Below are 56818 nucleotides of genomic sequence, written 5' to 3'. Positions count from 1 at the left end.
CGCCTGCAGCGGCTGCAGGTGCCCGGCGAAGCCAAGTCGGAAGAACTCGACAGCATCGAGGTCGGCGCGCGGGGCGACTGGATGGGCGTGCGCTACGAAACCAACATCTTCTACATGGAGAAACGGAACTATTATTTCCGCGACGCCGCCGGCTTCAACGTCTCGGACGGCAAGACCAACCATGCCGGCATCGAAGTCGAGCTTGCAGCACCGCTCGGCGCCGGCTTCGACATTGCCGCGGCCGGCACCTGGGCTCGCCACACCTACGCTTTCGACCGCATCACCCCCAGCGAGACCATCCGGGACGGCGATGATGTGGACACCGCGCCGCGCACCATCGGCAATGTCCGCCTCGGCTACAATTTCCTCGATGGCGCGGCCCGTGCCGAGCTCGAATGGGTCCATATGGGCGCCTACTGGATGGATGCCGGCAACACCGTGGCGTATGACGGTCACGATCTCTTCAACCTGCGTCTCGACTATGCCGTGAGCGAGAATGTCGGCTTGTTCGGCAAGCTGACCAATATCCTCGATCGCCGCTATGCGGACCGGGGCGATGTCGGCTTCACGGGTCCGCGCTACTTTCCCGGCGAGGATCGCGGATTGATCCTTGGCGCGAGTTTGCGATTCTGATCCGGCCGGAACCGATATGAGGCGCGACCGCGCCCGCGTCATGCTCTAGTCTGAACGTCCATGCAGACCGGATTCTCAGATCTCTGGCCGATCCTCCTGGCCATCATCCAGTTCGGCGGCGCGATCGGCGCCGCGATCCATGTGATGCTCAACAAGAGCGACGAGCGCGCGGCGGCGGGCTGGGTTGGCTTCATCGTCCTGGTGCCCTTCATCGGCTGGGTCGTCTACCTGCTGTTCGGCATCAACCGTATCCAGCGCCGCGCCCGCGAATTGCGCGGGACGAAAAACGAGAGGCTGCTGCTGGCACCGCTGCCGCCGCGCCATGGCGGAACGGCCCTGATCGAAAAGGAGAGCGACGACCCGAAACTGAAGGCATTGGAAAGTCTCGCGCGCTTCGGCCAGAAGGTGCTGCCGGAAAGTTTCGAACATGGCAACACGATCGGCGTGCTGCAGAACGGCGACGAAGCCTATCCGGCAATGATCGCCGCCATCGACGGTGCCGAGCGTTCGATCGCGATTTCGACCTACATCTTCAACAACGATCCGGCCGGCCGGCGCTTCGTCGATGCGCTGACCGCCGCACTCAATCGCGGCGTCCGCGTCCGCCTGTTGATCGACGGTGTCGGCTCCTGGTATTCGCGCCCGTCGCTCATTCCGCTCCTGCAGGAACGCGGCATCGACTATGCGCGCTTCCTGCATTCGTTCATGCCCTGGCAGATGCCCTATCTCAACATGCGGAACCATCAGAAGATCATGGTGGTGGACGGCCGCCACGGCTTTACCGGCGGCATGAACATCGCCGCCGGCAACATTGCCGCCACCCAACCGGCCAAACCGATCCTCGATTATCATTTTCGTATCGAAGGCCCGGTTGTGGCCCATCTGATGCACACCTTCGCCTATGAGTGGAATTTTACCACCGGCGAGCTTCTCGACGGACCGGACTGGTTTCCGGACGTTGTCGAAGCAGGCGACCTGGTGGCGCGCGGCCTGCCGGCGGGCCCCGATATGGGGCTCAACCCGATCCGCTGGACGCTGCTCGGCGCATTGGCCGAAGCGCGTCGTAACATCCGCATCGTGACGCCGTATTTCCTGCCCGACGCAACGCTCCGTACCGCCATCTCGGTCGCCGCCATGCGCGGCGTCGTCGTCGACATCGTCCTGCCGCAAGCGAGCAACCTGCCTTTCATCGATTGGGCGGCGACACCGCAACTCGAATGGCTGGCCCGCGCCGGTTGCCGTATCTGGAAGTCGACCGGCCCCTTCGACCACACCAAGATCATGACGGTGGACGGCATGTGGTCGATGGTCGGTTCGGCCAACTGGGACGACCGCAGTCTTCGTCTCAATTTTGAGTTCAACCTCGAATGTTACGGCGCGAGCTTTGCCCGGACACTCGACACGATCGTCGAAGCAAAGATCGCCACCGCCCGCCCTGTGTCGCTGGCCGACCTGACCGGCCGCTCGCTGCCGGTCCGCATCCGCGATGCCTTCTTCCGCCTCGCCTCGCCCTATCTCTGAACGCGACCGCACAAACACCGGCCGGCCGCCCTGCCCGCCTTGTAACTGCCGGCAAGGGGGCTATGCTGAAAGGCCAGGCGGGGGTGCTGGCCCGAAGTGGAAGGTGCAGCCGATGAGCGACAAGAAGCCGGACGAGAAAGCATCAATCGAAGCCTTGCAGGCCGAGATCGAAGCGCTGAAAAAAGCGCTTGAGGAGGCCCGCGGCGAAGTCGCGTTCGGCATCGAGGATGCAGAAGCGATCGGAGAAAGATTGCAGGAAGGCCTCGGCGACATTCACAAACAGATCGACGCGCATCCGATACCGAGCGCGCTGCTCGCTTTTGGCCTCGGATTTCTCATCGGCCGACTGCTGGCGCGATAGGAGGCCGCGATGATCGATCCGACACCCCAAATCCGCAAACTCGCCGAGGCCGAGCTTTTTCGTGCCGAACTCGAAGCGCGCCGCCTCGCGCGCAAACTCTCGCTGATCGGTATGGCGGCCTTCATTGCGCTTTTCGCGCTGACGATGTTGGTGATCGCCGGCTTTCTGGCGCTGTCCGAAATCTACGGTTATCCGCTGGGCGCATTGATCACCGGCGGCGCGCTGGCGGCGCTGGCCTTCATCGCGCTGCTCCTCGCCGCCAAGGCCCCCGGCCGCGCCGACCGGCTGGAGATGGAACTGGCCAACAGTGCCATTCTTCAGGCCCGCAGCAATGTGAAGCGCGACTTCGACACCATCGAACGGACGCTCAACGAGTTGAGCCTCGGCCTGCTCGGCATCGTCAAGGGCTCGACCGGCAGCCTGCCGCTGATCACCATCATCATCGGCGCACTCGCCGCGATGAGCCCTGTGCTGCGACGTTTCCTGATGCCTTATCTGCGCAAGGAATGAAAATGCTGCGTATTGGTGCAAAGCGACTTGCCGCCGCATCGGCGTTTGCGGTTCTGATGCTTTCGGCCTGCGCGCAGGCGGTTCTGCCCCAGCCGGAAGTCACGATGAGAAAGGCTGAGCCGCTGATCGGCGGCGTCCCGGTCGACGATCGCGGCACAGGTCTGGTCGGACCGGCCGGCGGCGCGCTGCTCGGCATGGCGATCGGCGCCGGAAGCGGGACCGAGATTGCGGTCGCCGCCGGCGTTGCGATCGGCTATGCGGTCGGCGGCTCGGAGGGCCCGTCGCTGACCGGCCTTGCGGCACAGGCGCGTCGCGAGGCGCTGGCCAAAATGATGACGGTGCCGCTGCGCCAGCACGTGACCTGGTTCACCGCTTCCGAACGCGCCAGCGGCAAGATCACGCCCATCCGCGACTTCACCGATGAACGTGGACGCATCTGCCGCGATTTCGTCGAATGGCGCACGGTCCGCGCCATGAACGGCCACACCAGCGGCACCGCCTGCCTCTGACGGTCAGTCCGCCGGCTCCACGATCAGCGTCGAGCCGTCTGCACCGACGACCTTCACCCGGGCGCCGGCAGGCGCGTCAGCCCCTTGCGCCAGCCACAATCCGTCGCCAACGCGCAACTTGCCGCGCCCGTTGCGTATCTCCTGCTCAACGGTAAATATCTGACCGATATAGCCGGCGCCGCGCTGGTTGAGGGTCGGGTGATCGCTTTCCGCCAAATTCCGCGTCAGATAGCGCCGCGACGCCCAGACGAAAGCGACGGACAGCACGGCAAATATTGCGAGCTGCACCAGCAGCGGCGGATCCAGCAGAAGTGTCAGCACACCCACCGCGGCGGCCGCCGCCGCGATCCAGATGAAGAGCACACCAGGCGCGACCAGCTCGACGATCGCGAACACCGCGGCGGCAATGAACCACGCCCAATCGTCCACAAGGGTAAGGAAAAAATTGTCTGCATCCATCGCCTAGGCCCCACCCGTCCGCGGCACCGAACCCGCAGAACCCGGACGGCGCGGCGTCCCGCCGCCGTCACCCGCACCGAAAGCCTCGCGTGCGATTTCACTGATTCCGCCGATAGCACCGATCACGCTCGCCGCTTCAAGCGGCATCAGCACAAGCTTCTGATTTGGCGAGGTGGCGATCAACCTCAGCGCCTCGATATACTTTCCCGCGACGAAATAGTTGATTGCCTGCACATCGCCTTCCGCAATGGCCCGGCTCACCACCTGCGTTGCCTTCGCTTCGGCTTCCGCCTCGCGCTCGCGCGCTTCGGCATCGCGGAATGCCGCTTCGCGTCGCCCTTCGGCTTCGAGGATCGCCGCCTGCTTCTCGCCCTCGGCGGCAAGGATCGATGCCTGCCGCTTGCCTTCCGCTTCAAGGATCGACGCGCGCTTGTCGCGTTCCGCCTTCATCTGCCGCGCCATGCTGTCCACGATGTCACGCGGAGGCGCTATGTCCTTGATCTCGATGCGCGTCACCTTGACGCCCCAGGGATGCGTCGCCTCGTCGACGACACTGAGCAGCCGCGCATTGATCGCATCGCGCTGCGACAGCAATTCGTCGAGATCCATGCCGCCCATCACCGTCCTTATATTCGTCATGGTGAGATTGAGGATCGCATTTTCGAGAAAATTGACCTCATAGGAGGCCTTGGCCGCGTCGAGCACCTGGAAGAAGACAACGCCGTCCACGGTGACCATCGCATTGTCGCGCGTGATGATCTCCTGGCTCTGCACGTCGAGCACGGTCTCCATCACATTGACCTTGTTGCCGATCGAATCGACAAACGGAATGATGAGGCCGAGGCCCGGCGTCAGGCTGTGCGTGTAGCGCCCGAAACGCTCCACCGTGTAGATGTAGCCCTGCGGAACGATTTTCACCGCGCGCAGCAGGAAAATGAACGCAAGCAGAAGAATGACAAGAACGAAAATTGTGCCGCCGCCCATCTTCACGTCTCCTCCATGTTTGATCTTGCCACCCAGTCTAGACGAAATCGGAGCATCGCCAGTTTAAATATGGAAGATCAAGAACCGCGCAGGGGGCATACGGACTGTTCCGGCGGTCCGCGATCCGGCTTAGGATGCGCCGCATCGCAACAGGAGATACCGCCGATGAAGCTCTACCACTCGCCCACGTCGCCTTTCGCCCGCAAGGTCCGCGTCCTGATCCGTGAGAAAGGCGCATTGGCGCAGGTCACGGAGGAACTGGCCGCGGCGATGAGCGATCCGCAATCGCTCATTGAAGCCAATCCGCTCGGCAAGGTGCCGGCACTGATCCTGAAGGATGGCACCTCCTTTTTCGACAGTCCGCTGATCTGCGAATATCTGGACGCCGTGCTCGCCGGCCCGCCGCTCTTTCCGGCCGCGGGCCCGGAGCGCTGGCGGGCACTGCGCTTCCAGGCGCTGGCCGACGGCATCATGGACGCAGCCGTGTCGCTGGTCTTCGAGATGAACCGGCCAGAAACGGAGCGTTCGGAAATGTGGATGGGCCGCTGGCGCCGCGCCGTCACGCGCGGCATCGGCGTGCTCGAGCACGAGGTCAGCCTTCTCGACGGCCCGCTCGACATTGGCGGCATCGCAACGGGCGCGGCGCTCGGCTATCTCGACTTCCGCCACGCGGCGATGAACTGGCAGGCCGGCGCGCCGGAACTCGCCGGCTGGTGGCGCGACCTCGCGAAACGTCAATCCTTCGCCGAAACCGCCCCGCCGGTGTGAAGCCTAGCGCCAGGGTTCGACCAGAATCTTGGCGTGCTTTTCGGGATTACCGAGTTCGCTGAATGCTTCTTTCACGCCCTCGACGCCGACTTTGGCGGTGACGAGCGGCGCACCATCGATCTGGCCTTCGGCGAGATGATGCAGCGTCAAGGCAAATTCTTCCGGCGTGTAGCCGAGCACGAATTGGACGTTCAGTTCCTTGTTGATGCCGAAGAACGGCTCGAACCGGTCCTGCTCCATGCAGACGCCGACCACGACCACGCGGGCATGCCGCGTCGCGCCTTCGAAAATCTGCTGGATGATGCCGGGCACACCGACGCATTCGAAAATGACGCCGGGCCGGAGCTGCGGCCCCATGCCCAGCAGGGTCATCAGGTTCTTCGGATCGTAGCCCTCCGGCGTCGCTTCGTCGCTCCAGCGCTTGTAGGGCGAATGCGCGGCCGGATCGATGACGATGTCGGCGCCCATTTTCTCGGCCAGCTTGCGCCGCGCCGGGCTGAAATCGGCGGCGATGATCGGATGGATATTCTTGATCTTGAGGCCGGCAATGACGGCAAGCCCGACAGGCCCGCAGCCGACAACGAGCGGGATGTCATTGTCAGTGAGCCGCGCCTTCTCGACCGCATGCCAGCCCACCGCCATCGGTTCGGTCAGCGCCGCCTGCTCGGTCGGCAGCCCGTTCGGCACCTCCAGCAGCAACATCTCGTTCAGCACCATCTGCTCGGCAAAGCCGCCCGGCATTTCGTTGGAGTAGCCGACCGGCTGCATATCGGCCTTCTCGCCATTGAGCGTGACGGCGATCGGCATCGAGCAAACACGCGTACCGGGCTTGTGCTTCTTTTCCGTGCCCGGCCCATGGTCCAGAACCTCGGCACAGAACTCGTGCCCGAACACGATGTCGCGCTTGAGGTCCATGGTGAAGCTCGACCCCGAACGCTGTGCCGCTTCGACCATCTTGTCGGCATGGTGGAACGCATGCAGGTCCGACCCGCAAATGCCGCAGGCCAGTGTCTTGACCAGCACCTGGCCGGCTTGCGGGACGGGATCTGGAATGGTGTCGGCGACGAGATCGCCTTTGCGGAAAATGGCCGCGCGCATGGATTGAGCCTCCCGGTAGGATTTCTTGTTGGCGATATGCAAGCAGGCGGGAACGGCCGAGGCAAGCGATAAAATAGACTGGAGTCTATTTCTTTGCGCCGGAACGCCGCGCCGCCCGCTCATTGCCGAGAATGATCAGAAAAATCGGCAGCGCCAGCAGCAGCGTCACCGCATTGGCCCCGATCAGCGCATAGTCCTGCCGGTTGATGCCATGCAGCAGCCACAGAAAGATGCCGACCGTCAGCAGCCCGTACATGCCGAGCGACAGCCCTGCGGTGTCGCGGCTGCGGATCGTCTTCACCGCCTGCGGCACGAAGGCGAGCGTGGTCAGAAAGGCCGCGATATAGCCGAGTTCGCTCATGGGGCACCGGACAGGCGGGGTTGCGCGGAACGCGCGCATATGACGCCTGCTCCGATATTTTGGCAAGGGGACCCTTCGGCCGGACCGGTCCCGCCGCCACGCCGCCTTCAGACGCCGGCCGCCTGACGCGCCGCATGATAGGCATAGGCGATGCCGCCCGTGCAGAGCGTCAGCGCCGCCGGAACCAGGATGATCTGGATCAGGGCCTCGCGGCCGCCGATCGACCCGGTATGGGTGCCAACCTCGCCCGCCAGAAAGGCATCGAAATGCCCGTCGGCCTGCCGATGCGCCGTGAACCGTCCCGCCATGCGGATCATCAGGCCAGGCGTCACGAAATACATCAGCATGTAGACGGTGCTGATGGCGATCATGAAGGCGCTGTGGAGATCGGTCGCGAATCCGACCCAGAAGACCGCGATAAAGGCCAGCCAGGCAAGGCCGCCGGCGATATAGGTGCCTTTGTGCAGATCGGCGAAGGGCAAACTCGGAATATTTGCTGTCGAATTGTGATGAAAAAAACACTCGGCATTCATCGCTGCATTTCTCCCTCGTGGCGCGCGCGCCGGCATCTCTTCGGTCCGGCTGGATTAAAAGAAGTATTTAATATACCTCATATGATTCCCCCGTAAGCCCTCGCGCAATCGCGAATGCGGCCGGAGTGCTGCGACAAATTGTTTCGCCGGAAGGATCGCACGCGGAAATGCGGCGCGGCGCCGGATCGGTAGTTTGACCGGACGCATGTGCTATTCTGTACAGATCGACCTTGGGGAGTTGGACGGAATGCGCGTCACGCTACATACGGACTATGCCCTCCGGATGCTGATGCTGCTGGCCATGGAGCCAGACGAGCTCCACACCATCGAGGAGATCGCGGCGCGTTACGGTATTTCCAGAAACCACCTGATGAAGGTCGCGCAGACGCTGGCGCAGGGCGGTTTCATCGAGACCGTTCGCGGTCGCAGCGGCGGATTGCGCCTCGGCGGGAAGCCCGAGGACATCAATCTCGGCGCCGTACTGCGGACGACGGAGGACAGCTTCGCTCTGGTCGAATGTTTCGATCGGGAGGCGAACAGCTGCGTGATCAGTTCGGTCTGCGGCCTCCGCGGCCCGCTGGAAGAGGCGCTGGCCGCCTTTCTCGCAGTTCTCGACCGCTACAGCCTCGCCGATCTGGTCCGCAATCCCGGCAAACTCCGCCGCATGCGCAAGCTGCTGGAACCGGAGGCCCATGCCTGATGACGGAAGTACTGCTGGAAGGGCTGACCGCCTACAAACGCACGCCGGTCTTCGACCAGGACAGCATTCCCGCAGGCCTTCGCCGCGAACATCGCACCAGACCGGGCGTCTGGGCGCTGATCCATGTGCTGAAGGGAAAACTGCTCTATCGGCGCGACGGACCGTCCGGCACGCAGGTACTGATGTCGGCACAACCGGGCGTTGTCCATCCCGAAGAGCCGCATGACGTGCAGCCCATGGGACCAGTCAGCTTTTTCGTCGAGTTCCATGCGGCCAATCCGCCCGCCGGCTCGCCGCATGCCGGCCAGATAGTGCGCGGAAAATAAGGGCGCCGGCTCTCAATCCGCCGCCCAGCCCTGCAACACCGCCGCTTCGTGGCGCACCCGTTCCGGCCCGCCGAGCAATTGCCGATTGAGGCCGATCCGCTTGAACCAGTAATGCAACCCGACAAGATCGGTGAAACCCATGCCGCCATGAACCTCCGTCGCGGTGCGCGCGACAAAGCGTCCGGTTTCCGACGTCAGCGACTTTGCATGCGCCGCCATCAGGCTGGCCTCGTCCGGCATCGTGTCGAAGGCATGCGCCGCATACCAGACCAGCGACCGGCAGGGCTCGAGTTCGGCCGCCATCTCGGCACACATATGCTTGACCGCCTGGAACGAACCGATGACGCGGCCGAACTGCTTGCGCTCACCGGCATAGGCGACCGCCTTCTCGATCATCATACCGCCGGCGCCGAGCGTGTCGGCGGCCAGCATCACGCGGCCGGCATCGATCATGCGCCGAAGGGTCGCGCCGGCATCGCCGGCCGAAAGCGGTTCGGCTTCAACCTTGTTGAAGCGCAACTCGCCGAGCGGCCGCGTCAGGTCGATGCTGGTAAGCGCAATCCGCGTCAGCCCCTTTGCATCGCCCTTCACAAGATGAAGCCCGCCGATCTTGTCCGCGACGATAAAAACATCGGCGCCCGCCGCATCGAGGACGAACAGCGCCGTGCCGTCGAGCTTGGCCCCCGACGCGATGACGCCCGCACCCTCGCGCGCACCCGCCGCCCGCTCCGAAACGGCAACGCCGGCCACTGCTTCGCCGGATGCGAGCTTCGGCAGCCACGCCGCCTGCTGCGCCTTCGAGCCCGCGCCGGCAAGTGCGATCGGCGCCATCACGGCCGTGGCGACGAACGGCACCGGCGCGACATGGCGGCCAAGCATTTCGGATGCAAGCGCCGCATCGAGCAGCGTCATGCCCATGCCGCCATGTTCCTCGGCGACGAGCATGCCCGCAACACCGAGTTCGGTCAGCGCCGCACGGACATCCCCGGCGCAGGCCTCATGCGCTTCGGCCGCCTTGCGCACGCGCTCCAGCGGTGAAACCTTTTCGAGCGTCCGGCCGATGCTTTCCTGAAGCAGCTTCTGGTCTTCCGACAATCCGAATTCCATGGATCCGCTCCTTATGCTTTGGCCGGCTTCGGTTCGCGCGGCATACCGAGCCCGCGCTCCGAAATGATGTTCTTCTGGATTTGCGCCGTACCGCCGCCGATGATCAGGCCGAGGTCGAACATGTAGCGATGCTGCCACGCGCCTTGCGCCTTCAGGTGCGGACTGTCCTCGTAAAGAACGCCGATCTCGCCCAGCACGTCGATGGCGAGTGCCGCCAGTTGGTGATTGATCTCGCAGCCCTGCAGCTTGACGATCAGGCGCGCGATGCCGGCGTCTTCACCCTTGGCTGCAGAGGTGAGCAACCGGAGCCCGTGAAACTGCATCGCAAACACGCGGCCCTGCAGCGCGACAAGACGGTCGCGATAGAGCGGATGGTCGATCAGCCGCGTTCCGTCCACCGTCTCCTTGTGCATCAGGTCGGTGATTTCCTTCAGCCGCGTTCCGGCCTGGTTCGGATCGCCCAGCATGCCGCGCTCGTGCTTCAGCGTGGCATTGGCAACGAACCAGCCCTGCCCCCGCCCGGCCACAATGTCCTTCTGTGGCACCCGCACGTCGGTGAAGAAGACCTCGTTGAACTCGGCATGCCCCGTCATCGTCTTCAGCGGGCGCACCTCGATGCCCGGTGTTTGCATCGAGAAGATCAGGTAGGAAATGCCTTCATGCTTCTTCGCATCGGGCTCCGTCCGCACGAGGCAGAAGATCATGTCGGCCGCATGCGCCGTCGAGGTCCATATTTTCTGCCCGTTGATAACAAAGTCGTCGCCGTCTTCCACCGCCCTGGTCTGCAACGAGGCGAGATCGGAACCCGAGCCCGGCTCCGAATAGCCCTGGCACCAGACGACCTCGCCTCTGAGTGTCGGTGCAATCCACTTTTTCTTCTGCTCTTCGGTGCCGAGTTCGAGCAGCGTCGGCACCAGCATCGAAATACCCTGATTGGCAATGCCCATCGGCAGACCGGCCGCCGTGAACTCTTCCGCAATGATGCGCGACTGCAAAATGTCGGGCGCAGCGCCGTAGCCGCCATACTCTTTCGGAATGGTGCGCGCCGCATAGCCATACTCGATCAGCAGGCGCTGCCAGGCTTGCGTCTCCTCCGACGGACGTGAGACGCCAAAGCGGCGTGGCGCCTTGGCGCCATGTGCAGCGATAAAGGCGCGAACCTCGGCACGAAAAGCTTCGTATTGGGGCCCGTAAGCGAGATCCATGAAGGGCGTCTCCCGGCGCGGCGCGGGCGGCCCGTCAGGCGCCGGCGCTCATTGTTGCTATTGCGGAAGTCGGAGTGTAGCGCCCGCCGCGCGCGCGTAAAGCGCCGCGAACATGTGCAAGGCGCACGCTGCGTCAAGGATACCGACGACGGGAAGTTTCAGGCGGCCGAGCCCGCAACCGCGGGGGGACACAAGCCCCCGGCCGGCGAGTTGCGCAGGAAGATCTCGAATTCGGCGGCCGGCATCGGACGGCCGAGGAAATAGCCCTGCACCTCGTCGCAGCCAAGCTCACGCAACATGTCGAATTGATCGGCACTTTCGACACCTTCGGCGACCACCGACACGCCCAGCGCATGCGCAAGGTCGATAATGACCTTCGGAATCACATGCCCGTCGCGTCGGTCTGCAATGTCGTTGATGAAGCTGCGGTCGATCTTCAGCCGCTTGACCGGGAACCGCTTGAGATAGGCAAGCGACGAATAGCCGGTGCCGAAATCGTCGATGCCGATGCCGATACCAAGGCTCCGGAGGCGGCGCAGCGTGCCGATGACCGTGTCGACGTCCTGCATCACCATGCTTTCGGTGACTTCGAGTTCAAGATATTGCGGCGAAAGCCCGTGCGCAATCAGCGTATTGGCGATCGTATCGGTAAGGTCGGCACGCCGGAGATCGATCGCCGACACGTTGACCGCAACGGCGATCCGCAGCAAGCCGGCATCCTGCCATGCCCGATTCTGGCGACAGGCCTCGGCAAGAACCCATTTGGTGAGTTCGACGATGATCCCGCACCGCTCGGCCACCGGAATGAAAACCGAGGGTGGAATGAAACCGCGCTCTTCATGATGCCAGCGGATCAATGCTTCCGCGCCGGTCACTTGCCCGGTCGCGACATCGACTTTCGGCTGGTAATAGAGTTTGAGTTCCTGCCGCGCCACGACACTGCGCAGGTCGCGCTCGATCTGGTTGCGCTCGATGGCACGCAGATGCAGTTCATGGCGGTAGAGCACGCAAGCCCCCGCGCCCTCCTGCTGGGCCCGAGACAACGCCAGGTCGGCGTTCTTTATGAGCACGTCGGCGTCGCGGCCATCCTGCGGAAACAATGTCATACCGACGCAGGAAGCCTGTTGCAGCTCCTGCACGCCGAGACGGAACGGTGTTCCCACGGCCCGCACAAAACGGCTTGCCAGTTCGAGCGCTTCGTCGGCGCCGCGGACGTTGCGAAGCACGATCCCGAATTCGTCGCCGCCAATGCGCGCCACCACATCGCCTTCGCGCCGGCAACCCTTCAGAATATCGGCTGTCCGTTGCAACACGAGATCGCCTGAATCGTGACCCAGCGTATCGTTGATGCTCTTGAAGCCGCCGAGATTGAGGATCATCACGCCGACATAGCCGCCATGCCGTTCGGCGCCGGAAATCGCTTCGGCCAGCGCCGCCTTGAAGAAACCACGATTGCCGAGCCCGGTCAGTCCGTCGGTCGAGGCGAGGAGGGCCAACTGCGTTTCGCCATCCCGCCGCGCCTGAATGGAGGCCGTGAGCGCCCGCGACACCACACCGATCTCGTCGCCTTGTTCCGGCTTCGCCGCTTCGTCCTGCTGTTGGTCCTGCGCATAGTCGCGCAAGGCCTCGATCGGCGCCACGAGAATGCGGTGGATCAGCATCGAAACGGTGAGAATGGCGAGGATCGCCGTCATGGCAAGCCAGGTCATGGTGTTCCATGCCTGGCCCATCAGCCGTGCGGCCACCCGATCTGTGTCGATGCGTATAATGGCCACGGCACGCGCGCCGTCATCGACCAGGTCGAGCCACACGGCGTAGTCGCCGCCGCGGACATTTCCACCCGCCAGTTGCGTCTGTTGTTCAATCGAGATCGGACGTGGCGCTATGGTCCGCATGTCCGGATAGGCCGCCGCAATGGCGGCAATGCTCTTGCCGCGCCACGACGGATGGGACGACGCGACGATCCGCCCGTCGCTGCCGGCAATTGCCGCCTCCGCGATATAGGGCGCGTTGCCGATCGCCGAAAGGATCGGTTCCATTTCGTTCAGCGAGTCGGCGCGCCGTACCGCATAGGCCAGCACTTCGCCGGCCGCACCCGCGCGCAGTTCGGCCTCACGCGCAAGGTTCTGGTTGAACATGATGAAGACATAGATGCCGCTCATCGCCACCAGTACCGCGCCGATCAGCGTCAGAAGACCGACCACCCTGGCGCGCAGCGACAGGAATTGCACCGCAATGCTGCCGCGCAGCTCCGACACGAAGGAGCGGGCATGCGCCGGCCTGCCCTCCTGGCCGGACGGCAACACTTCGCGCTGCAGCGCATCACGCTCATACTCGATCGACACTTGCTTCCTCGCGCGGCGAACCCGGCAAGAGGCCGGATTGGCAGGAATCTCAAGTGTTTATAGAGGCTGGGAAACTAAGATTGCGTTACGCGCCCGGCATTGCCGCAGGGCCGTTGTCCCGGAACGGAACAATCGTCACCGGGCTCGACGGCGCCGCCGGCCGGTCGGCCAGCTTGATACCTTTGAGCCACAGCCGAAGCGCTTCCCAATGGATTCCGCCGACAACTTTCAGGGTCAGCAAAGGGTGCTGGAGGAAGGTGATGGCAAGCTGCCGGTCGGTAAACGGCCGCGCCGTGCCGGCAAAGGAAGCCGTCAGCATCGCGCCGCCCTCGTCGCTCTCGCGGATCGTCAGCGCCAGCCGCGCCCCCGGCCGCAACACCTTGAAATGATAGCGCCCGGCAACCGGGAGGAACGGCGATACATAAAACGCCTTGTCGCAGCCCTGCGACACGACGCCGGCCCCGGGCGTCTCCACGGGAATGAGATAGCTGTGTCGCTCGCCGAACGTGTTGTTGACCTCGTATAGCATCGCCACAAGTCCGCCATCGGTACGATGGCAGAAATAGACGGTCAGCGGATTGAAGACATGGCCGAGCACGCGCGGCAGGCACAGCACCGCGATGCGTCCACCACCGAGATCGATCCCGGCACGCGCCAGCTGCGCCTCGATCCAGCCTCGGAGCGGCCGTCCGGATCCGTCGCCATGATCCTTGTCGTGAAAGCCGAACAGTGAAAACCGGTTATGCGCGAAAAGGCGCAAGCGCCGCCCCAGCGACGGCAATTCGTCGAGATCGAGGAGCATGTAGAAAACACGATAGGAGAGCTTGTGAACGCGAGGGCGCAACCGCCGATGAAACACCGTGCCGGAATAGAGACGCGACATGGTGCTTGTGGTCACGTCGTCACCGCCAATGCCATCGGCGGCGGTGCAAGAGAAATGCGGCTGGACGGGTTGGCAACGGTCCATGGTCGCTGGACACCACCCAGTTGCTCGGCAACGGCAAGTCCCGCCTGCAAGCCATCCTCGTGGAACCCCGAGCCGAAATAGGCGCCGCAAAACCACGTTCGCCGCACGCCCTGAATATCCCAGAGTTGGCGCTGCGCAGCGAAGGCGCCCGTGTCGAACACCGGATGATCGTAGTCGATCCGCGCATGGACGCTGCCGGGCGCCGGATCGTGCGAAGGATTGAGTGTCACGAAAAGCGGCCGTTCCGTCGGCAACGGTTGCAACCGGTTCATCCAGTAGCTGACGCAGACCGGCGAGCCGGCGCCGCCGCCCATATAGTTCCAGCTCGACCAGACGCGTTTGTTGAGCGGCATGTAGGCAGGATCGGAATGCAGCCAGGCGACGTTGCGCTGATAGGGCATGGCACCGAGCAACGCCCGCTCACGCCGGTCGGCGTCTGCGAGGAGCGACAGGGCCTCGTCGCTATGCGCGGCGATGACGACATGATCGTAGCGCGCGACACCGCCCTTTGTGTCGCTGACCGTCACGCCGCTGGCATCGCGGCTGATCGAGGTAACGCCGCAGCCGGTGCGGATACGGGCACCGAACGGCATCGCGAGCTTCGACACATATTCGCGCGAACCGCCGGTCACCGTGCGCCAGGCCGGCCGGCCGCTCAAACCCATCAACCCGTGATTATCGAAAAAGCGCAGAAAGGCCAGCGCCGGAAATTGCTCCACGCGCTCGATCGGCAGCGACCAGATCGCCGCGCACATGGGCAGCAGATGGTCGTCGCGCAGCGATGCCGAATAGCCCTGCTCGCGCAGGAATTCACCAAGCGGTTTTTCGTCGAGCCCGGCCTGCAAGGCAAGCCCCGGCGCCGAACGATAAAGCTTCAGAATGTCGCCGATCATGCGCCACATGCGCGGGCTGGCGATATTGCGCCGGTCGGCGAAAATGCCGTTGAGCCCGGAGCCCGAATACTCGAAGCGCCGCCCGCCGGCCGTTTCGAGCGAGGCGGCAAACGACATGTTGCTGGCGCTCGTCTTGACGTCGAGCACATTGAACATCGCGGTCAGATTGGGGTAGTTGCGCTCATTGTAAACGATGAACCCGGTATCGACCGGCACCGGCCCTTCCGGCAAATCGGCGACGACCGTGTTGGAATGACCGCCGATGCGCGCATTCTTTTCGTAAACGGTCACGTCGTGGCCCAACGAAAGCAGCCATGCGGCCGACAAGCCCGATATGCCGGTGCCGACAACGGCGATGCGCAGCCGCGGACGGTCGGGGCCGTTCCTGGTAAGGGAACGGGAAGCGCGGTCGTCGAAGGGGGCCATTATGTGCCTCGGAGAGGAAAAACTGTCATGCTCCATACGTCATGCCGCCGGCCCCGGATCACCATGCCACACGGGCAGCGCTGTTGATGCACCTTTCGCAAACGGCGCCCAACCCCTAGACTTGACGGGGCGGCGCCCCCCGAAGTGATCCGCCGGCGCTCAGGGCGCGTATCCGCCATATGTCATCAGCAACCGGCATATTGCAGATCAGCCCGGCCAGTGCCGGCCGCACGACGTGGCGGCCGAACCTGAGAAAGCTGGGCTTGATGGATCGGGACAGGACGCCCGCAACGGCATCGGACGGAGTGGCGGAAGAAATGGCGGCGCTGATCGCCGCCATCGCGCGCGATGCCGACCGCACGGCCTTTGCCCGTCTGTTCGGCCATTATGCGCCGCGCGTGAAATCCTATCTGCGCCGTCTGCGGGTCGAGGAGCGCCTCGCCGAGGACCTCGCCCAGGAGGTGATGCTGACGGTCTGGCGCAAGGCCGGCCAGTTCGATCCGTCGAAAGCCGCCGCCAGTACCTGGATTTTCACCATTGCGCGCAACCGCTTCATCGACACGGTGCGCCGCGAGCGCCGGCCGGATCTCGATCCGGCCGAGCCGATGCTGGTACCCGAAGCGCCGCGCCCGGCGGATGAAAGCATGGCGGCAACCCAGATTGGCGCCCGCATCCACGCGGCCATGTCGGACCTGCCGCCCGATCAGGCCGAAGTGGTGGCGCTCTCCTTTCTGGAGGGCCTGCCCCATTCGGCCATCGCCGAGCGCCTCGACATCCCGCTCGGCACCGTCAAATCGAGACTGCGACTTGCGTTCGGCCGCCTGCGGCCGGTGCTGGAGGATCTGAAATGAGTGCCGCCCTTGCCCATTCCTCGCCCGTCACCCATCGCCTCGGCGACGAGTGGCTGATGGCCTATGCGGCAGGCACGCTGTCGGAGGGTCAGTCGCTGCTGGTCGCCGCGCATCTGAGTTTCCTCGAAGATGCGGCCGAACGTCTGGCCGTCGCCGAAGCGGCGGGCGGTGCGTTGTTCGAAACAGTATCGCCCGATCTGATGGCCCCCGATGCGCTGGCGCGGACACTGGCCCGCCTCGATGCGCCGGCCCCGCCCGCGCCGGTTCCGGTCGCGCCGCGCGTCAGGACCGGCGACCCCCTGCCCGCGCCGCTGCGCGACTGGCTCGGCGGCGGCGTCGACGAACTGAAATGGAGTTTCCTCGGGCCGGGCATGAAGAAGGTCAAGCTCTGGCGCGGCGGTCCGGGCGACCAGCGCCTCTGGATGCTGCGCGCCCAGCCGGGCGTCAGCGTGCCCAAGCACGGCCATCGCGGCACCGAACTTGTGCTGGTGCTGAAAGGCAGCTTCAGCGATCCGCATGGCCGCTTCCGCCCCGGCGATGTCGAAGAGAGCGACGACAGCCGCATGCACGCCCTTGGCATCGACGAGGGCGAGGAATGCATCTGCCTCGCCCTCACCGAAGGCCCGATCCGCTTCGAAAGCTGGCCCGCGAGACTGGTCCAGCCTTTTATCGGGCTCTGAACATCAGAACCGCGCCGTCGCCACCAGCCGCACATTCCGCCCCGGTTGCAGCACGTCGTTCTTCTTGAACGAGCTGTGATGACGCATGTCGTGATCGAGCAGGTTCTCGCCGATCAGCGCCAGTTCGACCGGTGTCGTCCCGGTCACCGAGGTCGGCACGCGGTAGCGCAGCTCCGCCTTGAGATTGGTGTAGCTGCCGGTCTCGGTCTCGTTGGCATCGATCCGGTCCTGTGCGAAGGCGTGCAGGAAACCGAGCTTGCCCGACAGCGCCTCGCCCGCATAGAAGACCCCGGCGCCGGCCCGCATCGGCGGAATGCGCGGCACATTACCGCCCGCATCGAGCGTTGCCCGCACCATGTCGAACTGCCCGGTGATGCCGGCCCGCGCCGCGCCCCAGCGTGCCAGCGTCACGCTGCCCGCCGCTTCGAAGCCGCGAAACGTGGCGTCTTCCTGCGTGAAGAACACCTGGTCGAGCTCATTGCCGGCGCCATGCGGCGTACACGTATCGAAATCGTCGTCGCAGGTCTCGCCGGTCAGTCGCTTGTAGATGAAGTCGCTGAACGAGGTATGGAAGATCGCCGCCTCGAAAGAGAAATCGTCGCCCGCGCGCCGCGCATTGAATTCGATCGACCGCGCCTTCTCCTTGCCGAGCGTCGGATCGCCGACCTCGAACGTCTCGGTCGCTTCATGCGGTCCCTTCGAGAAGAGTTCGAGCGCGTCCGGCGCCCGCTCGACGCGCTGCACCGTGGCGCCGAGCACGACGCCGCCATCGAGCGACAGAACCAGCCCCGCCGAGCCACTGACCGGCGTGAATTGGCGCGACACCGCATAGTCGAACGGCGCCAGCGGCAGGGTGAAGTCAAGCGCCCGGCCCGACACATCGACATGTTCGGCGCGCCCGCCGAGCTGCAGCTTCAGCCGCTCGCCGAGCGGCATTTCCTCGAAGATGAAACCGGCCACGGCATCGGTCTCGGTCGGCGCCAGCAGCTCGCCGCCCTCGCCCGCCGCCTCGATCTGCCGGTTGCGGAGCTGCAGCCCGACCGCGCCGGTGAATGGCCCGACGGCGCGATGCAGCAATTCGCCCCGCACTTCCCATTCCTTGTTGTCGAAGCGCGAACCGGTCGCCCCCGTTGCGTCGATCTCGCCATGCGAATAGTCGCTGTAGCCGCCGGTGATATCCAGGCCGCTGAAAAAGCCGGATGCGAATTCCAGTTCGCTCGAGGCCTGCAGCTTGGTCTGCCGCATTTCGATATGGATCGGATTGCCCGGATTTTCCGGTGCCGGAATGCCATAGTCGCTGTCGTAATGGCTGACCGAGGCGCCGATATGGCCATTCTCCAGTAGCACCGACGCACCGCCTGCCACGCCCGCGCTCTCGGTCCATGTATGGTGTTGTCGCTTGGTCGGCTGATCCGGAATCTGGTAATTGCCGGTCTTGCGCGCGAACGTGTCGACATGCCAGACGACATTCCCGGTCGCGACATTGAGATCGGCATAACCCTGCCGTCCGTAATCGACGTGATTGTAGCTGGCCGACACCTCGCCCTCGATGCCGCCTTTGGGCATCGTGGTCGGAATGCGATTGTTGATGACATTGACGACGCCGCCAATCGCCTCGCTGCCATAGCGCAGCACCGCCGGCCCGCGCACCACCTCGACACGCCTGGCCGACAGGGGATCGATCGGCACGCCGTGATCCTCGCTGACCGTCGAGACGTCGCCGGCGCCGATGCCGTTTTCCTGCACCCGGACCCGCGTATTGTCGAGGCCGCGAATGATCGGCCGGCTGGCGCCCGCCGCGAAGGAGCTGGCGGCGATGCCGGGCTTGTCGGCCAGCAGCCCGCCAATGCTGGTCGCCGGCGAGGCGAGAATCTCCTCCCGCGTGACAACGGTCACCGGCGCCGCCAGTTCGTCCAGCGGCGAGGCCAGCGGCGAGGCCGTGACGAAGACCGTCGGCGCCACGGCCTCCTCGGCCAGCGCCGGCGAACCGGCGCCGAGCGCGATAACGGAAGCGGCCGCGTAAAGCGGTGAAGCAAAGCGTTTCATGGAAGAACCCCCCCGAACAGGAACAGACAGAAACAACCGGCGGAAGGCGCCGGACATGAGATGTTATACTATAACATTTCATAAAGCCTCCGGCCGCCGGGATCAACCCCTCGAAAGGGCGGTTGTGAAACCAGGGGCGGCGGCGCCATTCCGCCCCGGCCGCCGGCAGGCTAGGCTGCGGGCCGGGCCTGGGCATGGCAGCGGAAAGACGGCAGGGAATGGCAAAACAGAAGAAACCGGCAAGAACGCCGAAGCCGGCCGAGGCGCCGCCGGCGCCGGTCTCCGACAAGCGCTACCGCAAGGATCTCTACAACCTGCAGGTCGAGCTGGTGAAACTGCAGCGCGACATCATCGCCCATGACCGCCGCCTGCTGGTGATCTTCGAAGGCCGCGACGCCGCCGGCAAGGACGGCGTCATCAAGCGCATCGTCCAGCATCTGAGCCCGCGCGAAACCCGCGTGGTCGCGCTCGGCAAGCCGTCCGACCGCGAGCGCAGCCAGTGGTATTTCCAGCGCTTCACCGAACATCTGCCGGCCGCGCAGGAACTCGTGCTCTTCAACCGCAGCTGGTACAACCGCGCCGGCGTCGAACGTGTGATGGGCTTCTGCACCGATGAGGAACATGAGCGTTTCATGAACTCGGTGCCGCTCTACGAAAACATGCTGACGGGATCGGGCATCCAGCTGCTGAAATATTATCTCGACATCACCAAACCCGAACAGAAGACGCGTCTGGCCGCGCGCGCGAAGGACCCGCTGAAGCAATGGAAGATCTCGCCGATCGACCACGTGGCGCTGAAGCACTGGCGCGACTACAGCCGCGCCCGCGACGAAATGCTGGCCCGCTCCCACAGCCTGCAGGCGCCCTGGACGATCGTCCGCGCCGACGACAAGCGCCATGCCCGCCTCAACGTGATCCGCGATCTGCTGTCGCGCATCGACTATGACGGCAAGGACATCAAGGCGGTCGCGCCCGACCGCCACATCGTCATGCCCTTCGAACCGGCGCTGCTGAAATCGGGTGCGCTGGCGCCATGAATTACCGCCACGCCTATCATGCCGGCAATTTCGCCGATGTGATGAAACACAGCATCCTCGCCCTCGTCATCGAGCATCTGAAGCTGAAGGACAAACCCTTCTTCCTGCTCGACACCCATGCCGGCACCGGCGAGACCGATCTCTCCGGCATCGAGGCGCAGAAGACCGGCGAGTTCAATGCCGGCATCGCCCGCGTGCTGGCCGCCGAAAATCCGCATGCCGCGCTGGCGCCATATCTCGCTGCGCTGGGCGACCAGCCGCTCGCCACCTATCCGGGCTCGCCGCTGATCGCCGCCCGGCTTGCGCGCGAAACCGACCGCCTCGCCTTTTGCGAACTGCACCCCGACGACGCCGCCGAACTGAAACGCAATTTCGCCGGCGATGCCCGCGTCAGGACCCATGCGATCGACGGCTACGGCGCGCTGAAATCGATGCTGCCGCCGAAGGAGCGCCGCGGCCTCACGCTGATCGACCCGCCCTTCGAAAGCCGCGACGAATTTTCCCGCCTCTTCGAGGCGCTGATGGATGCGACGGCCCGCTTTGCAACCGGCACTTACATATTGTGGTATCCGGTCAAGGACCCCTCGGTCTCCGGCGCCTTTCTCGAACGCCTGGCCGAAGAGGGCCCGCCGAAAACCCTCTGCCTCGAACTCCACATCATGGCTGCCGACCCCGCCCGCATGACCGGCTGCGGCCTCGTCGTCGTCAACCCGCCCTGGACGCTCGCCGGAACCGCAAGAGACCTGCTCGACTGGCTGGCCGTTACCCTCGCCCAAGCCCCCGGCGCCCGCGCCCGCGAGGAATGGCTGCGCCCCTGACCCCACTTCCCTTGCGCCCGCCGCGCCAGCGGCGGGCAATCAAATCAAGTGCACGCATCCATCGCATCCTCAGCGCCCCCGCCCCGAAAAATCCTCACTGCGTTCGCATTTTTCGACCCGCCCCCCAGGGGCGGGTGGGAAATCGACACCAGCGCCCCCGCAGCCCCTCTGCGTCTCTGCGCCTCTGCGTGAGTCCTTCTTCTTTCTTCTTCCCCTTCGCGTCTTCGCGCCTTCGCGTGCCCCCTTCTCCGCGCCTCCGCGTCTCCGCGTGCAAAACTCTTCCTTCGCCAAGGAATCGAATGACCCGAACGCCGCTTCGAGTCTATAAAGACGCCCGACGCCAACCCTGACAAACAGTCAGGCAGAACAAGGACAAGGCGCGTGGACCGGGAAGACCCCCCGACAGACGAAGACGAACGCGCCGCCCGCCTGCGCGAGGCCGAAACCGCCTATGAGGCCGAGATCGAGGCCAATCTGCGCCGCAACTACGCCGCCAACCTCGCCCACGGCCTGCTCGGGCAAACCGGCTTCCGCCTCGTCAACGCGCCGACTTTCGTCCCGGCCTATATCTACCTGCTCTCGGGTTCGGAATTTCTGGTCGGCCTGGCGCTGGCCGCGCAATGGCTGGGCGCGTCGGCCTCTTCGATCTTCGGCGCCACCCTGATCGAACACCGGAAGCGCGTGCTGCCGATGGGCCTGCTGATCGGCTGGGGCATGCGCGCCGGCGTGCTCGGCCTGGCGCTCGGCGGCTTCTTCCTGCCCGACCGCTGGGCGCTGATCACCGCCATCGGCTTCCTCTGCCTGTTCGGCCTTTTCAACGGCATGCAGGCGGTGATCTTCAACACGCTGATGGCCAAGGTGATCCCGCTGCGCTTGCGCGGCCGCCTCACCGGCTTCCGCAATTTCGCGGCGGGTCTCACCGCCGCCGGCGTCTCCTGGATGGGCGGACATTATTTCGTCGAGGGCAATCTCTTCGGCAACGGCTATGCCTCGACCTTCATGATGGCCTTCATTCTGACTTCGATCGGCCTGTCGCTCTTGATGCTGGTGCGCGAGCCCGAACCGCCGACCATCCGCGCCCGCGCCACGCTGGGCGGCCGCTTGCACGACATCCCGATGATGCTGAAGGCCGATCCGGCGCTGGCCCGCTTCTATCTGGCGGCCGGCCTCGCCGCGCTCGGCACCATGGCGGTGCCCTTCTACATTCTCTATGCCGGCGAGCGCATCGGCCTCTCGGGCGCCACCATCGGCATCCTCTCGACCGCCTTCCTGCTCGCCCAGACCACCACCAATCTTCTCTGGGGCTCGCTGGCCGACCGCTTCGGCAACCGCCTGGTCTTCATCCTCTCGGTCGCCACCTGGGGTGCGGCCACCGTGCTGCTGCTGGCCGTCGACACGCTCTGGCCGCTGGCCATCGCTTTCGCCGGCCTCGGCGCCGGCCAGGGCGGTTTCCAGAACAGCAATCAGAACATCATCGTCGAATTCGGCGCCCGCGACGACCTGCCCATGCGCATCGCCATGCTCAACACCGCCACCTCGCTGATGCATGCGGCGGGCCCCTTGCTCGGCGGCGTCATCGCCTATGCGATCTCCTTCGACGCCCTCTTCGCCCTCTCGATCGCCGTCCTCCTCGCCGCCGTCCTCACCATGATCTTCCTGGTCGACGAACCGCGGAAGCGAAGAAAGACGCCTTAGAAACCCGCGAGATCCGTCACCGGCTTGGCAGGCAGCCCGCCCAGCATCCGCTCGATCGCGCGGTTCACCACGTCGAGATTATTGTCGAAGGAGCCGTGATTGGCGTCGATCGCCTCCCGCCGGCCGCCGGCAAGGCGGATCGGCACGTCGGCCGTGGCCACCGGCGGATCGTCCACCGTGTCCTTGCCGATCTGATCCCACGCCTTGAGCGCCGCCAGCGCCTGCGGATCGAAAATGCCGAAATCCCGGATCTGCTTGCGGAGCGCGGGCTGGCGCGCCTCCATGCCCAGAACGGGCGTGTTGTGTTCCGACTCCAGCGCCCGCGAGATGAGATAGAGCAGCGACTTCGAATAGAAGAGCGGCACGCAGCGGTCGCGCTTTTCGTTCTCGGTGCTGAGCGCGGAGAGGAACAGGCGACGCGGGTCCAGCGTCCCCGCCTTGAAGGCGTCGCCGAATTTCTCGTTGGCGAAGGCAACCGTGCAGGCCGGCGCCCAGAGATGCAGGCTCGCCGCGGCAAGCCCCCGCGCCTTCAGCACCGCCAGAAACTCGCCATGCAGCAGCGCCCCCGCCGAATGGCCGAGCAGGTGAAGCTTCACGTCCTTCGCCGGATTTTTCGACAGCGCCGCCGCCAGCCCGTCCGCGACCAGCGTCATCGTGCCCTGCCCGGCGCTTGCGGCGCGCGCCCGCGCCTTCATGCTGCTCCACATCGGCTTCACCGCGAAATCCCGTGCGAAGGCTTCAAAGCCGCCATCGATCGCCTCGATCTGCGCGCCCAGAAACCGCCCCTGGTCCCGCGCCACCAGAGAGCCGAGAAAACGGCTGGCCGCCGCGCCCGCAAGTTCCTGCATCGTTTCCAGAAAGCCGGTGCGCCAGACCACGAAGATCGGATGGATGCCGTTGGCCGCGAACCACGGCCCCATCAGCCGCGCCCGCTTCAGGCCGGCGGCCTGGCTGTTGAGCCCGCCATGCGCATAGACCGCGATATGCCGGCACCCCTTGGCGATCGCCGCCTCCACCGCCTCGCGCGCGACCTGCGCGACCCCGTCGGCGGCGTCCGCCGCGTCCACCAGTTGCCGGTCGGGCTTGCCATTGTCGCCGACAATCACGACATGCCGGCTCTCTTCCTGCGCCCGCCACACCGGCACGCCGGGCGCCGGGCGCTTCTGGCCGCGCCGCAGCGTCAGGCCCTTGCCGGCCAGTTCCTGCAGCGATGCGTCCGACTGCGCGCGCGGGCTTTTCGAAACGCGGATCGGCGCGCCGAGCGCCAGCACCCAGGCGTCGCTGCCATTCGCCACCCAGTCCTCGTAAGGCAGGAGGGCGAAGCCCTCATAGCCCCATTTCCGGCCCCAGGAATTCTGCACGATGAAGCCGTCTTCCGTGTAACCGACAAGGGCGAAGGCATGGCCGCCGCGCTCTTTTTTCCTTGGCGGCGCGATCGTCGCCTTGTCGAGGTTCGCGCAGACACCGAGGTCCCAGCCGTCATGCGTATCCGCCGACACATAGACCGCATGCGTCTCGACGATTGCCGCCTGCATCTCGACAAGCGATGTCGCATCGATGCGGTAATAGGCGCCGAGCGGCGTCAGCGCCGCATCCGTGTCCCATCCCGTCTTCGGCGTCCCCGGCTTTTTGGTCGTGCCGTAGGGCCATTTGCTTTCGCCGCACACCCCATGCTTGTGAAAGCCCTTCATCGCGCCGCGGCAGCTCGACCCTTCGTAATCGTCGCCGGGCCATTCGTCGTAGAGTCGCGCATTCTGGTAGAACATCCGTGGACTGACTTTCCGCACGGCGCCCTTCGCGCCCGCGCCCTTCTTTGGCGCATGCCGCCAGCGCAAATAATTGACGACGGCGGCAAGGCCGAAGCCGGTGCAGGCCCCTTCCTCGCCCTGGTTGAGCACCATGCCGGCCTTGGCATAGGCGGCGAAGAACCGTCCCGCCGCTTCCGGAAACCGGTCGGGCAGGCAGACAAGTGGCGGCCGGTAGGGCAGGTCGCGAAAATCGATCCTGTCCGCGCGCGCGTCGAATGTTCGATTGAAGAGTTTTCGCGTTCCCATGGCGCTTCTCCCTGTCCGGGCCATACGCATCGAACGCAACAGACTGTAGACGGAACATATCCTCGCCCCGCCCCCGCCCGCCGGTCAAGCCCGCTCACGCCGCGAACCGCCGCACCCTCAGCGCCCCCGCCCCCAGGGGCGGGTGGGAAATCGACGCCCGCGCCACCCGCAGCCCCTCTGCGTCTCCGCGCCGGAGCCTGTCCTCGGGATCGCCAACTTGTCCGCCGAAGCTGCGAAGCAGCCTAGGTGGAAGGCGATACCCGTGGGCGTGAGTCCTTGACTTCCTTCTTCTTCGCGTCTTCGCGCCTTCGCGTGCAAAACCTTTCTTCCTCTCCTCTCCGCGCCTCCGCGTCTCCGCGTGCCAAAATCTTCCTTTCTTCCTTCCTTCCCCCGAAACAAGCTTTCATTAGCATTCCCCCGCCATACTCCGGCTCACGCGCAAACCCGCGCGCCACTCCGGGGGCCTCGCCATGTTCCGTTTTGTTGCCAAGGCCCTCCTCGCCGCGCTGCTCGCCGCCCCGGCCACCCTGCCCGCGCAGGCGATGCCCTTCTTCGGCAAGGCGGAGGCCGACCAGCTGATCGCCGAACGCGCCGCCGCCGCCTATCGCAAGGTCGGCACCGGCGACCTCTATCGTTTCAACATGCTGCAGAAGGATCTGGTCGCCGGCGTCGCCACCGCCCGGACGCTGGAAGAGGGCCTGGCGCTCGGCCGCCGCTGGCTCGACAAGGAACCCTTCTTCGCCGGCTCGGTCTTCGGCCTGATCTCGAGGGCGCCGGCGGCGTCCGAGCGCCCGGCCCCGCCCGCCTACAGCGAAGCGCTCTACTGGAACGCGGTTGCCTATGACCGCATCTGCGAGCGCGACGGCGAACTCTGCCAGGCGCTGGCCGCCAGCATCCTCGCCAACGAGCCGGGCGCGGCATCGCTGAAGGCAAGTGCGCTGCGCTACATCAATTTCGCCAATGCCGCGACCGCCGGCGCCCTGCCGCCCGACCTTGCCGCCGACGCCACCGCCAAATGCCGCACCGCCCACGAAGTCTTCGCCATGCGCGCCGCCCGCGATGCCCGCGACAGCCACAGCTTCTACGCCGAGCAGCTGCGGACCGCCTGCGGCGGCACCCTCGCTGCCATGGTCGCGCCGTTCTGAGCGCCGCTCAACCGGCCGGCCATTTGCTGATGATCGTCGCCGCGTCGAAATAGTCGCGCCACAGCGCGATCTTGCCGTCCCTGACCTCGAAGACGCCGGTCACCGGCAGCTCCACCCAGCCATTGTCGAGGAGATGCCGGTCGAGCCTTTCGAGGATCACGGTCCCGCCGTCGGTCAAGGCGCGCAGCACCTTGTATTCATTGCTGACGGTCGGCCCGAAAAACGGTTCGAGCACGGCGCGGATGCCCGCCGGCCCCTGAACCTTGCCGATCGGCACATTGTCGTATTCGACATCGCCGGTCACATAGGCGAGCCCCTTGTCGTAATCCTTCTTCATCATCAGATCGAGAAAGGCCGCCACGGTTTCCGCCGGGCTCATGCTGTTCGTCATGCGCGATACGCCCTCACGCTGTCTGCCGCGCGCGCGACTTGAGCTCCCGCGCCACGAGGTAGAAGAGAATGCCGAAGGCGCCGGCCGCCAGCGTCAGCACCACGAAGGGCCAGGGATTGACCCCGCTCGTCTTCGCGTCGCCGATCATCCAGACGATGCCGAGCACGCAGACGATGACGAGATCGGTCAGCACCTGCATCCCGGCATAATTTTCGAAATGTTGCGCGAAGATGCCGATATAGCCGGCCTCCATCAGCGCCAGCGCCGATAAAGCGCCGAAGGCAAGAATGACGGCGACAAGCGCCAGAAGACGTCCAGACATGAAAAAGCTCCCCGTTGTTACCCGGAGAGCTTCACCCGCCACGCCTCGGCGCGGCAATTACCTCGGAGGTAGGCGAAGAGAAACAGCGGTGACACGCGCCCCGCCCGCGCCAACGGGAAGGCATCGCCTTTCACATTCCGCCTTATAGTATGGCGGCCCAGTGCGAGGCGGCAGCAATACCTTCGCGCCCCACGCGTCATTTGGACGAAAGCCAGCCCGGAGCGCTAGACCCATGTTCTTTTCTGTTCACGGCGGCGCCCAAGAGGGCCAGAAATGAGGCTGTTGGGGCCAGTTCTTGGGGCCCTGTCATTGCTTCTAGCTGCTTGCGGCGACGATGCCCCGAAGCATTACTACGCCTTGTGCGAGGATAAGGACGGCGCAGGCTGGAACCTTGTCGATTATGAGTATGACGAAAAGGGTTACTTGATCGCCTGTACCTATCAATCCCCGGATCACCAGCAGGCGTACACGGCGCGCTGCACTAGCGCAGGATGCGATTAGCCGTCACTGAACTCAACGCAAACACACCCCCAAAAACAAAAAAAGCCGGTGCGATTTCCCGCACCGGCTTTTCCGTGTCCGGACGAATCCGGTATTTCGTTACGCCGCGTTATACCCGAGCACTGCCTTGACCTCGAGGAACTCCTCGAAGCCGAACTCGCCCCATTCGCGGCCATTGCCCGACTGCTTGTAGCCGCCGAAGGGCGCGTTGAGGTCGGGGCCGGCAAGGTTCAAGTGCACATTGCCGGTGCGCAGCTTCGACGCGACCTTCTTGGCATGGGCCGGCTCGCCCTGCACATAGCCCGACAGGCCATAGACCGTGTCGTTGGCGATGCGCACCGCGTCTTCTTCGTCCTTGTAGGGCAGGATCGCCATCACCGGCCCGAAGATTTCCTCGCGCGCGATGGTCATGTCGTTGGTGACATTGGCGAAGATGGTCGGGCGCACATAATAGCCCTTGTTGAGGCCGTCCGGCCGGCCCGGGCCCCCGGTCACGAGTGTTGCGCCTTCCTCGATGCCCTTCTGGATCAGGCCCTGGATCTTGTTGTACTGCACTTCCGAAACCACCGGGCCGATGGTCGTGCCTTCGGCATTCGGGTCGCCCGCCTTGACGCTTTCGGCGGCGGCTTTGGCGATCGCGATCACCTCGTCCTGGCGCGCGGCCGGCACCAGCATGCGCGAGGGCGCGTTGCAGCTCTGGCCGGAGTTCGACATCATCCCGAACACCGAGCCGGCCACCGCCTTGTTGAAGTCGGCATCGTCGAGCACGATATTGGCCGACTTGCCGCCCAGTTCCAGCGCCACGCGCTTGACCGTGTCGGCCGCCGCCTTCGACACCAGAATGCCCGCCCGCGTCGAACCGGTGAACGACACCATGTCGACATCGGGGTGCGACGACAGCGGCGCGCCGACGCCCGGCCCGTCGCCATTGATAAGGTTGAACACGCCGGCGGGCACGCCGGCTTCATGCAGCACTTCGGCAAAGAGATAGGCGTTGATCGGCGCCACTTCCGAAGGCTTCAGCACCATGGTGCAGCCCACGGCCAGCGCCGGCGCCACCTTGCAGGCGATCTGGTTGATCGGCCAGTTCCACGGCGTGATGAAGGCGCACACGCCCACAGGCTCGCGCACGATCCGCGTCGGGCCCTTGTCTTCCTCGAATTCGTATTTCTTGAGGATTTCGAGATTGGTGTTGAAATGCGCGATGCCCATGGCGGCCTGCGCATGCTGCGAGAGCTTCTGCGGCGCGCCCATTTCCTCGGTGATCGCGGCGGCGATTTCGGCATAGCGCTTCTGATAGACCGCCATGATCGACTGCAAGAGCTCGATGCGCTCCTGCTTCGTCGTCGTCGAGAATTTCGGGAACGCGGCTTTCGCGGCGGCCACGGCCTTGTCGACATCCTTGGCCGAGCCCATGCTGATGCGGGCGAAAGGCTCTTCATTGGCCGGGTTGATGACGTCGAGCGTCTTCGGCGTCGCCGGGTCGACCCACTGGCCGTTGATATAGAATTTCAGATAGTCCTTCATGGGGGCAGTCCTCCTTGTTTGATGCCGTCCCTCGGCCGGTCGGGGCCCCCGCCGTCTCATGCGGCGTGCGGGGCCTTTTCAGGGGTCCGGGCCGGGCCCTTGTGCGGGCTCGGCCCCGATGCCGGAGAGGGGATTCCTGTTGGCAAGAAACCTCGCATGGGGCGACCCGCCCGGTCCAGCGTAAAAGGGCCTCGAAAACGGCCAAACCCACAGCGAAAATCCGGCCTTGCCGCCTCTTCCGCCCTATTCGAAGAGTTCCGCATGCGTCCCGGTTCGCTCGAAAACGACCGACTCGCTGTCGCAGGTGTAGATCAGGAGAAAATCGCCGCCGACATGGCATTCGCGATGGTCGGCCCATGCGCCCTTGAGCGGGTGGTCTTTCCACTCGGCCGGCAGAGGACCGTCATTCGCGATCAGCAGGAGCATGACCTCTTTCAGGCGGCCCATGTCGTAGCGGCCGGTGCGCGAGAGGCGGACCCAGTCTTTTTCGAACGCCCTTGTGTGGTCCGACGTGCGCGGCCGTGAAGCGCGTTTGCTGCTAGCGGGCTTTTCCGAGGGCATTCAGATGTTCGTCTCCATCGGAGAACCGCGCCCGGCGCGCCTTGATCAGCTTCCGGCCCTCCTTCATCGCCGCCTGCGTTTTTGCGTTGGGCGCGGTGAGGTCGAAAGGAACCGCCCGGTCCCTGGCCACGCGGGTCAGAGTCATGCGGATAATGTCGGACACGGTCAGCCCCAGCTCGCCGAGCACGGCCGCCGCATCTTCCTTCACATCGTCTTCGACGCGGGCGCGAACGACACTGGTGGACATATTCAAATCTCCTGTAAACTGAAACCCATATGTAGCCCAATTGGGCCACACTTTCAAGTATTGGGCGGCGCGGGGCCGGTGGCCAAAAAAATGAGGGTTTATGCCATTCCTTCAGGCAATATGGAGCCGATTCAGGCACCGTCGGCGGCGGCCGGATGATGGGGCGCGACAAAGGCCGGTCGCCGCCGCAATTCGGTCGCGATCCCGATAGACAAGAGCACGGCGGACCGGAATTGGTTCCGCAGGCCGAAAGAAACGAAGGACCGGCAATTCTCCATGTTCATTGACGGACGCAACGTTCCCGACGGAACGGTCATCGAAACCGACCTCGCCATCATCGGCGCCGGCGCCGCCGGCATCTCGATCGCCCGCGAGCTGGCCGGCTCCGGCATCTCGGTGGCGCTGATCGAAAGCGGCGGCTTCGAATTCGATGCCGACACCCAGGCCCTCTATGAAGGCGAGATGGGCGGCGTCGACTACCCGCTGACAAGTTCGAGGCTGCGCTATTTCGGCGGCACCACCAATCACTGGGGCGGCTGGACCCGGCCGCTCGAGCCCCTCGACTTCGAGGTCCGCGACTGGGTCCCCCATTCCGGCTGGCCGATGACGCGCGCCGATCTCGACCCCTTCTACGAACGCGCCGCCGAGCTCTGCCAGCTCCGCTCCACTGCCTTCGACGATGCCACCGCCTGGTCCGAGGGCGGCGAGCCGCTGCCGCTGGCCGGCGATGAGGTGATGACGCGCTTTTTCATCTACAGCCCGCCCACCCGCTTCGGCAAGAAATACCGGCCCGACATCGAGGCCGCGCCGAACGTCACCTGCTACCTCAACAGCAACGTGATGGAAATCGTGCCGGCCGAAAACGGCGCCCGCGTCGACACCTTGCGCATCGGCACGCTGTCCGGCGTCCGCTTCGAGGTGAAGCCGAAGGCCTGCATCCTGGCGGCCGGCGGCATCGAGAATGCGCGTATCCTGCTTTATTCCAACAGCGTCGAAACGGCCGGCCTCGGCAACCGCAACGGCAATGTCGGCCGCTACTTCATGGAGCATCCGCACATCCCCTCGCCGGCGACCTTCCTCGTCACCGACCCGGATCTGGTCGCGCGCTTCTACCGCACCTACACCAAGCTCAACAATTCGGTCGTGCGCGGCTGCTTCCTCTTCTCGCCCGATTATCTGCGCCGCACGCGGCGCATGGGCACCGTGCTGACCTTCGGCATGAGCTATGCGGTGACCGAGGCCACCGGCTCGGAAGAAGGCCAGCGCGATCCGGCCGCCTGGATCCAGCCGCTGGTGCTGAAGCTCGCCCGCGACACCACCTCGCGGCCCGCCGCAACCGAAGAGCTTGGCTGGCGCGTCGGCGTCGGCTGCGCCTCGGAGCAGGAACCGAACCCCGCCAGCCGCATCACGCTTGCCGACGACAAGGACGCGCTCGGCCTCAACCGCACGCGCCTGACCTGGCGTCTGAAGAAATCGGACGCCGACAGCCTGCGCGGCAATCTCGAAGCGCTGGCGCGTGCCTTTGGCGGCTGGGGTGAGGGCCGCGTCCGCGTGCTCTTCCCCGCCCGCGACGAATGGACCGAGGCCGAAGGCTGGGGCAACCATCATCTGGGCACCACGCGCATGGCGGTGGACCCGAAAAAGGGCGTCACCGACGGCAATTGCGCCGTACACGGAATGTCGAACCTCTATATCGCCGGCTCCTCGCTCTACCCGACCGGCGGCACCGTCAACCCGACGCTGACGCTGGTGGCGCTGGCGCTGCGTCTGGCCGATCATCTGAAAAACCGTTTTGCGGAAGGCTTGTTCAACCAATGACCCGGGACGTCGACCACAGCCACGCAGACCCCCATCCCGCCCCGCACCGGTCGGTGTCCCGCCGCGACATCGTCATCCTCGGCGCCACCGCCCTCCTCGCCGCCGCCATCCCGGCCATCCTCTTCCGGCGCGGCCCCGCCAGCCTTTCGATCGGCAACCGGGACTTCCTGAATTTGCTGGCCGATCCGGCCGCCGCCGCGAAGCTCGGCGAAATCTGGTTCGCCGAAAGCCGCCCCGCCGAGACGCGCGCCGTCTACGAAACCCGTCTCGCGCGCCGTCTGCGCAATTTCGGCTGGTCGCCCTCGGCCTCGCCCGAGCTCGCGCGCCGCGCGCTGGCCGCCAGCACCCGCGCCGACTATCTCGGCGACCGCATGGTCGCGATCGAGAAGTGGCATCTCGCCGAAACCGAGGCCGATCTCTGTGCGCTCGCCGCCCTGATCATGCGCACGCGCACACCCGCCGCCTGAGCACGCGCCGTTTGCGGGATAAACCCGGGGATAAACCCGGGGACAAGTTTCTGCCGCGGCGGTATGTGACAGTTTTATGACAGTTTTGTGACAGAGGGGGGGGTCAGCAGGGTCCGTCGCTGCCAAGTTGGACCGATCGCGCCCTGACTTCGATCGTGCCGGCGCGCCCGCCCGGCGACGGCCGCCAGTTGAGCGGCGAGGGCAAAACCGAAGCCAGTTGCGCCGCCTGCGACGGCGAAAGATCGGCCGCGCTGACCTTGAAATAATGCCGTGCCGCCGCCTCCGCGCCATAAAGGCCGGGGCCGAATTCGATCACGTTGAGATAGAGTTCGAGGATGCGGCGCTTGCTTAAAAGCGTTTCCAGCCAGACAGTTATATAGGCTTCGCCGCCCTTGCGGAAATAGGTGCGGGCCGGCCACAGAAAGAGATTCTTGGCCGTCTGCATACTGATCGTCGAGGCGCCGACCACGCGCCCGCCCTGGCGCCGCCGCTCGATCGCGCTGTCGACGGCCTGCCAGTCGAAGCCGCCATGCAGGCAGAACTTGCCATCCTCAGCTGCGATCACCGCGCGCTGCAGATGCGGCGAAATCTGCGTCAGCGGCACCCAGTCCTTCGACAACCCGTGCCCTTCCACTGCGCGAATGAGCATCAGCGGCGTCACCGGCGGCGGCACCACCGCATAGATGAGGATCACGACAGCCGGCGCGAAAAACAGAAACAGCACCGCCCGCGCCGCAATCAGCGCCACCCGCCGGAAATGGCGCAATGCCGCGCTTTCGGCAGCACTTTCGCGCAGCCTGTCGCCGCCGGGTCCTTCGGGTTTGATGTCCTCGCTCATCCGGCGATCATCTGCAAGGACGCCCGGCCGCACAAGCCCGCCCGGCCTCAATTGCCTTGATCGGGACACGCTCCGGCCCCGATCCCCTGCGACGCTCGCGGCGATCGTTTGCTTATTTGAAAGAATTCATACCGATGGAGACGAAAATGAAGAAAACGGCAACAGCCTTTGCCATGGCGGCCTTTCTGCTCACTGTCGGCTGCTCCAATCTCAACCAGACCGAAAGAGGCGCCCTGACCGGCGGCGCCATCGGTGCTGGCGTCGGCGCGGCCGCCGGTGCGGTCACCGGCGGTTCCGTTGGAACCGGCGCGGTCGTGGGCGGCGTTGTGGGTGCTGCCGCCGGCGCCTATATCGGCTGCCGCGACTCGGGCAAGTGCAAGCGCTAACATCTTGCCGCTCATAGACAAATCGGCCCGGCGAGCTGTCGCCGGGCCTTTTTATTTGCCGAACACCACCGCGCGTTCGGCCGCGTCGAACGAACCGGCGACGAGTGCCCCCGCCTCGTCGTGCCAGAGTTCGGGCGGCATCGCGCGATCGATCAGCACCGCCTGCATCCCGGCTGCCCGCGCCGCGGCAATCTCGCCCGCATGATCGGAGAGAAACAGCATCGCATCCGTCGGCATCGCGGCTGCCCGCGCAATCGCTTCATAGGACGACGCCTCGAGCTTGCCGCCGATCCGCGTATCGAAAAATCCCTCGAAAAGCGGCCTCAGATCGCCCTGATCGGAATAGCCGAAGATCAGTTTCTGCGCTTCTTCCGACCCCGAAGAATAAACGAAAAGCCGCAGCCCGCGCTCGTGCCAGCGCCTCAACATCGCCGCTGCATCCGCATAGACCGGCCCCTTCAGCACGCCCGCTTCATAGCCCTGCCGCCAGATCATGCCCTGCAGCAGTTTCAGCGGCCCGGCCTTTCGATCCTCGTCGATCCATGACAGCAGCAGCGCCACCGTTTCGTCCGTTGACGCCTCGGGAACGCCGCCCAGCACGCGCGCTTCCGCCAGCGCCAGCGCGACTTCCGTATCGCCGCCATGCGCGGCGACAAACGCCGCCAGTCGCTCGCGCGCATACGGAAACAGCACCTGATGCACAAAGACGATTGGTGTCGTCGTCCCTTCGATGTCGGTAACGATGGCGCGAATTTGGTTCACGCCGCCCGGCCCTCGAATTTCGGAAAGCGCGTCGCAATATCGTCGCCGGTGAAATGGCCGACCCAGCCTTCAGGCGAGGTGAATATGCGAATGGCACAGAAATGCGGCGCGGGGCCCGTATCGAACCAATGCGTCGTGCCGGCCGGCACCGAAATCAGATCGTTGCGTTCGCAGACGACGCGATAGACGCGCCCACCCTTGCGCAGATAGAACGCACCGGCGCCTTCGACGAAAAACCGCACCTCGTCATCGTCATGCGTGTGTTCGGCCAGAAACTTCTGCCTGAGCGCTTCACGGTCGGGATTGTCGGGTTTGACCCGCACCACATCGGCGCTTTTGTAGCCGCCTTCATTCATCAAGCGTTCGACCTGCGAACTGTAGGCGGCGAGCACCGCCGCCTGATCGGCGTCGTCGGAAAGCGCATGCGGTGCCGCCCAGCGCTCGAACGCCACGCCGATTTCGGCCAGCGACGTAGCAATGGCCGCGCCGTCGCTTGTCTCGAGCAGCACCTTGTCGGGATCCGTATCCGGATAAACGGTGAGCTGTGTCATCTTGCGCCCTCCTCATGCATCTGTGCGGTGAGCAGAAAATCGAAAGCCTCCATATGGCGGATCGTCTCTTTGACGTTCGCACCCCACACATATAGGCCGTGCCCGGCGATAAGGTAGCCCGGCGGCTGCGGCCCGTCTTTCAGCCGCGTTTCCACCAGCGCCGCCAGACGCACCGTGTCCTGGTCGTTGCCGACGATCGGTATGTCGAGCGTGGTCTCATGCGTCGTCACACCGGCAAAGGCCTTGAGCAGTTCCCAACCTTCGAGCCGGAGCACGCCCGCGCCCGCATGCCGCCGAGACAGCACCGTCGCCGCCACGCCATGCACATGTGCGATGGCATTGATCTCCGGCCGCGCCGCATAGCGCATGAGATGCAGCGGCGCTTCGGCCGAGGCGCGCGGATGCGCGGCGCCTTCGATCTCGACCTCGATGACGCCGCTCGCGTCGAGCTGCGCCTTGTCACCGCCCGTCGCCGTCAGCGCCGCGCGGGCCCCGTCGATCCGGACCGAAAAATTGCCGCTGGTGGCGGGCACCCAGCCGCGCGCGCCGGCAAATCGCGCCATGGCGATAACACCCTGCGCGGCTTCGGCAAAACTCGTTCCAACGGCGGACATCGGCAACTCCGGTGAACTCAAAATCGGCGCCACCATAGTGGAATTACGCGATGATGGAAGCCTTGGTGGACCGGTGCGCTAGGCCGACATATTCCACAGGATTGAGCCCCGCCGCAGCACATCTTCAACACCCGCCACACGCATGCCGCTTGAAACGACACTCAGGGCAAAGCCGCGCTCGATCGCATGGGCCAGCGTGCCGTCGAGCTGGCCGGCTTCCGGCTCGAAATCGGCCGCGTCGATCGCCAGGCTCATCAGCGGCGCCAACGCAGCAACCCGCGCGACGAACATCGAGCCCGCAAAGAACGTTCCATGCGTCACATCGCGTGCGGTGAGGCCGAGCCGCCGCGCCAGCCCGAAAACCCGCGCCTCATTGACCACGATGTTGTTGTGGAAGCCGGTGAGGTGCACATCCGGCCCCGTCATGCCGAGAGACGCATCCCTTTCGAAGGCGGCAAGAATGCGCGCAAAACCGCCCCGCCCGGCGATCTGAGCAACCAGCGCCCGCCGCCAGTCTTCGCCATCTCTGCGATGTGTCGATTTCTTGGTGTGAACCTTCGCCACCAGATCGAACCCTTCGGCACATATTTCGCCATAGATATTCATGAAAGGAAGAACGTCGCGGCCGCGATTGTCGAAGACATGCAAGGCATAGTCGCGGCCTGTCGCGGCCAGCAATCTTTCGATCGCCGCCTGACGATCGGCGGTCGTGGTAACGAAAAGCTTGTGCGCGGGCGGCACCTCCTGCAGCGTTGCAAGAATTTCGGCGAAAACGTCCGGATAGAAGGCGTGAACGGCGATCGCGGCACGAAGCGGATGCGACGGCTTGTGCGCTGCGGCCGCGTGGCGCGCCTGGGCAACGCGCAAACTCTCGACCCAGGCATCACCGTAGCGGCGGTCTTCCGCGAGCATGGAGCCACCATCGTCCTGCCGCGCAAGATCGACAAAAACAATGGCCGGCGCCGCGGAGCCGTCTGCGTCGGCTAGCGCCCTGCCGATCGCCGCATGCGCGGCGCGGCCAAATCGCGTGGGCGGCGTGTCGGGAAGCCGCGCGGCCGCGTCTGCCTCGCCCTCGGTGCCAGCCAGCAGCGTGCCAGCAGCCGCCCCGATACCGAGCGATCTCGGACCGTCGAGATAAGGCGCGATCGCAGCAGCGAAAGTCCGCTCGCCATCCATCTCGGCGTCGGACGCCGCGACTCGGTCGATCCGGCGAAAGAAAAACGGAAAGTCGCATTCCGCATCGCCGAGAAAGCGTTGCACCGGCGCGGGTAGCAGAGGCCGCGCACCGTCCCAGCCGCAAGGCAGGCAAAGGGCCGAAAAGCCGGCAAGGCGCATCTGCGCGAGCAGCGCATCGTCGATTGCCGGCATGGTCGCGCCGCGCGAAAAGTCGGCGACAAGGCACAATGACGGAACCAAAACTGGCGGCCGCACCGCCAAACCGACCTGCTCCGGATAATCGAGGGCGCGCCGGGTGAAGCCCGACGCAGGCGCCGAACGGGCAAGCGCCGCCTCCCAGTCGCCCCACAAGGCGACGCCGACACCGTTGAGCCCGTGCCGGCAGAAGGCCGTCCACATCATGGACAGGCTTTCCTTCCGCGCAACCACACGCCGCGCAAATCGCCACAACAGGACCGCGTAAAAGGCGGCATAGGTCTTGTGCTGCAGCCGCCAGTCGATACCGGCAAGCGCGTCGGCGGCGATGTCGGCCGCCACAACCAGCGCCGCCGTTTCCTCTCTGACAAAGACCGGCACCAGCGCTGTCGCCGCGCCACCGGACCGGATGCCGGCCCGCTCGAAGTCGAGCGCGGCTTCGCGCGCTGTCCCGGCGCCTTCCGGTGCAACACTGATCGTCAGCATCCGGTTGAGGCGCGTCGCCGGCATCGAAGCGTGCAACAGATAGCGCCCCGCCGGCAGCACCGCGTCATCCGCGCGCGTCAGACGGACGGCCGCCCGTCCCGATCGAACGGTCTGCACAACGGAAAGGCGCATCGGGCCGTTTCCCACACTCATTGCTCCGCCACCGTTGAGGCCGCGCCGTTGCGGCACCATCCAGCGTCGATAAGCCATTGTTGCAAAAGGCGCAACAGGCAGGCCGGCCAACTTATCCCCGCCCCCGCGCGCGGCCCCACAATCGCTTCACCCGGAAAAGCGGAGGGACCGCCCATGTCATTCGAAACGACCCATTTTCTCGGCCTGCCCCAGATCATGCCGAGCCAGGCGCAAAAACATGTCACACACAATGAAGCGCTGCGCATGCTCGACGCGCTGGTGCATCTGGCGGTGAAGGCCCGCGACCTCGCCGCGCCGCCACCCGCGCCGGCGCCCGGCGAGCGCCACATCGTCGCCGCAAGCGCATCGGAAACGTGGAGCGGACGCGATGGCGAGATCGCCGCCTGGCTCGACGGCGCATGGGCCTTCTTCGCCCCCCAGCCGGGCTGGCGGGCCTGGATCGAAGATGAGGAAAAGCTGGTGGTCTTTTCGGACGGCGGCTGGACCGATTTGACGGCTGCGGCAGAGCAAGCCGAAACATTCGGCATCAACACCGAGGCCGACACGACGAACCGCCTCGCCGTCAAATCCGACGCCGCCCTCTTCTCCCACGACGACCAGACCCCCGGCAGCGGCGACATGCGCGTGGTGCTCAACAAGGCCGCGGAAGAAAACACGGCCTCCATCCTGTTCCAGAACGACGCCGAAGGCCGCGCCGAATTCGGCCTCACCGGCAACGACAACTTCTCGATCAAGATGAGCGCCGATGGGGAGACGTGGAAGGAGGTTGTCGAAGTAACAAGCGATGGTGAAATCTCGCTCGGCGACCCGGTCGACCTCTCGCAAGCGACCCCAACATTGTCTGCCGCTCCAGCCGTGAGCATAGGCAATAACGACACCGGTCGCCCTACACTTGGAATGCAAGCAGCCACAGATGGCAACGCGGCCGGTACCCGTTTTGATTTCTTTCGTGCTCGCGGAACAATACTCTCTCCTGCAGCTGTTGCCGAAAACGACACGATCGGCGTTCTCAATTCCTTCGGCTATGACGGCACCTTTTATCGACAGGCTGGCGCAATTCGATTCTCTGTCGACGCGGCACCGACGAGTGGCACAGCTTGCCCCACTCGAATTTCATTTATTGCCGGGACAACCGGTGCGACCGAGCGCATGCGGATCACGAGCACAGGAATCGTTCAGCCCGGCGCAGACAATGTTCAGGATCTCGGTTCGGCAGCGCGAAGATGGAAGGACATCCACGCTAGCAATGGGACAATCCAGACATCAGACGCCCACGCGAAAACGCCGTTGAGATCGCTCCAGCAAGCGGAGTGCGCCGTTGCAAGGAGACTCTCTGAAATCATCGGAATCTACTGTTGGCTTTCGTCCATCGAGAGCAAAGGAGACGCTGCACGTCTCCACATAGGTGTGACGGCACAAGACGTGCTCACGATCTTCGAGACAGAAGGCCTCGACGGTCTCCAATATGGCGTCTTGTGTGTCGATCATTGGGAAGCACAGCCGACCGTCTTCAGCGACAATGGTATAGTTGATACCCCGGCCGAACCCGCTGGTAGACGATATGGAGTTCGCTACGATCAGCTCCTTATCTGGATGGCTGCGGGATTCGAGGAAAGACTATCAGCGCTTGAAAGCGCAGCGCGATGATATCGAGGCGCCCTCCCAACAGAAGCGCCTTCTTGCATCCTGAGTCGCGAAGACAATATTCACAAATCTATCCGGGGGATCTCAAGTATTCAGTTGACCAACTGAAAATGTAGGTCAATAGTTTTGCATTCAAGGCCGCGCCTTGCGTATCTGGATGCGCCACCACGTCCAAATTTGCTCGATGGTTCGCATATGATTTCCGCACATCCGCACTGGCCTACAAGATTCCCAGGTCCAAGAAAGTGCAGCTACCGACCAGGTGTGACCGTCATAGTCGCGGCCTGTGACAGGCCGGACGTGCTGCCGGCAGTTCTTAGGTGTGTAAAACGGCAGACCATCGTTAATTGGACGACCCTTGTCATTGGGGATTGCTGTGACGAGTCGATAGCGTCTTGCGTCAGCGCGATGGAAGACGAACGATTCCATTACATCAACTTAGCGAAGCGGAGTGGTGGCCAGCACGGCCCAAATACAGTCGGGCTGTACCTTGCGGACACGAAATTTGTGGCTTTCCTAAACCATGATGATTTGTGGCTTCCTGATCACCTCGAGAAATCCGTAGCGGCACTTGAGCGACAAGATGCCGATCTCTGTCTCGGCCGAGCGGCCTTTGCGGCGACAAGTGATGAACTGGTAGCCAAATTGGATCGTCCGGCCTTTGTCGAACTTAACGTTCCAAGCTCGCTCCGGCGTGCCTATGCCGGTGCAAACTACATTTTTGAGCCAGCAAGCTCATGGCTGTTGCGGACGGAGTTTGCATTCCGGATTGGACCGTGGCGCCCAGCATACATGTTGCACCGCACATCGCTCCAGGACTGGCTACTGCGAGCATGGAGACTTCGCCCGGTGACGATACTTGGCGAAGAACCAACAACGCTGAAGCTGAATATCCATCATGACCCACGCCGCACGTTCGCTGGGCAGTCACAGTACGCTGTTCCACAACCGCATTATGGCACCCTCGTCAATCTCATCGAGCAGCTGGGGTCCGAAGGCATACGCGTCCTTATTTATGATGATGTCAGCAAAGCCCATGAGCGTAATTTGCCCGTTCGTAATCCGGGCAGGTTGGAAGTTGTAGCAAGCGCACCGAGTTGGCTCAAACACAAGACAACTCTGAATCTCTTGGCGGAGATTTATCGATGGACAGGCTTCGATTTCGTCCATTGGTATCTCTGGCAACCGGACAAGAGGATTAAATACTTTCACGAATTGATCCGCGTTAGGACCGGGCAGACAATCGACACACTTCCGAACCTAACTGAAACGCTGCAATACGCCGACGAGCAGCTTGTACCAGTCCACCGTACGCCATGATGACATCACATCTACTTGCAGAACTTTCGGCACAGCGTAGGCGCGCACGGGATTCTGTCAGCTTAGTTCCGTTCTCGGAATGCTATGCTTGGAAATTTGACGGCGACCGCGTGAGCCATGAACGAGACGGATTTTTCTCTCTGGTTCTAGTCCGAGCTACGTCAAACGACGAAGTTCTGGATAGTTCCGAGGTGCTGCTGATCGACCAGCCGGAAGTAGGCATTTTAGGCTTCCTAGTCGCTCCGGATATCGATGGTTACAAATGGCTCATTCAGTTGAAGCCCGAACCGGGTAATATTCATCTAACTCAGGCCGCGCCCAGCGTACAGGCCACTGAATCGAACTTCACGCAGGTCCACGGTGGCCGACCAACATCCTTTCTCGAATACTTCACCACCATACGTTCCGACACCACGACGGTGACCAACACATTGCAGTCGGAACAGGGAGATCGTTTTCTCGGAAAATATAACCGTAACAGTGTCGTTCTGGTGAGGGACCTTGCTGATACTCCACCCCCTGAGGGCTGGATATGGGCCAATAGCACTGACTTGCGTGCAGCATTACTGGAAGACTTTTCTCTCAACACCGATGCGCGCTCTGTACTCTCCTGCTCCGACTGGGGTTTGATCAGCGAACTTCCGGGGCGACCTTTTGAAGGGCCATCAGGTCAAACGAACTTCGGTCGCCAGTTGCTCTATTCCTTCGGAACGGGACCGAGAACCGAACACACCTCAAAGCTGATGCGTCTCATTGAAACGGCCCGCGCTGCAGTGCAGCTACAGGTCGGCCTGTGTGCATTTAACCAATCGCAGTCATTCGTGTTTCGCGAGGATGGTGTCTTCCGGCGAAAACCCGGCATTCCCGAAGCGCAGTTCTTTTCGGTTCACATGCCGATGCGCGAAGTTGCTGACTGGTGTCAGCCGTTGCTCATTTCCCAAGAGATTCAGTCCGTTGTGCTGATCTGCGCCAATATTGCAGGAGTCTTGAAGTTTTTGGTACGCCCTTATACAGAACCGGGACATTTGACCGGTCTCCAGTTCGGCCCGTCGCTACAATCCGGCACAGGAAATGACAAGGACAATCAAGTTTCCATTTCTGAGCACCTCTCCCACTGTAAGCTAGTTGCCGAAGTGCTTCAGTCTGACGAAGGCGGCCGGTTCTTTCAATCGATATGCCGCTATCAAATTGTAGAATTGAATCCGTCGTCCGAACTTCCGACGCGCCACCATCATCAGGCATGGTTGACATTGGCCGAACTAAAAGCTGGTCTCGCGATACAGGGTTGCTTTACAAACGAACTTCGAAACGCAATCTCAATACTACTCGCATGGGCTTGATGAGAACCCGGCGCTGGTAGCAACCAGACGGCGAGCAGCACACCCCTCTTCAATGCAGGCTTGCTTGCCGCTCGATAAAACCCTATTTACACTGATCTCCAAAGTACAGGCGAGGGCGTCGTGGCGGACAGTGCAAATGGTCGGGAAGAAAACGCTTCTTCCGGGCGTGTCTGTCTGTTGATACTGGGCATGCACCGCTCGGGCACCAGCGCGCTGTCTCGCGTGCTGGCGCTGCTGGGCGCCGATCTGCCACGCGCACTCATGCCCGCCAACCAGGCCAACGAGACCGGCTACTGGGAGTCAACGCCTGTCGCCGGCCTGAACGACGAGCTTCTCGCCTCGGCCGGCTCGGTATGGGACGACTGGCTGGCTTTCGACCCCGGCTGGTATGCCTCGCCGAAGGCGGATGAATTCAAGGCCCGTGTCCGCGCCGCGCTGGAAGCTGAATTCGCCACCTCGTCCTTCTTTGTACTGAAGGATCCGCGCATCTGCCGCCTCGCGCCGTTCTGGTTCGATGTTCTCGAAACGGCCGGCATTCGGCCCCTCGTCCTGCTGCCCCTGCGCAATCCGCTGGAGGTCGCCGCCTCGCTGGAAAAGCGCGACGGCTTCCCGCCCGAACTCGGCCATCTGCTGTGGCTGCGCCATGTGCTCGAGGCGGAGGCCGCCTCGCGCGGCCGCCCGCGCCTTCATTGCAGCTATGACGAATTGATGACGGACTGGCCGCGCCTCGCCGCGCGGACAAGCGAAGCGCTGAATTTTTCCTGGCCGCGCGCGCCCGAACGCGCCGCCCCCGAAATCGACGCCTTCCTCGCCGAAGGCCTGCGCCATCACCGCGAGGCGCCACAGCGCGTCGCTGAAAACCCGGCGCTGTCGGCCTGGCTGCGCGAAACCCATGCCATTCTCGCCCGCTGGGCGGCCGAAGGCGAGGACCCGGCCGACTTCCCCGCGCTCGACCGCATCCGCGCGGCCTTCGACGAGGCAACGCCGGCGTTTGCGCGTCTGGTCGCGCATGGCCGCGACGACGCCCGGCGCGCCCGCGCGGCCGAACAGGCCGGGGCGGAAGCGCGGGCATCGCTGACCGAAATGCAGCACACCCTGCAGGAGACAATCAACCGGGCCGAGGCCGAGCGTGCCGCCCGAACCCGCGCCGAAGCTGGCCTGAAAACGGCACTGGCCGAACGGGACGCCGCCCATGCCGAGGCAGCCGCCGAAAAGACGGGCAGGCACCACGCCGAGATGGCGCTGGCCGCCCGCATCGAGGAGATCGTCACGCTGACCCGCCTGATGCGCGCGCGCGAATCCGGCGCGCGGGCATCAGGCGCCGTCAATTCCCTGCTCGACCGGCCGGGCCTGCGGTTGCTGCCGCGCGCCCTGCGCATCCGACAGCAGATGGCATGGCTCCGGCAGAGCGGCATTTTCGACGCCGAATGGTATGCCAGGGCCTATCCCGATGTCGCCGCCGCCGGCATCGACCCGCTGCGCCATTTCGTACAGCATGGCGCGGCCGAAGGCCGGGCGCCCAATGCGGCGGCGGCCGGCGGGTCCGTCGAAAAAGGGAACCAGACGGAATGACGGGCGTTCCGGCACATGAAATCGATGCGATCCGGCAGTCGGACCTCTTTGATGCCGCCTGGTATCTGGCGCAGTATCCCGATGTCGCCGCGCTCGGCATGGACCCCGCCGAACATTATCTCTGGCTCGGCGCGCAGCTCGGCCGCAAGCCCTCGTCCCGCTTCGACGGCCAGGCGTATCTCGCCGCCAATCCCGATATCGCCGTCACCGGCATCAACCCGCTGCTGCATTATACGACGACGGGCCAGCGCGAGGGCCGCTCGTTGACGCTATGCCCGACGCCTTCAGCACCTGTCGCCTCCCCAAGTCGCGACGAGAAGCATCAAGTTCCACCAACCCCTCGCGTCTTGCAGATAAATACCGGCGCGCGTCTGGTAAACGACCACGCTCTGTATGATCTGATTTTGTATCCGGAACGGCCAAGGAAGCCGGCAAGCAAAAAATTCGACCCCGACAGGTTGTCGATCCATTGGGTTATCCCCGAATTTTCGCGCGGCGGCGGAGGTCATATGACGATTTTCCGCATGGTCCGGTGGCTCGAATTTTTTGGACATGAATGCACAGTCTGGGTGAACCATCCCAACGCTGGTATGCACAGATTTTCATGGGCAGACGACGTCCTGAAAGATTTTCAAACCCTGCGTGCCGAGGTTCTGCCGCTCGACAGCTCTTTTTTTGCAGCGAAGGGAGATGTTGTCTTTGCAACAAGCTGGGACACCGTTGCCGTTGTTGGGCACGCGCAAGGCTTCAAAGAACGCTTCTATTTCATTCAAGACTACGAGCCATATTTCCATGCTCGCGGTGCGCGGGCGCTCGCCGCGGAACACACATATTCTCGGGATTTCGCTTGCATCTGTGCAAGCCCATGGCTTGAGCAGCTTATGCGCGAGAAACACGGTCGGTGGGCGCGCGCCTTTTGGCTTGCCTATAACCAGAGCATCTACACCCCGGAGGGGCGCCATATTGAGCCTGCTTCCAGCGCAAGTCGCATCGCCTTCTATAGTCGGGTTCACACGGAACGTCGATCTGTCGAATTGGGCTTGCTCGCGCTGGAGCAACTAGCGGCACGAAATATCGACATTCATGTCGATATGTTCGGTGGCCCAACGAACTTCACCGAAGCTCCTTTTTCCTGTACGGATCATGGAATACTGAAAAGCGACGAGTTGGCGGCGCTATATCGTTCAGCTGACATCGGCATTTGTTTTTCCAGTACAAACTATTCTCTCGCGCCTCAGGAAATGATGGCTTGTGGGTTACCGGTAGTCGAATTGGACGTTGAAAGCACGCGCGCCATTTTTCCTGACGGTGTCATTACCTTGGTCGAACCTGACCCGACCAAACTTGCTGATGCCATAGAAGCACTTCTGCGCAACGAAAATACTCGTCAGAAACAAATTGAAAATGCAAAAAAATGGGTCGGCCAGTTTTCCTGGGAACGCGCAGCACGGATTGTGGAATCTGGAATTCAGGAACGCTTGGTTGAGCGTGGCTGGCGGACACAAGCGGCAAAAGGGCGCCTGTCCGCGGAGTCCGCATCGTATCCGCATGCCAGCGTGATCATCCCGACATACAACGGCGGAGAATTATTCAAAAAAGTGATATCAACGCTGCGTCGTCAGCGAACCCCATGGCCATTTGAAATTGTCGTCGTCGATTCGACGTCGACTGACGGAACAGCTGAATTTTGTCTAGAGAGCGCAGATATCGTGTTTATGCAAATTCCGCAGTCAGAATTCAGCCACGGGCGAACGCGGAATCAGGCGGCAGCGAAAGCGAGAGGTGAGTTTATTGCGTTTTTGACACAAGACGCTGAGCCGGCGGATGAATTCTGGCTTTACAATCTTGTTACAACCCTTGAGCGATATCCCAATGCTGCGGGCGCATTTGGACGGCATGTTCCTTGGCCGGAACATTCGCCTTTCATCAAGCGTGATCTTTGTCTGCACTTTGTTCAGTTCGACGAGCAGCCGGTCGCCGTCTCGAAAGCAACGGATGGTCAACGCTGGAATGCCGGCGATATACACTGGAAGCAATTTCTTCACTTTTACAGCGACAACAACTCATGTTTGCGACGTTCTATTTGGCAACGGATTCCGTATCCGGACATTCCCTATGGCGAGGACCAGGTCTGGGCGCGTCAGATCATTGAAGCTGGATACGAGAAAGTCTACGCACGCGATGCTGTCGTCTATCATTCCCATGATTACGATGAGAATGAAACAAGGGACCGCGCCGAAGCCGAGTGCTTATTCTTCAAGGAAAGTTTTGGCTATGATCTGCTGCAGAAGCACCAGGATACCGACGCGCTCATCAGAAGCCTGAACGACCACGACCGAAGGTGGGGTATCGAGAACAACGTGCCCGATCACGAATTGGAACGACGCATGAGAACCAATCGCGCCCGAATTGAAGGGTATGAAAATGCAATCGCGCGACGCGCGCATTTCACCCCATCGTCGCACAAGACCAGCCACGCAGGTCGATCATGAAGACGGCAATGAAGCAGGAAATTATCCTGTGCGCAACGCAGCGATGCGGATCGACACTTGTTTGCGAGGACCTGCGCAATAACGGGCTGGGACTTGCGGAAGAGTATTTCGGTCAGTTCGTGGATCGGCCGGACGTCGAGGCGGAGCAAATGCTTGCCGCAGTCCGAAAACGTGGAACGGACGAGAACGGCGTCTTCTCCGTCAAGATCATGGCCAGTTACGCGGGAAAGGTCGTTGATATCCTTCGCGGCGATGCGCCGGCAGACACCACTCTTTGGCAACCGCTCGTAAAATCATATCCAGGCGCAACTTGGGTCTATATCAGCAGGCGATCCATTGTCCGGCAGGCAATATCGCGCGTAATCTCGCGCAAGTCCGGGATCAATCATGTTTTGAAGGAAGACGACGCCAAAATCCGTCCGGGACGTTCAATCGTGTCCGCCACTGGATTTGAGGCAAACGTGGCGGTCACACCGCAGGAGATATCCCGTGCCTGCATGAATATTGTTCGAGAGCACGAACTTTGGGAGCGCTTCTTTCGGGAGAACAACATTGAGCCCGTTCGGATCGAATATGAAGACGTGGCAGCTGGTATTTCCTACCTGGAAAGAATTGTTGAGCGCTTGGGAATGGATAAGCCACACCTGAATTCTGAGCGAGCGTTGCTGCGACTCTCGGGCAACTCAAATGAGGAGGCGTTTGATCTGTTTATGGCCGATACAAAACCGCGAGCACCCGCCGAACCCGCAAAGAGTGATGCATCGAAAAAGAGCTGGATCGAAAGCGTAAAAGACGTCGCGCGAAATCGATGGGTGACGACGCCCTACTACGATTCGGTCGAAAAAAGAGCGCTCACCCAATGGCAAAACATGATTATCCCCTTCATCGGGGACACCCCTGTTGATTTTTCAAGCACACTCGAACTTGCCGTCGGTCATGGGCGGTTGAGTGCCATCCTGATTGAAAAATCCAAGTCTTTCGTTGGGCTCGACATCCTCAGCGAGAACGTCGACATATGCAGGGATCGCTTTGGAGAGAGTGAAACGCGCCGGTTCGTTTTAAATGATGGGGTCCATCTCACCGGTGTCGACGACAGTTCAGTGACATTTGGGTTCTGTTTCGACTCCATGGTCCATTTTGATTCTGACGTGGTTCGCTCGTATCTCGAGGAATTCCGAAGAGTTCTTGTCCCGGGTGGAACAGCCTTTCTCCATCACTCGAACTACGGCAAGAATCCAACCGGAGATTTCAGCCGCGCGCCGCATGCCCGGAACTTCATGACAAAGGAATTGTTCCATCACTTGGCACACAAGTCGGGCCTCGTGATCGTGAAATCGAAGGTCATTGATTGGGGGGCCGGTGAGAAGCACCACAAGGACCATGATTGTCTGACCTTGATAAAGCGTCCGTAGTCCGCAAGGCGCAGGTCGAACCGGCCGTGCGTCGCTTCGAGTGGGGTCCGGATGGCGAACGCATCGACATCCTGCCGCCGGAATTCCACGGAAATCCGGTCAGCGCCGAAGGTTCGATCGTCACCATCGACTATGGCTACGACCTGCATCAGAAATTCGCCGAATGGGCGCCCTTCGACGTCCGCGTCTATCGCTTCGCCGACCGCACGGCCGGCATCCTCGGTGAGTACACCGAAGTCGTCATCTGCCGGAAGCCGCGCCGCCCGGCCTGAACGCCCCGGCTTTGCGCCACCAGCAACGTGAATCCACGAGGGCGCGCCCCGCATCCATATCATGACAGTGTTATGGTCATTCGGCCCCGCCCGGCCCGTCATCGAATGAACCGGGAAAGGCCGGTGACGACGATCTCGACCGGAGTCTCGACGGCATGCGCGCAAAATGCGAAACTTCCCGCCGAGACAATGGGGTCGGCGCCCGGCGGCGCCATCCCGCCCGGCCGCACCATGGCCGGGGGCAGGTTCAACACGTTCAAAGGCCCCGCGGCCCGTCCGCTCGGACGCCGGGCCACAGATCATCACCGAAGCTTTTTCCCGACGAGGACTCCCATGAGTGAGGATCTGATCCAGCAATATCGTGTCATCCATGGCCGCGAGGCCTATGGCAACACCAGCGTCAAGAACCTGCCCTACCTGCTGCCGCTCCTGGACGATCTGAAGCCGGCCTCGATTATCGATTTCGGCTGTGGCCAGAGCACCCTGGCCGACGAGCTGCAGCGCGCAACCGGCGCGCGCATCGCGCGCTATGATCCGGCGATCCCGAAATACAGTGTCCGGCCCGAAGGCAAGTTCGACCTGCTGGTCAATGTCGACGTGCTCGAGCACGTCCCGGAAGATGAGCTGGAGCCGATCATCGCGGACATGGCCGCCCTCGCCCGGAACGCGATCATCATCGTCGACATGGGCCCCGCCGTCCTCATCCTGCCGGACGGGCGCAACGCCCATGTAACGCAGCAGAATGAGGAATGGTGGAAGCAGCGGCTGGGGACGCACTTCCCCTATCTGGAGCCGATCCGCGTTCGCTCCCGGCGCCGCGCCGCCTTCAAGACCTGGAAAACCCGCGAGGCCCGCCCGCTGCGGCATTTCCTGATCTTCCTGAAGGCGGAGATCATCTACCGCCTCCGCAAGATCACCGGCCGGCGATAGGCCCGTCCGGCAAGCCGGATATGCGCATCCTCATCCTTTCCGATCGGCGCCCGGGACATTACCGTCAAAGCGAGGCGATCGCCGCCGCCGTCGCGCGCTTCAGGCCTGTCGATATCGCGCGCATGGATTTGACAATTCCGCGCCTGCTGCCCCGCGCATTGGTGACCCGGCTGGCGCGCCTGCTGCCGCCGCAGCTCTATCTGCGCCTCGTCCACGGACTGGCGCCCGAGGCCTTTCCACCCGCCGATCTGATCGTTTCGGCCGGCGCCCTCACCTTCGGCGCCAATATCGCGCTGCGCCGGTTGCGCGGAACGCCCAACGTCATCGCCGGCTCGCTGCGCGGCCTCGATCCCGGTCATGTCAGCCTCGTGCTGCTGCCTTATGAGCACGCGCGCAACCTTCCCAATCACGCCTGCCTGCCCAAGCCCGCGGCCATCGATCCGGGCGCCCTGCCCCGGCCCCGGCAATGGCCGGGCCTGGCGGCGGCGGGCGGTCTGTGCATCGGGGTTCTGATCGGCGGCACATCGCAAACGGCGACGTTCAAGCCGGCAGACTGGAACCGGCTCGCGGCGCTGCTGTCAAAGCTTGCCGCCGCCAATCTCGTCGTCAAGATCGCAACCTCGCCGCGCACGCCGGATGATGCCTATCGGGCGCTCGAAGACGTCGCCCGGCTTCCCGGCGTCGACTTCATCGACTTCCGAACGGCCGGCGCCGGCACCGCGGGCGAAATTTTCCGGGCCGATGTCATCCTGGTCACCATCGACAGCATGTCGATGATTTCCGAAGCGGTCGCCGCCCAGCGGCCGACGGTCGCGCTGGCACCGGCCATGACGCAACGCTGGCGCGACACCGAAATCATCGAGACGCTCGAACGGCAGGATTTTCTGAGAACGCTCCCGCTCGAAACCGGCGATCTCCCGGCGCTCGATGTCTTTCTGAAGACCATCAAGCCGATGACCGAAAATCATCTGGACAAGCTCGCCACCACCGTCCTCGACAGAACCGGGCTCTAGAGCGTTTCTCGGAAAAGTGGAATCCGGTTTTCCGAAAAGAAGCGCGACCAAACAACAACTTGGAGTCTTTCAGTGTTTCCACGAAACACTGAAAGACTCCAAAGCGTTTCCGGACCGTGAACCGCCTCCTTGGATTGAAGGAGGCGGTTGGCCGGTCAATAATTATGTTTCATGCCGTTGTCATGGCCTTCTTCAGACATGAAGGAGACGATGATCGAGTCGCGAACGACGGTCTGACCCTCGATCAACTCGCGGCCATGCCAGCTCCGCCGGTCCGGGCGGTCGTTGACGACAAACGTGCCGACGCTGTTTGGCAGGAACGGAAAGCGCGCCACTTCCTCAAACCGTTTTCCCAACAGGCGATCGAGCAGCGGCCGTTCCCGATAGAGGGACGTACCGAGATCCGTGGGCGATCCCTCATCGGCGAGATAAATCATCATCGTCACGACGCGCGGCTTCCCGTCGGGATGCGGCTTCAGCCGGTAGTCGGCGAAGTCGCGCACCAGCAGAACATTGGTGAACGGTTCCCGGTCCACAACCTCGTCCGGCGCACAGCCAAGCCGCAGCGAAACATCGTCACGCATGGAAAAATAGATCGCCTGCTGAAGTTCGCGCGAGGTCAGCGCATCCGTGAGCTCGGACCAGAATTGCCGGTCCTCGGGCGCGATCCGGTCGATCTCGCCGGCGGAGAGGCAGAGCTTGTCACGCGTGGACTGGCCCTCGGCATTCTTCCAGCGCTTGAGGTTCAAGGGCAGATAGCGCTCGCGCGCCGGCAGGCGCCGCCGGATCTCGGCATAGACGTCATCCGGGAACACGCCGGTGAAATAGGAGTTCATGAAAGGCTCGCGCTCGACCGGGCTCGCATGGATCCGGGCAACGAAATGATCGATGACCCTTTGCGTCAGAGGCGCCCGTTCCGCCGTCGCTGTCTTCATGCTGATGTCGCTGGCCATTGAGACCCCCCATATTTGACGAGACGCCACTGATAATCAGGCTGCAGGCTCAAACAAGGCATTGAATGCCAGTTGGCTGAACGGCGTTCCCGCATCGTGCAGCCGTTTCCATTTCCCGACGGGATGTGTCGCCGACATGCGATACCCGCAGGATTCCAGATATTCCAGCTGCGGCTCATATTCGCCCTGCTGGATTTCGATGAGAAGGCCCCTTGGCCGTTTTTCCGAGCGCAGCAATTTTTCCATGCCCCGCGAAATAGGGATCTCGATGCCGTCGGTGTCGATCTTGACGAGGTTCGGCGGCCGGATGACGCCAAGGCTGACCATGGAATCGATCGTCAGAGCCGCCTTGAGTTCCGTTCCGACCGCGCGTTCCATTTTCGGGCTGCCATCGACCGACAATTGACTGCCCGATGCGCCCTGGCGCCAGCGCTTGTAGCGGAAGGGCGCATAGCCGTCCTGCCCCGACGCGGCGATGGAGAGCACCGACACGCGCTCCTGCAGATTGTTGGCGCCGACATTCTGCAGCAATTGCGCCGCCGTCGGCAGGTGCGGTTCGCAGGCATAGACATGCCCCTCGGGGCCCAGATGCATGCCGGCAAAGATCGAAAAAATGCCGATATTCGCACCGATATCCAGGAACACATCCGACGGACGCAGGCTCTCGCGCAACCAGGCGATCGTCTCCGGCTCTTTCCCGAGAAAGCCCCTGCCGCGCTGATAGGACTCGAAGGGGTCGCATTCGAACCGGTACCGCAATCCGTCGGCCGGATCGCGCACCCGGGCCGAAAGCCGCATCGCATTTCGAAGGTCGTACCAGTGCCGAACGGGCAGCCAACGCAGCTTCGTGATTTTGTGCAGAAGCTCCATCGTCATTTCCTGTCTCGCGGCAGCGGCACAAACCCGCCCTCAGTCCACCGGAGTGAACATCCAAACGGCCTTGTTTGGCAACGGCAATTGACGCGGCTGATCGCCGCTTCCCGCTGAGCGGTTCGGCCGGATGCTAGTTGAAGGACGTTAAGTTCGCCAGCACCTCGCCGCGCCATCGAGGCCGGCCCCGGGGACAATTTGCAGGATAAGTCGGGTTATCCCCGCCCCGGAAACACACTTGTCCCCGCCCCGGGAATCCCCCCGACGCCGCGCCGGAGTCATTTGTGACAGATTTATGACAGATTTGTGACAGAGGGGGGTGTTCACAGCCTCCGCTGTGCAAATACGATGAGGGAGCGGTCAACTCGCGAACAGGAGACGGGCGGCGGCGAGTGCCCTCAGCGCTCCTCGATCGAGATGCCGCCATCGCCGATCTGGATGTCGATGCCGGTCTTCTGTTCTTCCTTGTAGATCAGATAGCCGGCGATCACGGCGACAATCGCCAGCAGGCCGACCACGAGATAAAGTCCGTTCCGGTTCATGGCGCGTTTCCTTGTTCACAACTCAGATTGTTCGACCATACGCTGAAAACCCGCACAGCAAGGCGGAAACTTCGCGAAGATCCGTCCCCGGCCATTTATTTGCCGTCGCGCCGCGCTTGCCCCTGCTTCACAAATTGCGACACCCGCCCGGCCTCGCGCGGATCGGCGATCTGTTCGTTCCTTTCGCTCGCGCTTTTCTTCATGCCCTTGCCGGCCGTCTTCGACTTCGGGCGCGACGGCTTTTCCTTTGCCTCTTTCATCTCGAGCGCGCGGCGCATGTTGCCGACGAGCTGCGCCTTGGCGGCCTTGTTTTCGCGCCGTGTCGCCTCATTGTTCAACCGCTTCATTGCCTGCGCCAGCACGGCAACTTTCCGCTTCGAGCCGGCATCGGCGGAAGCGGGCGCCGCACCCTTCGGCGCGGCTTTGCCGCGCATCTCGCGGCGCTGGCGCTTGGAAATATCCTTGGCGCGATCGCGGCGCTCCCGCACCAGCTTGCGCAGTTTCGACAGCGCCTCGTCGGACAGCGCGGCGATTTCGGGTTGATGACTGGGAGCTACGAGCTCGAGTTCCTCGGCGGAGAGCGAGCGCTCTTCGTCCTTGCGTGTCAGTGTCATGAGAGATTTTCCTCCTTGGCGACAGGCAAGTCTGCCGATGTCTCATCGGCCGCCTGCGTCGCGGATTGATCGACGTGCCGGCGCCTTGTCGCAGCGCCATCCAGCGTCATGGCGTCATACTGCGGACCGATCTTGTTGAAATCGTGATGACGACGAAATCAAGCCAACAAAAAACCCGCCGAGCGGAAGCTCAGCGGGCTGATCGTTGGTTGCGGGGGCAGGATTTGAACCTGCGACCTTCAGGTTATGAGCCTGACGAGCTACCGGGCTGCTCCACCCCGCGTCAAATCATGGAGAGCGAGCGAAATCGGGAAGAAGGGAGAATGACGATATGCACTTGGCAGGCCTGGCAGCGACCTACTCTTCCATGCCTTAAGACATAGTACCATTGGCGCTGAGGAATTTAACGGCCGAGTTCGAGATGGGATCGGGTGTGGGCTCCTCGCAATAACCACCAGGCCGGCGAAGGGCATATCGTCAGGGTTCGAATGATTATCGTTTGTTGGTCTGTCGTCGTCGTTGTTGTCTCATCCGCTCACGGAATGAGCAGAGATAAATGAGAGTAATCAAGCCAATCGAGCGATTAGTACCAGTAAGCTCCATGCGTTGCCACACTTCCACACCTGGCCTATCAACGTGGTCGTCTACCACGGCTCTCAAGGGAAAACTGGTTTTGAGGTGGGTTTCCCGCTTAGATGCTTTCAGCGGTTATCCCGTCCATACATAGCTACCCGGCTGTGCCGCTGGCGCGACAACCGGTCCACCAGAGGTATGTCCATCCCGGTCCTCTCGTACTAGGGACAGATCCTCTCAATTTTCCTACACCCACGGCAGATAGGGACCGAACTGTCTCACGACGTTCTAAACCCAGCTCACGTACCACTTTAATCGGCGAACAGCCGAACCCTTGGGACCTGCTCCAGCCCCAGGATGTGATGAGCCGACATCGAGGTGCCAAACCTCCCCGTCGATATGGACTCTTGGGGGAGATCAGCCTGTTATCCCCGGCGTACCTTTTATCCGTTGAGCGATGGCCCTTCCACGTGGAACCACCGGATCACTATGACCGACTTTCGTCTCTGCTCGACATGTACGTCTCGCAGTCAGGCAGGCTTATGCCATTGCACTCGACAGCTGATTTCCGACCAGCCTGAGCCTACCATCGCGCGCCTCCGTTACTCTTTGGGAGGCGACCGCCCCAGTCAAACTACCCACCATGCAGGGTCCCGGATCCGGATAACGGACCGCGGTTAGACATCAGTAAAAATAAGGGTGGTATTTCAAGGACGGCTCCATCCGAGCTAGCGCCCGAACTTCAAAGCCTACCACCTATCCTACACATGCCGTCACTAATGCCACTGCAAAGCTATAGTAAAGGTGCACGGGGTCTTTCCGTCTAACCGCAGGAACCCCGCATCTTCACGGGGAATTCAATTTCACTGAGTCGATGCTGGAGACAGCGGGGAAGTCGTTACGCCATTCGTGCAGGTCGGAACTTACCCGACAAGGAATTTCGCTACCTTAGGACCGTTATAGTTACGGCCGCCGTTTACCGGGGCTTCGATTCAAAGCTTGCACCTCTCCTCTTAACCTTCCGGCACCGGGCAGGCGTCAGACCCTATACGTCATCTTGCGATTTCGCAGAGCCCTGTGTTTTTAGTAAACAGTCGCTACCCCCTAGTTTGTGCCCCCCACACCTGGTTGCCCAGATATGGGGCCTCCTTCTCCCGAAGTTACGGAGGCAATTTGCCGAGTTCCTTCAGCATCGTTCTCTCAAGCGCCTTGGTATGCTCTACCAGTCCACCTGTGTCGGTTTAGGGTACGGTCTCATGTGGGAGCTATTTCCTGGAACTCCTACGCGGCCAGGACAATCCAATAAGCCCTGACAACTTTCGGCGTTCGTCACTTCCCACTGGCCCACGAATATTAACGTGGTTCCCATCGACTACGGCTTTCGCCCTCGCCTTAGGGGCCGGCTAACCCTGCGCAGATTAACTTTACGCAGGAACCCTTGGACTTTCGGCGACAGTGTCTCTCACACTGTTTGTCGTTACTCATGTCAGCATTCTCACTTCCGATACCTCCAGGTGCTCTCACGAGTCACCCTTCACAGGCTTACGGAACGCTCCGCTACCGCGCATGCAAGCATGCACCCGCGTCTTCGGTATGTGGCTTTAGCCCCGGTACATCTTCGGCGCAGGGCCCCTTATTTAGACCAGTGAGCTGTTACGCTTTCTTTAAAGGATGGCTGCTTCTAAGCCAACCTCCTGGTTGTTTTGGGGACCCCACATCCTTTCCCACTTAGCCACAATTTAGGGACCTTAGACGGCGGTCAGGGTTTTTTCCCTCTCCACCACGGACGTTAGCACCCATGGTGTGTCTGCCGGGTAGTACTTCCAGGTATTCGGAGTTTGGTTAGGTTTGGTAATCCGGTAAGGACCCCTAGCCCATCCAGTGCTCTACCCCCTGGAGTATTCGCCCGACGCTCTACCTAAATAGATTTCGCGGAGAACCAGCTATTTCCGAGTTTGATTGGCCTTTCACCCCTAGCCACAAGTCATCCCCGTCTTTTTCAACAGACGTGGGTTCGGCCCTCCAGTAAGTGTTACCTCACCTTCAGCCTGCTCATGGCTAGATCACTCGGTTTCGGGTCTAATCCGACGAACTGAACGCCCTGTTCAGACTCGCTTTCGCTACGCTTACACCTATCGGCTTAGGCTTGCTCGCCAGATTAAGTCGCTGACCCATTATACAAAAGGTACGCTGTCACCCTTGCGGGCTCCAACTGTTTGTAGGCATCCGGTTTCAGGAACTGTTTCACTCCCCTCGTCGGGGTGCTTTTCACCTTTCCCTCACGGTACTTGTGCACTATCGGTCGCGCAGGAGTACTTAGGCTTGGAGGGTGGTCCCCCCATGTTCAGACAGGATTTCTCGTGTCCCGCCCTACTCGTATCCTCATGCCTTCAACACCTGTACGGGGCTATCACCCGCTAAGGCCCGACTTTCCAGACGGTTCCAGTTAGAAGACTTGAGGCATTGGCCTAGTCCGCGTTCGCTCGCCACTACTAACGGAGTCTCGGTTGATGTCCTTTCCTCCAGGTACTGAGATGTTTCAGTTCCCTGGGTTCGCTTCGTTACCCTATGTATTCAGGTAACGATAACCCTTGCGGGTTGGGTTTCCCCATTCGGAAATCCACGGATCAAAGCTTGCTCACAGCTCCCCGCGGCTTATCGCAGCGTGCCACGTCCTTCATCGCCTCTGCGCGCCAAGGCATCCACCGAATGCCCTTAAGACGCTTGATTACTCTCATTACCACTGCTCATTCCCGAACGCCCGAAGGCGGCCGGCAATGTAGATGATAACGAAAAGACCAGATAATCATTCGATTTACCCGACCGTGAACTTCAGTTGTATCAAGTTCTGTGGGTCGAAGTTCACTGCAGGACTCTGTGTGCACAGAGCTCTCCTGCTAACCAGCGAAACCGATCATCCCGCACGGATAGAGCCTTTTGACAGGCAATAACCGCTTGGTCCGATCGGCCGGCTACGCCGGCATCGGGCAAATCCCTTCTTCACGATGTAAATGAACCGGACACGGATAAATATCCGCGCCGAAACTTGTTCTGGACGAGAACCTTGTTCGATCGCCGCCTCCACGCCTGCTGCATTCGATGAATGCGCCTTGGTGGAGCCGGACGGGATCGAACCGACGACCTCAAGCTTGCAAAGCTAGCGCTCTCCCAACTGAGCTACGGCCCCGATAAGGCAGAGCGTGCTGTCGGAAGGCAATTAAGGTCGCGCCGGCCTGATAATGGTGGGCCTGGATAGACTCGAACTATCGACCTCACGCTTATCAGGCGTGCGCTCTAACCACCTGAGCTACAGGCCCCCGCTGTTAAGCGTGCGCTCGTCCAAGAACCCGGACGACCCGACGCCATATGCGCGGGGTCAACCAGGTTCGATGAGAAAGAGAAGCGAAGACGGCGGCATCCCGCGTTGGTCTTGATGATGCTGCAAGGAGAGGCTGAGTACCTCTCGCTTCAACACCGTGTCTATTGAGGATCCGATAGGAGCGAACTCCTGAAGGATCTTCCTTAGAAAGGAGGTGATCCAGCCCCAGGTTCCCCTAGGGCTACCTTGTTACGACTTCACCCCAGTCGCTGACCTTACCGTGGTCGGCTGCCTCCTTGCGGTTAGCGCACCGGCTTCGGGTAAAACCAACTCCCATGGTGTGACGGGCGGTGTGTACAAGGCCCGGGAACGTATTCACCGCGTCATGCTGTTACGCGATTACTAGCGATTCCACCTTCATGCTCTCGAGTTGCAGAGAACAATCCGAACTGAGACGGCTTTTTGGGATTTGCACCGGGTCGCCCCTTCGCTGCCCATTGTCGCCGCCATTGTAGCACGTGTGTAGCCCAACCCGTAAGGGCCATGAGGACTTGACGTCATCCCCACCTTCCTCCGGCTTATCACCGGCAGTCCCTCTAGAGTGCCCAACTTAATGATGGCAACTAAAGGCGAGGGTTGCGCTCGTTGCGGGACTTAACCCAACATCTCACGACACGAGCTGACGACAGCCATGCAGCACCTGTGTACGCTCCCACTCCGAAGAATGGGTCCTTCACCTTTCAGATCCGTACCACGTACATGTCAAACCCAGGTAAGGTTCTTCGGTTTGCATCGAATTAAACCACGTGCTCCACCGCTTGTGCGGGCCCCCGTCAATTCCTTTGAGTTTTAATCTTGCGACCGTACTCCCCAGGCGGGGTGCTTAATGCGTTAGCTGCGTCACCAAACAGCAAGCTGCCTGACA

General features: G+C 62.7%; 52 protein-coding genes, 3 tRNA genes and 3 rRNA genes (1 of these 58 cut by a window edge). 26 read left to right on the top strand and 32 right to left on the bottom strand.

The annotated features are described in order from the left end of the window. The 5 genes from Q7V31_RS00290 to Q7V31_RS00270 all read left to right on the top strand — a co-directional run. Positions 1-633, top strand: the end of a protein-coding gene (locus Q7V31_RS00290; RefSeq protein WP_304731712.1) for a TonB-dependent receptor. The gene continues 1434 nt to the left of window position 1, outside the view; the window shows 633 of its 2067 coding nt (coding positions 1435-2067); the start codon falls outside the window, past its left edge; it ends in the stop codon at positions 631-633. Positions 634-693: 60 nt separating this feature from the next. Beyond that, positions 694-2154 carry a phospholipase D-like domain-containing protein gene (locus Q7V31_RS00285; protein WP_304731711.1) on the top strand — a complete coding sequence of 487 codons (1461 nt, stop codon included), beginning with the start codon at positions 694-696 and terminating at the stop codon, positions 2152-2154. A 112-nt stretch (positions 2155-2266) separates the two neighbouring features. Continuing rightward, positions 2267-2515, top strand: coding sequence for a hypothetical protein (locus Q7V31_RS00280; RefSeq protein WP_304731710.1), 249 nt, complete (start codon positions 2267-2269; stop codon positions 2513-2515). 9 nt (positions 2516-2524) lie between these two features. Next, positions 2525-3025: a phage holin family protein gene (locus Q7V31_RS00275; protein WP_304731709.1), complete on the top strand. Its 501-nt coding sequence runs from the start codon at positions 2525-2527 to the stop codon at positions 3023-3025. 2 nt (positions 3026-3027) lie between these two features. Then, complete coding sequence (locus tag Q7V31_RS00270; RefSeq protein WP_304731708.1) at positions 3028-3534, top strand: hypothetical protein; 507 nt, start codon at positions 3028-3030, stop codon at positions 3532-3534. A gap of 3 nt (positions 3535-3537) precedes the next feature. On the opposite strand, the gene Q7V31_RS00265 is transcribed toward Q7V31_RS00270, so the two are convergent. Together Q7V31_RS00265 and Q7V31_RS00260 are read right to left on the bottom strand one after the other, a co-directional pair. Beyond that, positions 3538-3993 carry an NfeD family protein gene (locus Q7V31_RS00265; RefSeq protein WP_304731707.1) on the bottom strand — a complete coding sequence of 152 codons (456 nt, stop codon included), beginning with the start codon at positions 3991-3993 and terminating at the stop codon, positions 3538-3540. A gap of 3 nt (positions 3994-3996) precedes the next feature. Beyond that, entirely contained in the window at positions 3997-4977 is a 981-nt protein-coding gene (locus Q7V31_RS00260) for an SPFH domain-containing protein (protein WP_304731706.1), read from the bottom strand. 165 nt (positions 4978-5142) lie between these two features. Between Q7V31_RS00260 and Q7V31_RS00255 the strand changes: the two genes are divergently transcribed. Beyond that, positions 5143-5745: a glutathione S-transferase N-terminal domain-containing protein gene (locus Q7V31_RS00255; protein ID WP_304731705.1), complete on the top strand. Its 603-nt coding sequence runs from the start codon at positions 5143-5145 to the stop codon at positions 5743-5745. Positions 5746-5748: 3 nt separating this feature from the next. Here Q7V31_RS00255 and Q7V31_RS00250 read toward each other — a convergent pair whose 3' ends face one another. The 3 genes from Q7V31_RS00250 to Q7V31_RS00240 all read right to left on the bottom strand — a co-directional run bounded on the left by Q7V31_RS00250 (position 5749) and on the right by Q7V31_RS00240 (position 7737). After that, positions 5749-6843, bottom strand: a complete 1095-nt coding sequence (locus tag Q7V31_RS00250; protein ID WP_304731704.1) for a zinc-binding dehydrogenase — start codon at positions 6841-6843, stop codon at positions 5749-5751. 85 nt (positions 6844-6928) lie between these two features. Further along, positions 6929-7204: a SemiSWEET family sugar transporter gene (locus Q7V31_RS00245; RefSeq protein ID WP_304731703.1), complete on the bottom strand. Its 276-nt coding sequence runs from the start codon at positions 7202-7204 to the stop codon at positions 6929-6931. Positions 7205-7311: 107 nt separating this feature from the next. Next, on the bottom strand, positions 7312-7737 hold the full coding sequence (locus Q7V31_RS00240) for a hypothetical protein (protein WP_304731702.1): 426 nt from the start codon (positions 7735-7737) through the stop codon (positions 7312-7314). 247 nt (positions 7738-7984) lie between these two features. On the opposite strand from Q7V31_RS00240, the gene Q7V31_RS00235 reads away from it, so the two are divergent. Both Q7V31_RS00235 and Q7V31_RS00230 read left to right on the top strand, forming a co-directional pair. Further along, positions 7985-8437, top strand: coding sequence for an Rrf2 family transcriptional regulator (locus Q7V31_RS00235; RefSeq protein ID WP_304731701.1), 453 nt, complete (start codon positions 7985-7987; stop codon positions 8435-8437). Further along, positions 8437-8763 carry a DUF1971 domain-containing protein gene (locus Q7V31_RS00230; protein WP_304731700.1) on the top strand — a complete coding sequence of 109 codons (327 nt, stop codon included), beginning with the start codon at positions 8437-8439 and terminating at the stop codon, positions 8761-8763. Before Q7V31_RS00235 ends, Q7V31_RS00230 begins: the two co-directional genes overlap by 1 nt. Before the next feature lie 12 nt (positions 8764-8775). Here the strand turns inward: Q7V31_RS00230 and Q7V31_RS00225 are convergent, their stop codons facing one another. The 5 genes from Q7V31_RS00225 to Q7V31_RS00205 form a co-directional block, all read right to left on the bottom strand. Then, positions 8776-9870, bottom strand: coding sequence for an acyl-CoA dehydrogenase family protein (locus Q7V31_RS00225; RefSeq protein ID WP_304731699.1), 1095 nt, complete (start codon positions 9868-9870; stop codon positions 8776-8778). A gap of 11 nt (positions 9871-9881) precedes the next feature. Further along, the gene (locus tag Q7V31_RS00220; protein WP_304731698.1) at positions 9882-11075 is read right to left on the bottom strand and encodes an acyl-CoA dehydrogenase family protein; all 1194 of its coding nucleotides are present in this window, start codon (positions 11073-11075) and stop codon (positions 9882-9884) included. 158 nt (positions 11076-11233) lie between these two features. Continuing rightward, complete coding sequence (locus Q7V31_RS00215) at positions 11234-13420, bottom strand: bifunctional diguanylate cyclase/phosphodiesterase (RefSeq protein WP_304731697.1); 2187 nt, start codon at positions 13418-13420, stop codon at positions 11234-11236. A gap of 85 nt (positions 13421-13505) precedes the next feature. Then, on the bottom strand, positions 13506-14318 hold the full coding sequence (locus Q7V31_RS00210) for a DUF1365 domain-containing protein (protein ID WP_304731696.1): 813 nt from the start codon (positions 14316-14318) through the stop codon (positions 13506-13508). Next, positions 14315-15706: an NAD(P)/FAD-dependent oxidoreductase gene (locus tag Q7V31_RS00205; protein ID WP_304731695.1), complete on the bottom strand. Its 1392-nt coding sequence runs from the start codon at positions 15704-15706 to the stop codon at positions 14315-14317. Before Q7V31_RS00205 ends, Q7V31_RS00210 begins: the two co-directional genes overlap by 4 nt. Positions 15707-15885: 179 nt before the next feature. Here Q7V31_RS00205 and Q7V31_RS00200 point away from each other — a divergent pair, with 179 nt between their 5' ends. Continuing rightward, a complete protein-coding gene (locus Q7V31_RS00200; RefSeq protein WP_304731694.1) occupies positions 15886-16557 on the top strand; it encodes a sigma-70 family RNA polymerase sigma factor in 672 nt (223 codons plus the stop codon). After that, positions 16554-17237 carry a ChrR family anti-sigma-E factor gene (locus Q7V31_RS00195; protein ID WP_304731693.1) on the top strand — a complete coding sequence of 228 codons (684 nt, stop codon included), beginning with the start codon at positions 16554-16556 and terminating at the stop codon, positions 17235-17237. Before Q7V31_RS00200 ends, Q7V31_RS00195 begins: the two co-directional genes overlap by 4 nt. 3 nt (positions 17238-17240) lie before the next feature. Here the strand turns inward: Q7V31_RS00195 and Q7V31_RS00190 are convergent, their stop codons facing one another. Next, positions 17241-19283 (bottom strand): TonB-dependent receptor, encoded by a 2043-nt coding sequence (locus tag Q7V31_RS00190; RefSeq protein WP_304731692.1) that lies wholly within the window; start codon positions 19281-19283, stop codon positions 17241-17243. Positions 19284-19501: 218 nt separating this feature from the next. Here Q7V31_RS00190 and ppk2 point away from each other — a divergent pair, with 218 nt between their 5' ends. From ppk2 to Q7V31_RS00175, 3 genes are all read left to right on the top strand, one after another. Beyond that, complete coding sequence (gene ppk2 / locus Q7V31_RS00185) at positions 19502-20320, top strand: polyphosphate kinase 2 (protein ID WP_304731691.1); 819 nt, start codon at positions 19502-19504, stop codon at positions 20318-20320. Next, the gene (locus Q7V31_RS00180) at positions 20317-21138 is read left to right on the top strand and encodes a 23S rRNA (adenine(2030)-N(6))-methyltransferase RlmJ (RefSeq protein WP_304731690.1); all 822 of its coding nucleotides are present in this window, start codon (positions 20317-20319) and stop codon (positions 21136-21138) included. Before ppk2 ends, Q7V31_RS00180 begins: the two co-directional genes overlap by 4 nt. 381 nt (positions 21139-21519) lie before the next feature. Continuing rightward, a complete protein-coding gene (locus tag Q7V31_RS00175; protein ID WP_304731689.1) occupies positions 21520-22833 on the top strand; it encodes an MFS transporter in 1314 nt (437 codons plus the stop codon). Here Q7V31_RS00175 and Q7V31_RS00170 read toward each other — a convergent pair. Next, positions 22830-24887 (bottom strand): C1 family peptidase, encoded by a 2058-nt coding sequence (locus Q7V31_RS00170; protein ID WP_304731688.1) that lies wholly within the window; start codon positions 24885-24887, stop codon positions 22830-22832. The two genes, Q7V31_RS00175 and Q7V31_RS00170, sit on opposite strands and share 4 nt — an antisense overlap. 470 nt (positions 24888-25357) lie before the next feature. Here Q7V31_RS00170 and Q7V31_RS00165 point away from each other — a divergent pair, with 470 nt between their 5' ends. Continuing rightward, positions 25358-26032 carry a hypothetical protein gene (locus Q7V31_RS00165; RefSeq protein ID WP_304731687.1) on the top strand — a complete coding sequence of 225 codons (675 nt, stop codon included), beginning with the start codon at positions 25358-25360 and terminating at the stop codon, positions 26030-26032. Between the two features lie 7 nt (positions 26033-26039). Here the strand turns inward: Q7V31_RS00165 and Q7V31_RS00160 are convergent, their stop codons facing one another. The 5 genes from Q7V31_RS00160 to Q7V31_RS00140 form a co-directional block, all read right to left on the bottom strand. Further along, positions 26040-26423, bottom strand: a complete 384-nt coding sequence (locus Q7V31_RS00160) for a limonene-1,2-epoxide hydrolase family protein (protein ID WP_304731686.1) — start codon at positions 26421-26423, stop codon at positions 26040-26042. A 13-nt stretch (positions 26424-26436) separates the two neighbouring features. Then, positions 26437-26745: a DUF2834 domain-containing protein gene (locus Q7V31_RS00155; RefSeq protein WP_304731685.1), complete on the bottom strand. Its 309-nt coding sequence runs from the start codon at positions 26743-26745 to the stop codon at positions 26437-26439. 600 nt (positions 26746-27345) lie between these two features. After that, positions 27346-28773 carry an aldehyde dehydrogenase family protein gene (locus Q7V31_RS00150; protein ID WP_304731684.1) on the bottom strand — a complete coding sequence of 476 codons (1428 nt, stop codon included), beginning with the start codon at positions 28771-28773 and terminating at the stop codon, positions 27346-27348. A 243-nt stretch (positions 28774-29016) separates the two neighbouring features. Continuing rightward, positions 29017-29334, bottom strand: a complete 318-nt coding sequence (locus Q7V31_RS00145) for a type II toxin-antitoxin system YafQ family toxin (protein WP_304731683.1) — start codon at positions 29332-29334, stop codon at positions 29017-29019. Next, positions 29312-29581 carry a type II toxin-antitoxin system RelB/DinJ family antitoxin gene (locus Q7V31_RS00140; RefSeq protein WP_304731682.1) on the bottom strand — a complete coding sequence of 90 codons (270 nt, stop codon included), beginning with the start codon at positions 29579-29581 and terminating at the stop codon, positions 29312-29314. The genes Q7V31_RS00145 and Q7V31_RS00140 overlap by 23 nt, the downstream gene beginning before the upstream one ends. A gap of 276 nt (positions 29582-29857) precedes the next feature. On the opposite strand from Q7V31_RS00140, the gene Q7V31_RS00135 reads away from it, so the two are divergent. Both Q7V31_RS00135 and Q7V31_RS00130 read left to right on the top strand, forming a co-directional pair. Beyond that, on the top strand, positions 29858-31399 hold the full coding sequence (locus Q7V31_RS00135; RefSeq protein ID WP_304731681.1) for an FAD-dependent oxidoreductase: 1542 nt from the start codon (positions 29858-29860) through the stop codon (positions 31397-31399). Continuing rightward, a complete protein-coding gene (locus tag Q7V31_RS00130; protein ID WP_304731680.1) occupies positions 31396-31866 on the top strand; it encodes a hypothetical protein in 471 nt (156 codons plus the stop codon). The genes Q7V31_RS00135 and Q7V31_RS00130 overlap by 4 nt, the downstream gene beginning before the upstream one ends. Positions 31867-31969: 103 nt before the next feature. Here the strand turns inward: Q7V31_RS00130 and mtgA are convergent, their stop codons facing one another. Next, positions 31970-32704 carry a monofunctional biosynthetic peptidoglycan transglycosylase gene (gene mtgA, locus Q7V31_RS00125; RefSeq protein ID WP_304731679.1) on the bottom strand — a complete coding sequence of 245 codons (735 nt, stop codon included), beginning with the start codon at positions 32702-32704 and terminating at the stop codon, positions 31970-31972. 146 nt (positions 32705-32850) lie between these two features. On the opposite strand from mtgA, the gene Q7V31_RS00120 reads away from it, so the two are divergent. Continuing rightward, positions 32851-33090, top strand: a complete 240-nt coding sequence (locus tag Q7V31_RS00120; protein WP_304731678.1) for a YMGG-like glycine zipper-containing protein — start codon at positions 32851-32853, stop codon at positions 33088-33090. Positions 33091-33141: 51 nt separating this feature from the next. Here the strand turns inward: Q7V31_RS00120 and mtnC are convergent, their stop codons facing one another. The 4 genes from mtnC to Q7V31_RS00100 all read right to left on the bottom strand — a co-directional run bounded on the left by mtnC (position 33142) and on the right by Q7V31_RS00100 (position 37006). Then, complete coding sequence (gene mtnC / locus Q7V31_RS00115; RefSeq protein ID WP_304731677.1) at positions 33142-33852, bottom strand: acireductone synthase; 711 nt, start codon at positions 33850-33852, stop codon at positions 33142-33144. Further along, positions 33849-34403 carry an acireductone dioxygenase gene (locus Q7V31_RS00110; RefSeq protein ID WP_304731676.1) on the bottom strand — a complete coding sequence of 185 codons (555 nt, stop codon included), beginning with the start codon at positions 34401-34403 and terminating at the stop codon, positions 33849-33851. Before Q7V31_RS00110 ends, mtnC begins: the two co-directional genes overlap by 4 nt. After that, positions 34400-35017 (bottom strand): methylthioribulose 1-phosphate dehydratase, encoded by a 618-nt coding sequence (gene mtnB, locus Q7V31_RS00105; protein WP_304731675.1) that lies wholly within the window; start codon positions 35015-35017, stop codon positions 34400-34402. The genes Q7V31_RS00110 and mtnB overlap by 4 nt, the downstream gene beginning before the upstream one ends. 78 nt (positions 35018-35095) lie before the next feature. Next, entirely contained in the window at positions 35096-37006 is a 1911-nt protein-coding gene (locus Q7V31_RS00100) for a rhamnan synthesis F family protein (RefSeq protein ID WP_304731674.1), read from the bottom strand. A 174-nt stretch (positions 37007-37180) separates the two neighbouring features. Between Q7V31_RS00100 and Q7V31_RS00095 the strand changes: the two genes are divergently transcribed. The 9 genes from Q7V31_RS00095 (at position 37181) to Q7V31_RS00055 (ending at position 49022) form a co-directional block, all read left to right on the top strand. Next, the gene (locus Q7V31_RS00095; RefSeq protein WP_304731673.1) at positions 37181-38674 is read left to right on the top strand and encodes a DUF2793 domain-containing protein; all 1494 of its coding nucleotides are present in this window, start codon (positions 37181-37183) and stop codon (positions 38672-38674) included. 192 nt (positions 38675-38866) lie between these two features. Next, complete coding sequence (locus Q7V31_RS00090; protein WP_304731672.1) at positions 38867-39991, top strand: glycosyltransferase family A protein; 1125 nt, start codon at positions 38867-38869, stop codon at positions 39989-39991. Beyond that, entirely contained in the window at positions 39988-41331 is a 1344-nt protein-coding gene (locus tag Q7V31_RS00085) for an NDP-hexose 2,3-dehydratase family protein (protein WP_370690610.1), read from the top strand. The genes Q7V31_RS00090 and Q7V31_RS00085 overlap by 4 nt, the downstream gene beginning before the upstream one ends. A 120-nt stretch (positions 41332-41451) precedes the next feature. Beyond that, positions 41452-42903 (top strand): sulfotransferase family protein, encoded by a 1452-nt coding sequence (locus tag Q7V31_RS00080; RefSeq protein WP_304731671.1) that lies wholly within the window; start codon positions 41452-41454, stop codon positions 42901-42903. Continuing rightward, positions 42900-45395, top strand: a complete 2496-nt coding sequence (locus Q7V31_RS00075; protein ID WP_304731670.1) for a glycosyltransferase — start codon at positions 42900-42902, stop codon at positions 45393-45395. Before Q7V31_RS00080 ends, Q7V31_RS00075 begins: the two co-directional genes overlap by 4 nt. Beyond that, a complete protein-coding gene (locus tag Q7V31_RS00070; protein ID WP_304731669.1) occupies positions 45392-46807 on the top strand; it encodes a Stf0 family sulfotransferase in 1416 nt (471 codons plus the stop codon). The genes Q7V31_RS00075 and Q7V31_RS00070 overlap by 4 nt, the downstream gene beginning before the upstream one ends. Beyond that, the gene (locus tag Q7V31_RS00065; RefSeq protein WP_304731668.1) at positions 46780-47079 is read left to right on the top strand and encodes a hypothetical protein; all 300 of its coding nucleotides are present in this window, start codon (positions 46780-46782) and stop codon (positions 47077-47079) included. The genes Q7V31_RS00070 and Q7V31_RS00065 overlap by 28 nt, the downstream gene beginning before the upstream one ends. Positions 47080-47202: 123 nt before the next feature. Then, complete coding sequence (locus Q7V31_RS00060) at positions 47203-48009, top strand: methyltransferase domain-containing protein (RefSeq protein WP_304731667.1); 807 nt, start codon at positions 47203-47205, stop codon at positions 48007-48009. Between the two features lie 20 nt (positions 48010-48029). Continuing rightward, on the top strand, positions 48030-49022 hold the full coding sequence (locus Q7V31_RS00055; protein WP_304731666.1) for an ELM1/GtrOC1 family putative glycosyltransferase: 993 nt from the start codon (positions 48030-48032) through the stop codon (positions 49020-49022). Positions 49023-49177: 155 nt separating this feature from the next. On the opposite strand, the gene Q7V31_RS00050 is transcribed toward Q7V31_RS00055, so the two are convergent. The 10 genes from Q7V31_RS00050 to Q7V31_RS00005 all read right to left on the bottom strand — a co-directional run. Then, positions 49178-49975, bottom strand: a complete 798-nt coding sequence (locus Q7V31_RS00050) for a hypothetical protein (protein WP_304731665.1) — start codon at positions 49973-49975, stop codon at positions 49178-49180. 36 nt (positions 49976-50011) lie between these two features. Next, positions 50012-50845: an FkbM family methyltransferase gene (locus Q7V31_RS00045; protein ID WP_304731664.1), complete on the bottom strand. Its 834-nt coding sequence runs from the start codon at positions 50843-50845 to the stop codon at positions 50012-50014. A gap of 398 nt (positions 50846-51243) precedes the next feature. Next, positions 51244-51387, bottom strand: coding sequence for a hypothetical protein (locus tag Q7V31_RS00040; protein WP_304731663.1), 144 nt, complete (start codon positions 51385-51387; stop codon positions 51244-51246). A gap of 95 nt (positions 51388-51482) precedes the next feature. Further along, positions 51483-52001 (bottom strand): hypothetical protein, encoded by a 519-nt coding sequence (locus Q7V31_RS00035; RefSeq protein ID WP_304731662.1) that lies wholly within the window; start codon positions 51999-52001, stop codon positions 51483-51485. Between the two features lie 206 nt (positions 52002-52207). Next, positions 52208-52284 (bottom strand) — tRNA-Met (locus Q7V31_RS00030). Positions 52285-52345: 61 nt separating this feature from the next. Then, positions 52346-52460 (bottom strand): 5S ribosomal RNA (gene rrf, locus Q7V31_RS00025). 103 nt (positions 52461-52563) lie between these two features. Beyond that, positions 52564-55304, bottom strand: a 23S ribosomal RNA gene (locus Q7V31_RS00020). 381 nt (positions 55305-55685) lie between these two features. Further along, a tRNA-Ala gene (locus Q7V31_RS00015) sits at positions 55686-55761 on the bottom strand. Positions 55762-55814: 53 nt separating this feature from the next. Next, positions 55815-55891: transfer RNA gene (locus tag Q7V31_RS00010), tRNA-Ile, on the bottom strand. A 209-nt stretch (positions 55892-56100) separates the two neighbouring features. Further along, positions 56101-56818: ribosomal RNA gene (locus tag Q7V31_RS00005) — 16S ribosomal RNA — on the bottom strand; the annotation flags it as partial.

The organism is Parvibaculum sp., assembly GCF_030651915.1.
GTDB lineage: Bacteria > Pseudomonadota > Alphaproteobacteria > Parvibaculales > Parvibaculaceae > Parvibaculum.
The sequence above is the reverse complement of the archived record's forward strand: the minus strand, read 5'-3'. Positions and strand labels throughout refer to the sequence as shown.

Bases quoted from the DNA above. Each gene is read 5' to 3' on its own strand.
- Q7V31_RS00220 (WP_304731698.1), bottom strand. From the start codon at position 11,075: ATGGATCTCGCTTACGGGCCCCAATACGAAGCTTTTCGTGCCGAGGTT.
- ppk2 (WP_304731691.1), top strand. From the start codon at position 19,502: ATGGCAAAACAGAAGAAACCGGCAAGAACGCCGAAGCCGGCCGAGGCG.
- Q7V31_RS00195 (WP_304731693.1), top strand. From the start codon at position 16,554: ATGAGTGCCGCCCTTGCCCATTCCTCGCCCGTCACCCATCGCCTCGGC.
- Q7V31_RS00035 (WP_304731662.1), bottom strand. From the start codon at position 52,001: ATGACACTGACACGCAAGGACGAAGAGCGCTCGCTCTCCGCCGAGGAA.
- Q7V31_RS00235 (WP_304731701.1), top strand. From the start codon at position 7,985: ATGCGCGTCACGCTACATACGGACTATGCCCTCCGGATGCTGATGCTG.
- Q7V31_RS00260 (WP_304731706.1), bottom strand. From the start codon at position 4,977: ATGGGCGGCGGCACAATTTTCGTTCTTGTCATTCTTCTGCTTGCGTTC.
- Q7V31_RS00045 (WP_304731664.1), bottom strand. From the start codon at position 50,845: ATGGAGCTTCTGCACAAAATCACGAAGCTGCGTTGGCTGCCCGTTCGG.
- Q7V31_RS00120 (WP_304731678.1), top strand. From the start codon at position 32,851: ATGAAGAAAACGGCAACAGCCTTTGCCATGGCGGCCTTTCTGCTCACT.
- Q7V31_RS00130 (WP_304731680.1), top strand. From the start codon at position 31,396: ATGACCCGGGACGTCGACCACAGCCACGCAGACCCCCATCCCGCCCCG.
- Q7V31_RS00110 (WP_304731676.1), bottom strand. From the start codon at position 34,403: ATGACACAGCTCACCGTTTATCCGGATACGGATCCCGACAAGGTGCTG.
- Q7V31_RS00070 (WP_304731669.1), top strand. From the start codon at position 45,392: ATGAAGACGGCAATGAAGCAGGAAATTATCCTGTGCGCAACGCAGCGA.
- Q7V31_RS00085 (WP_370690610.1), top strand. From the start codon at position 39,988: ATGATGACATCACATCTACTTGCAGAACTTTCGGCACAGCGTAGGCGC.
- Q7V31_RS00180 (WP_304731690.1), top strand. From the start codon at position 20,317: ATGAATTACCGCCACGCCTATCATGCCGGCAATTTCGCCGATGTGATG.
- Q7V31_RS00165 (WP_304731687.1), top strand. From the start codon at position 25,358: ATGTTCCGTTTTGTTGCCAAGGCCCTCCTCGCCGCGCTGCTCGCCGCC.
- Q7V31_RS00040 (WP_304731663.1), bottom strand. From the start codon at position 51,387: ATGAACCGGAACGGACTTTATCTCGTGGTCGGCCTGCTGGCGATTGTC.
- mtgA (WP_304731679.1), bottom strand. From the start codon at position 32,704: ATGAGCGAGGACATCAAACCCGAAGGACCCGGCGGCGACAGGCTGCGC.
- Q7V31_RS00250 (WP_304731704.1), bottom strand. From the start codon at position 6,843: ATGCGCGCGGCCATTTTCCGCAAAGGCGATCTCGTCGCCGACACCATT.
- Q7V31_RS00150 (WP_304731684.1), bottom strand. From the start codon at position 28,773: ATGAAGGACTATCTGAAATTCTATATCAACGGCCAGTGGGTCGACCCG.
- Q7V31_RS00230 (WP_304731700.1), top strand. From the start codon at position 8,437: ATGACGGAAGTACTGCTGGAAGGGCTGACCGCCTACAAACGCACGCCG.
- Q7V31_RS00280 (WP_304731710.1), top strand. From the start codon at position 2,267: ATGAGCGACAAGAAGCCGGACGAGAAAGCATCAATCGAAGCCTTGCAG.
- Q7V31_RS00190 (WP_304731692.1), bottom strand. From the start codon at position 19,283: ATGAAACGCTTTGCTTCACCGCTTTACGCGGCCGCTTCCGTTATCGCG.
- Q7V31_RS00270 (WP_304731708.1), top strand. From the start codon at position 3,028: ATGCTGCGTATTGGTGCAAAGCGACTTGCCGCCGCATCGGCGTTTGCG.
- Q7V31_RS00140 (WP_304731682.1), bottom strand. From the start codon at position 29,581: ATGTCCACCAGTGTCGTTCGCGCCCGCGTCGAAGACGATGTGAAGGAA.
- Q7V31_RS00275 (WP_304731709.1), top strand. From the start codon at position 2,525: ATGATCGATCCGACACCCCAAATCCGCAAACTCGCCGAGGCCGAGCTT.
- Q7V31_RS00225 (WP_304731699.1), bottom strand. From the start codon at position 9,870: ATGGAATTCGGATTGTCGGAAGACCAGAAGCTGCTTCAGGAAAGCATC.
- Q7V31_RS00200 (WP_304731694.1), top strand. From the start codon at position 15,886: ATGTCATCAGCAACCGGCATATTGCAGATCAGCCCGGCCAGTGCCGGC.
- Q7V31_RS00170 (WP_304731688.1), bottom strand. From the start codon at position 24,887: ATGGGAACGCGAAAACTCTTCAATCGAACATTCGACGCGCGCGCGGAC.
- Q7V31_RS00055 (WP_304731666.1), top strand. From the start codon at position 48,030: ATGCGCATCCTCATCCTTTCCGATCGGCGCCCGGGACATTACCGTCAA.
- Q7V31_RS00155 (WP_304731685.1), bottom strand. From the start codon at position 26,745: ATGTCTGGACGTCTTCTGGCGCTTGTCGCCGTCATTCTTGCCTTCGGC.
- Q7V31_RS00050 (WP_304731665.1), bottom strand. From the start codon at position 49,975: ATGGCCAGCGACATCAGCATGAAGACAGCGACGGCGGAACGGGCGCCT.
- Q7V31_RS00075 (WP_304731670.1), top strand. From the start codon at position 42,900: ATGACGGGCGTTCCGGCACATGAAATCGATGCGATCCGGCAGTCGGAC.
- Q7V31_RS00160 (WP_304731686.1), bottom strand. From the start codon at position 26,423: ATGACGAACAGCATGAGCCCGGCGGAAACCGTGGCGGCCTTTCTCGAT.
- Q7V31_RS00245 (WP_304731703.1), bottom strand. From the start codon at position 7,204: ATGAGCGAACTCGGCTATATCGCGGCCTTTCTGACCACGCTCGCCTTC.
- Q7V31_RS00205 (WP_304731695.1), bottom strand. From the start codon at position 15,706: ATGGCCCCCTTCGACGACCGCGCTTCCCGTTCCCTTACCAGGAACGGC.
- Q7V31_RS00255 (WP_304731705.1), top strand. From the start codon at position 5,143: ATGAAGCTCTACCACTCGCCCACGTCGCCTTTCGCCCGCAAGGTCCGC.
- Q7V31_RS00100 (WP_304731674.1), bottom strand. From the start codon at position 37,006: ATGCGCCTTTCCGTTGTGCAGACCGTTCGATCGGGACGGGCGGCCGTC.
- Q7V31_RS00135 (WP_304731681.1), top strand. From the start codon at position 29,858: ATGTTCATTGACGGACGCAACGTTCCCGACGGAACGGTCATCGAAACC.
- Q7V31_RS00265 (WP_304731707.1), bottom strand. From the start codon at position 3,993: ATGGATGCAGACAATTTTTTCCTTACCCTTGTGGACGATTGGGCGTGG.
- Q7V31_RS00285 (WP_304731711.1), top strand. From the start codon at position 694: ATGCAGACCGGATTCTCAGATCTCTGGCCGATCCTCCTGGCCATCATC.
- Q7V31_RS00090 (WP_304731672.1), top strand. From the start codon at position 38,867: ATGATTTCCGCACATCCGCACTGGCCTACAAGATTCCCAGGTCCAAGA.
- Q7V31_RS00095 (WP_304731673.1), top strand. From the start codon at position 37,181: ATGTCATTCGAAACGACCCATTTTCTCGGCCTGCCCCAGATCATGCCG.
- mtnB (WP_304731675.1), bottom strand. From the start codon at position 35,017: ATGTCCGCCGTTGGAACGAGTTTTGCCGAAGCCGCGCAGGGTGTTATC.
- Q7V31_RS00145 (WP_304731683.1), bottom strand. From the start codon at position 29,334: ATGCCCTCGGAAAAGCCCGCTAGCAGCAAACGCGCTTCACGGCCGCGC.
- Q7V31_RS00240 (WP_304731702.1), bottom strand. From the start codon at position 7,737: ATGAATGCCGAGTGTTTTTTTCATCACAATTCGACAGCAAATATTCCG.